Below are 44,708 nucleotides of genomic sequence, written 5' to 3'. Positions count from 1 at the left end.
TCGGAGCGGGGGAAGAACTCGTACCAGGACCCGAACAGTGCCCGCTCCCGCTCCACCAGCAGCGGCAGCGGCTGCGACGCGGTCACCAACTCCCGCAGCGGATACCGCGCGAGCACCCCGTCCACCTCCGGCGTCAGCGCCGCCGCGAGGCGGGTGGCGACCGGCAGCGAGTCGTCCCGGAGGGTCCGAGCCGCGGCGAGGACGACCTTGCGGGCCGCGCGTTCGGGCACTTTCGCGGCGGCCCGCTCGTACAGTTCGGCGCCCTCTTCGAGGACCAGCCCGGTGTCGATGCCCGCCGGCACCTTGATCCCGGCGATGTGCCGCCAGGTGGTGACCGGATCGCTCCACGCCTCGACAAAGTACGTCCACAGGCCCACGGCGTCCGGAGTGACCTCGGCGCCCCAGCGGTCGGTGCCGGGGGCGAGTTCGCGCATCGGTGTCCAGGGGCCGGGTCGGCCCTCGGGATCCCGCAGGACGACATTGGCGGCGACCGCGTCATGTCCCTCGCGGAACACGGTGGCCGTGACCTGGAACGTCTCTCCGGGCACGGCCTTCGCCGGGCGCCTGCCGCACTCCACGGCGGGATGGACGTCCCGGACCGGAATGCGGCCGATGGCCTCAGTCGTACTCATGGGTCTCACCTCCGTCGTACTCGAAGCCGGGCCCCTCGGCCCGGCTCGGGATACTGCACCTGAAAAGGGGGCTAGAGCCCCGCCCGGGAACGCTTTCCCGAGGGAGGTCCCCTCCGGGGGACCCGGCCCGGACGCGGTCGGCAGGTCTCGTCCCGCAGGTAGGTGGCCAGCGTCGTGCGCAAGTAGCGCTCGGCCGCCTCGGCGGCCTCACGCGCGCAGCGCTTTCCCATCAGCACGCAGAGGGTGTAGCCCGAGTCCTCGAAGCCGGTCCGCACCGCGCTGTCGGTGGGGGCCGCGAGCGTCGCACGCTCCCAGGCCCGGTACCGCCGCAGCTGCCGGGTGACCTCGGCTCTGGCTGGTAGCAGCATGGCGCCGTTCACCTTCCGGGCGCTCGATGGGCACGTTCCCGACGGTCGGGCCGGCGGCCGTGCCCGCGAGGGGGCACGGATCCGTTACGGCGATCGAGGCACCTTCACTCATGGTGCACGTGCGGCGACCCAGCGTCTTGTTAGAGCTTCAACCATCACGGTGGTTCGCTCGTGTTGCACGAATGGACTAGCACCCGCACTGTTGTTGTGACTCGGAAGCGAACAGTGCTCACGCTTCGTGTTCGGGGATCGGCTTGCGAGGGCGAGGGTGCGAGAGCCTCGCCGGTGAGGAGCCACGATGAAGACCGCAGTGCCCTGCTACTACCACCTCGACGTGGAAGTCAGCCCGGAACGCGTTGGACAGGTCAGCCGCATCCTCGCGGCACACCTGAAGTACTGGGACCTCGACCCGCTGGTCAAGCCCGTCTGCGGCAGCGCCGAGCTGCTGCTGAAGGCTATCGACGAGCACGCGACGGACAAGCACACATCCATCGAGATGTGGTGGAACGGCCAGCACCTGATCACCGCCGTCGGTGACAACGACCAGGCACTCCGCCCCGACCTCGATCTGCGGGCGTGCCTGGAGCACATCGCCGCGATGAGCGACGGCTGGGGCTGCTGCGCCACCGAGACCGGCAGCAAGGTCATCTGGTTCTCGCAGCGGGCCCGCGCCGGCGAGCGCGTCCCGCTGGTGCCGAAGGCGCCCGCCCCCGATCTGCGCGAGGGGCTGCAGGTGCCCCGCGAGACGCCGGTCGCCGCCCTCGCCACCCCGATGCTGCCGGCCGACGGCGCCCTGGAGGACGCGCGGTGACGAAGAAGAAGCCGAACGGCAAGGACGGGGTGCCCGCGTGGAGCGGGCACCCCTATCCCTTGGGCGCGTCCCACGACGGCAAGGGCACGAACTTCGCGCTGTTCAGCGAGGTCGCCGAACGCGTCGACCTCGTCCTGGTCGACGACCGCGGCAACCACCGCGACGTCCCCCTGACCGAGGTCGACGGCTTCGTCTGGCACGGCTACCTGCCCGACATCAAGCCCGGCCAGCGGTACGGCTACCGGGTGCACGGGCCCTGGCACCCGTCCGCCGGTCAGCGCTGCAACCCCGCGAAGCTGCTGCTCGACCCGTACGCCAAGGCCGTGGACGGACAGTTCGACAACCACCCCTCGCTGTACGAGCGCGCGGCGTCCGGGCCCGACCCGGCCGACAGCGCCGGGCACACCATGCTGGGCGTGGTCACCGACCCGGCGTTCGACTGGGGCGACGACCGCCCACTCGGACGGCCGTACGCCGACACGGTGATCTACGAGGCGCACGTGCGCGGACTGACCCGCACGCACCCCGACGTGCCGCCCGAGCTGCGCGGCACCTACGCGGGACTCGCGCATCCCGCCGTCGTGTCGCACCTCGGCTCGCTGGGCGTGACGGCGGTCGAGCTGATGCCGGTGCACCAGTTCGTGCAGGACGGTGTGCTCCAGGACCGCGGTCTGGCCAACTACTGGGGCTACAACACGATCGGATTCTTCGCTCCGCACAACGCCTACGCCGCGCACGGCACCCGGGGCCAGCAGGTCACCGAGTTCAAGTCGATGGTCAAGGCGCTGCACGCGGCCGGGCTCGAAGTGATCCTCGACGTGGTCTACAACCACACCGCCGAGGGCAACGAGAAGGGCCCCACGCTCTCCTTCCGGGGCATCGACAACTCCTCGTACTACCGCCTCGTCGACGGGGACTGGCGGCACTACTACGACACCACCGGCACCGGCAACAGCCTGCTCATGCGGCACCCCTACGTGCTCCAGCTGATCATGGACTCGCTGCGCTACTGGGTCACCGAGATGCATGTCGACGGCTTCCGCTTCGACCTCGCGGCCACGCTGGCGCGGCAGTTCCACGAGGTGGACCGGCTGTCGGCGTTCTTCGACCTGATTCAGCAGGACCCCGTCATCAGCAGGGTCAAGCTGATCGCCGAACCCTGGGACGTCGGCGAGGGCGGCTACCAGGTGGGCAACTTCCCGCCGCTGTGGTCGGAGTGGAACGGCATGTACCGCGACGCCGTACGGGACTTCTGGCGCGGCGAGGAACACACGCTCGGCGAGTTCGCGTCCCGGCTGACCGGCTCCTCCGACCTGTACCAGCACAGCAGGCGCCGCCCCCGCGCCAGCGTCAACTTCGTCACCGCGCACGACGGATTCACCCTGCGCGACCTCGTGTCGTACAACGACAAGCACAACGAGGCCAACGGCGAGGGCAACCGGGACGGCGAGAGCGCCAACCGCTCCTGGAACTGCGGCGCCGAGGGCGACACGAACGACGCGGGGGTGCTCGCCCTGCGTGCCCGCCAGCAGCGCAACTTCCTCGCCACCCTGCTGCTGTCCCAGGGCATCCCCATGCTCTGTCACGGCGACGAGATCGGGCGCACCCAGGGCGGCAACAACAACGCCTACTGCCAGGACAACGAGGTCTCCTGGATCGACTGGCGGCTGACCGGTGAGCAGCGGGAGCTGCGGGACTTCACGCGGTACGTCATCGCGCTGCGCGCCGCCCACCCGGTGCTGCGCCGGCGGCGCTTCTTCCGGGGCGAGACGGTCAGGCACGCCGGGCAGCCGCTGCCGGACCTGGTGTGGCTGCAGCCGGACGCGACCGAGATGGCGGACGAGGACTGGCAGCGCTCCGACGCGCACACCGTCGGTGTCTTCCTCAACGGCGACGCCATCGCCGAGCCCGACGCCTACGGGCGCCGCGTGGTCGACGACTCCTTCCTGCTGCTGCTCAACAGCTACTGGGAGCCGGTGGACTTCCGGCTCCCGGACAGCACGTACGGCGAACGCTGGACCACCCTCATCGACACCGCCGACCCCGAGGGGCCGCCGGACGAGACCGAGCACAAGGCGGCGACCACCCTCACGGTGGAGGCGCGCAGCCTCGTCCTGCTGTCCCGGCCGTCACGGAGCGCGCCACCCTCGTAGGCGGCGCCCGGTGCCCGCGCCGGGAGGCCCTCACGGCGCCCGGCGCGACGTCACCGTGAACTGCGCCCCGTCGGGGTCGCGCAGCACCGCCTCCTCGGCGCTCATGCGCAGCACGCTGCCGCCGTGGTGTTCCGCCGCCCGGACGCATTCCGCCACGTCGGCGACGGCGAAGTGGATCTGCCAGTGCGGGCGGATCGTCGGATCGGGAGCCGCTCCCAGGGCGCCGGACTCGATACGGGCCACCACATCGCCTCCGCTGCGCAGGACGACCTCCTCGCCCTCGTAGTTGATCTCGCAGCAGCCGCGGGCCGCCGAGGCCCACTCAAGGACCTCGCCGTAGAAGATCGCGGCGTCGAAGGCGTCCCGGGTGTGCAGCCGGATGAAGGCCGGCGCGGCGCGGTGCCAGGTCTCCCAGTCGGTGACCAGCTCACCCTCCCAGATGCCGAAGGTCGCGCCGTCCCGGTCGGCGAGCAGCGCCGCCCGGCCCGGCGGCAGCGAGATGGGTCCGACCGCCGCCGTACCGCCGCGCTCCTGCGCTCTGGCCACCGCGAGGTCCGCGCTGGGGACGGCGAAGTAGGGCGTCCAGGCGACGGCCATCTGCCACATGGCGGCGACCGCGGCGATTCCGGCCACCGGCGCCCCGTCCACCAGCGCGATCCGGAAGTGGTCGCCGAGCTTGGCCTTCCGCCACTCCCAGCCCAGCACGGCGGTGTAGAACTCCTCGGTGGCGCGGACGTCCCGGCTGGTGAGGCTCACCCAGCAGGGCGCACCGAAGGCGTCGTTCGTGGAGACCACGTCCGTCGCGCGGGCCGTGGGTGTCGTGTCATGTTGCATGGCAGTCGTCCTGGTCTCGTCGACCGGCAGCCACCGGTTCGACACCAGTGTCCAACCGGAACCGGTCATGGCGCCTGCCGAGTACCCCGGTGGCAGGCGTCAGTCCCAATGGGGAGGATGGGGGGATGGCAGGAATACCGCACGAGCCCGCCGGCGACACCGACCGGCTCCGGGCCTTGGAGGACGAGATCGTCCAGCTCAAGGAGGCCGTCTGTTCGCATGCCGTGGTCGACCAGGCGATCGGCATGATGGTGGCACTCGGAAGGGTGACGCCGGACGAGGGATGGGCGGTGTTGAAGGAGGTCTCCCAGCACACGAACACCAAGCTCCGCACGGTCGCGGAGCTGGTGCTGACCTGGGGCCGCGAGGGGGAGATGCCCCCGGGGATCCGCGCCGAGCTGGAGGACGCCCTGGACCGCTACGGTCCGACACAGATCCCCGGTGCACCTCCGCAGGGGTGACTGGTCCTGGCCTCAGCGGGGTGTCCCCGCGAGCAGTTCCTCGCGCAGCCTGGCGAAGCAGGCGGTGAGCAGCCGGGAGACGTGCATCTGCGAGATGCCCAGCTGCTGCGCGATGCAGCTCTGTGTCATCCCCTGGAAGAAGCGCAGATAGAGGATGGTCCGCTCGCGCTCCGGCAGGGCCTGGAGACAGGGCGCCACGGCGACCCGGTCCACCACGATGTCGTAGCTCGGGTCCAGTCCGCCGATCGCGTCCGCGAGGGCGTAGCCGTCGGTCCCGGGCATCTCGGCTTCCAGGGACAGCGCCGTGAAGCACTCCAAGGCCTCCATGCCGGTGCGCACCTCGTCCTCGCTGAGTTCCGCGTACGCGGCGATCTCGGCGATGGTGGGGGGTCGGCCGGGGGTGGTCTGGGAGAGCTCCTTCGTGGCACGCCGTACCCGGTTCCGCAGGTCCTGGACGCGGCGCGGGACGTGCAGCGTCCACATGTGGTCACGGAAGTGGCGCTTGATCTCGCCGGTGACCGTCGGCACGGCGTATGCCTCGAAGGCGCGGCCGCGTTCCGGGTCGTAGTGGTCGACGGCCTTGACCAGACCGAGGGCGGCGACCTGGTAGAGATCCTCCAGGGCCTCGCCGCGGCCCCGGAAGCGCACGGCGATCCGCTCCGCCATGGGCAGCCAGACCCTGACCAGTTCGTCCCGCAGCGCCTTGCGCTCCGGGCCGTCCGGCAGCTTCCGCAGGCGCACGAAATCGGCGGCCGTGTCGGGTGCGTCGTCGTGGGGGTGTTGCTTCGTTCTGCTGGCGGTACGCATGTGCGCGCCTCCCTCAGCAGGTGCCGGGTGGACAGACACCGTGGGTGGCGCGCCCGCACCGCGCACGGGAAATGACGCGGGGACGGCGTGGCGGTCCCACGGACGTGCCTCCTGTCCGAAGCACTCAAATAGGTCTTCCCGGTATAAACACACACGAAACACACTTCAGGTCTGCAGTGTGCTGTCTCGCCGACGCCGCCGACGCCGCCGACGCCGCCGACCGGCTCGTCGGTACTCCGGCGGCTTGGTGCGCCGGCTGGAACTGGCCCAGGCGCTCGTCAGCGCCCCACGACTGCTGATCCTCGACGAGCCGACGATCGGTTTCGACCCGATCGCCCGAACGGGTGTCTGGGAGCACGTCGACGCCGTCCGCGCCGCCACCGGCAAGACGGCGGGCATCGCCGCGGCCTCCTTCGCGCTGGGCCGGCCGGCCCGCTGAGCCGGGGCGCGAACGTGATGTGCGGCACGCCTGGGAGGGGGCCGGTGCGGATTCTCCCTGGGCACGGCTTGATCAGCGATCATGTGCGGGAAATCCCTGGCCACAGCCCATTCCGCTCATTTGACACTGCGCTGAGCCCACGGATAGGAAGCAGCTTCGAGAGGTCGAGAGGTGGAGTGTGTACGAGCCGAACGTGGTCGGGGACTGGCAGGAGTACGACGAGCATGCCGGTCTGCGCGTTCGTGTCCACGGTCTGGAGCGGGCCGAGCCGCCGCGCGGACGCGACGACGCCGCCGAGGGACTGACGTACTTCCGGCTGCGGGTGACCGTCGAGAACCGCGGTGAGAACCGCTTCGGCATCCACCTGGAGGACGGCCAGATCGACGTGCGCATCGGCCCCGACGGGGAGAGCGCGTTCGTCGACTGGCGCAACTCGCAGTTCATCGAGGGCTACGACGTCTACCCGCTGCGCCGGGCCACCGCCGTGATGTACGGGGCGGCGCCCGAGGCGGCCCTGGGACAGGTCGACGTCCAGATCCAGATGCGGGTGGACGACGACTGGGCCGACCGCCGGCTGTGGACGGGCGGCATCGGCCTGGACGAGGCCATCCCCTGCGCCCCGGCCGGAGCCGGCCGGGAGAGCCTCGCCCATCAGGTGAGCAAGTTCCTGCGCGACCAGGCCGAGGAGGGCACCGCCTGACGACGGTCGTCGACGGCGGTCAGTGCGGAATGCCGTCGATGATCTCGCGGGCGCCCTGACGCAGCAGGGCCACGGCGACCGACGTGCCGAGGGTGGCCGCGTCCAGCCGCCCCGCCCACTCGTGGGCGTTGAGACGGGTCTTGCCGTCCGGGGTGAACACGCAGGCCCGCAGGGAGAGTTCGCCGTGGTCGATGCGCGCGAACCCGGCGATCGGGCTGTTGCAGTGCCCTTGCAGCACATGCAGGAACATCCGCTCCGCCGTCGCCTCCCGGTGCGTGCCGGGGTCGCCGAGCGCGCTGATCGCGTCGATCAGATCGCCGTCGCCCTCGCGGCACTGGAGGGCGAGGATGCCCGCGCCGATGGGCGGCATCATCACCTCGGGGGAGAGGACCTCGCTGATCACGTCCTGGCGGCCCAGGCGCTCCAGACCGGAGACGGCCAGCAGCAGCGCGTCCGCGTCACCGGCGGCGAGCTTGTCCAGCCGTCGGCCCGCGTTGCCGCGGAAGGGCACGCACTCCAGGTGCGGATGGGTGGCGGCCAGCTGGGCGACCCGGCGCACCGAGGAGGTGCCGATACGGGTGCCGGACGGCAGTTCGTCCAGAGTGAGCCCGCCCGGATGCACCAGGGCGTCACGGATGTCGTCGCGCTTCAGGAACGCCGCGAACACCGTGCCGGCCGGCAGCGGGCGGTCGGCGGGCACGTCCTTGACGCAGTGCACCGCGAGATCGGCCTCACCGGCCAGCAGCGCCGCGTCGACCTCCTTGGTGAACGCGCCCTTGCCCTCGACCAGGGAGAGATCGCCGAGCCACTTGTCGCCGGTGGTCTTCACCGGCAGCACCTCGGTTCTCACCTCGGGGTAGCGGGCGGTCAACTCGGCCTGGACGCGGGCCACCTGGGCGAGCGCCATCGGTGAGTCGCGGGAGACGATGCGGATCAGTGCGGGGACCGGCATGCGGACACGATAGACCGTCACCGGCCCCCGCCGTGCACGAGAGCGCCTGTCAGGCGTTGGGGTCGAACGGGATGCCGGACGGCTTCGCCGAGGCCAGGTGGGAGGCGAAGCTGCTGTCCTTCAGGCCGAAGTTCGCGCTGCCGAAGTTGTACGACGTCAGCTTCTCCCGCACGCCCGCCGGGTAACCGTTCCAGCCGACCAGCGTCGGATACTGCCAGGTCCCCTTGTGGTTCTCCGGCGGGTCGTCGTTGGAGTTGGCGGCACGGAAGCAGTGCGTGCTGATGCCGTCCTTGTGGTAGACGACCTTCGCGTGCGTGCCCTCGAAGCGGATGGCCGAGGCGTTGTGCACGGTGAACGAGCCGTGGTTGGACGTCGAGACGTACTTGACCTGGTTGTCCTGCACCCACACCACGACGTGCTCCCAGTCGTGGCGGTGCCCGCCGATGCTGCTGCCCGGCAGGGCCTGGTCCTTCTCGAAGTACAGGCCGTACACGATGCCGCACCAGCCGTTGTTGCACTTGTAGCGCGAGTAGCTGTTCGTGTTGTCCAGGTCCGAGGCGTCCCGGCAGTTGCCGTTCAGCGCCCCGGTCGGGTTCAGGCCGCCGTTGACGGTGCCGTCCGCGCTGATGGCGGGCGTCGCGTAGCAGCCGTCCGTGTCGTAGTCGAAGGCCGGCTGGAACGTCCGCTCCAGACTGTCGGCGTTGCCGGGCAACGCCGGCGGCGGGGCGGCGAAGGCGGTGGCGGGAAAGGCTATGACGAGCGCGGCGGCACCACCGAGCACGGTGAGCCATCTCCTGCGGTGCGTGAGGGACTTCTGTGACGACACTGCGTCCTCCTCCTGGTTCGGGCGCAGCCCAAGGGCTGTGGGGGGAAAGGCAGTTCAGCTTCCCCGGAATGCCCTTCCGCGCCAAGAGGTCGCAGGCGTCCCGTTGGTGAAGGACAGCCCAATAGTTGTCTGCTGAAACGACGTCAGCCGAGGTGCTCCGGCAGGTCGGCCGTGGACTCCTCGGGCGTCAGGTCGGGCCGCAGCCGCAGCCAGGACGGCTGGCGCAGCAGCCCGGCCCGGGTACGGGTGCTGTAGCGGACCTCACCGACCAGCCGGGGCAGCACCCAGCGCGCTCCCGGCGCCGGCGGTACCGGATCGAAGGGGCAGACGTCGCTCGCGTGCTCCCGCAGCAGCGCCGCGAGTTCAGTCCGTTCGGCCTCGCTCCAGCCGGTGCCCACGCCGCCGACGTACCGCAGCCGTCCGGCGGCGTCGCGCTGGCCGACCAGCACCGCGCCGGGCAGGCCGGTCAGCCGGCCCTTGCCGGGCTGCCAGCCGCCCACGACGACGTCCTCGCCGCGCATGTTGCGGATCTTGATCCAGGCGCGGGAGCGCACACCCGGTTCGTACACCGAGTCCAGCCGCTTGCAGACCAGGCCCTCCAGACCGTGGTCGAGGGTGGCCTGGAGGGCCTGTGCGCCGTGGCCCACCAGCGCGCCCGGTGTGGACCAGAACGGTCCGGCCAGGCCCAGCTCCTCCAGCCGGGCGCGCCGCCGGGCGTAGGACTGCCCGGTCAGGGAGTGCCCGGCCAGGTGCATCACGTCGAACAGCACGAGATGGACCGGCACCTGAGCCGCCCGGCGCGCCGCCCGTACGGGCGAGTGGGCGAGGCCCATACGGGACTGCAACAACTGGAAGTCGGCGCGCCCCTGTTCGTCCAGGGCCAGCACCTCCCCGTCCAGCACCGCGGCCGTACCGCCGAGGGCGGCACCGAGCGGCAGCAGTTCGGGGTAGGCGCCGGTGATCTCCTCGCCGGACCTGGCGCGCAGCACCACGCTTCCGTCGCCGGGGAGATACACCACCGCGCGCTGGCCGTCCTGCTTGGTCTCGTACGCCCACCGCGCGTCCTGGGCGGCGGGTGGCAGGGCGCCGGGTGTGGCGAGCATGGGGGCGATCAGCGGCAGGGTCACGGCTTGAGGTGTCGACGCGGCGGGGCGGCGCCACGCGCCCCGCCCGCAGGTTTCCCCTGAACGGAGGGCGGGGTCAGAGCGCCGCGGACGGCGGCGGCATGGCTCCCGCCAACCCCGACTGGTAGGCGATGACGACCAGTTGGGCACGGTCCCGGGCGCCCAGCTTCGTCATCGCCCGGTCCACGTGGGAGCGCACTTCCGGCGTGCTGACCAGGAGCTTCTCCGCGATCTCCGCGTTGGTCCGGCCCTCGGCCACCCGGCCCATCACCTCGCGCTCCTCGGCGGTCAGCGCGGCGAGGTCCTCGGGAGCGGCGAGCCGTGCGCCCTCCTCGGGCGCGGACAGGAAGCGGGTGATCAGGGCGCGGGTGGCGAGCGGGGAGAGCAGGGACTCGCCGGCCGCCACGGTCCGGACGCCGTCGAGCAGGGCGTCGGGGGTGGCCTCCTTGCCGAGGAACCCGCTGGCCCCGGCCGCCAGTGCCTCGGCGACGTCCTCGTCGATCTCGGAGGTGGCGAGGACCAGCACACGGGTCGCGGACAGGTCCGGGTCGGCGCAGATGGTGGACGTGGCGGCCAGTCCGTCACTGCCGGGCAGGCGGATGTCCATCAGGACGACATCGGGCCGGTGGGCCCGGGCGAGCTCGATCGCCCGGGCGCCGTCGACGGCCTCCCCGACCACCTCCATGTCGTCGCAGGAGTCGATCAGGATCCGGAAGGCGGCCCGCAGCAGGGCCTGGTCGTCGGCGAGCAACACGCGGATGGTCATGAGGTGCGTTCTTCCCTTGCCTGGGGAGCGGGGGTGCGGCGGCGCGGTGGTGACCTCGTCGGTGACGTGATCCCGGCCGGCCGGGATCTCCGGTCGGGAGTCTTGTCCCATGGTGGGCGATCTCCACCGATAAGGCCGGTCGGCTTCCCCTGCCGTCGGCACATGTCATCCGCGCGAGGTACCCGCCCCCTGGCGCGTCGCACACCGCCCGTGGCCTGCACGCGGCGGGCGACGGACCGGACGTGCCTCGCAGGTGGCGGATCTCGGGAAGCGCCGCGGCGGCCATTGCGCCTGACGGCGTGTGACGGACGGGCACGGCGCCTGCGCGACGCGCCGCCCGCTGGGGGGCTCGTGCGTGGGCACCTCGGCGGCGCGTCGCCCGCCCGGCGTGGCTCGCACGTGACGGACCTCGCGGCACGCCGCGCACCACTTTGGCATGCCTTCTGCGCGGCGCCCTCGGCGGCGCTGCTCTTCGCCGAGCGCGGCGTGTACGCCGTGTCCAACCGTCAGGTCGGCGAGGCCGCGGGCCAGGGCAGCAACGCCGCCGTCGGCTACCACTTCGGCACCAAGGCCGACCTCGTCCGCGCCGTCGCCGCCCGGCACGACGCGCGGATCGAGGAGGGCCGCGCCCGGACGCTGGCAGAGGCCGGCGACTCCACCGACGTACGCGACTGGGTCGCCTGTCTGGTGCGGCCGGTCACCGGGCATCTGGCGGAGCTGGGCAGCCCCACCTGGTACGCGCGGTTTGCGCAGGTGATGACCGACCCCGCGCTGCACCGGATCATGGTCGAGGAGTCGCTGACCTCGCCGTCGCTGCGGGAGATCCGCGACCGGCTGCGCCGGTGCCTGCCAAAATTACTTGAGTTAGGCAACAAATGGTAAAGTGGGAGGCATGCCCTCACCGCCGCTCCCCCCGGGCCCCGTGTCCCCCGAGATCGTCGAGATCGAGCGGGCCCTCACGCGCATCACCTACCTCAACACCCGCGCCCGGCAGCACGACCGCCTGATGGCTCTGGCCTCAGTGCCGCTGGACCGCGCGGCAGTGGCGCTGCTGCGGCAGGTCGCGGACTCGGAGTCGCTGCGCCCGGGGGAGCTGGCCAACCGGCTCGGCGTGGAGGCCTCGCATGTCACGCGCACGGTGCAGCAGTTGCAGCGCGCCGGGTTCGTCACCCGTGTCCCCGACCCCGAAGACCGGCGCGCCCAGCGCATCGAACTCACCGACACCGGGCGCGAGGCCATCGAGCGGATCCGCGACGTCGGCGCGCGCGGCATGCAACTGGCCCTGTCCGAGTGGTCGCCCGAGGAACTGCGCCGGCTCGCGACGCTGTTCCACCGGATGGTCGACGACTTCCTCGCGGTGACGATCGACGACGACTCGGACCAGCGGGCCACCGCGGAGGCGGGCACTCCCTGAGGCCGAGGGCGCACGCGGGGCCGCCACCGCCTTACCGGCGAGTAGTATCTCGCGTCAGGCGATCCGAGGAGGAACCGTGCCCCCGTCCCAGCCGCTGGTCGGCGACAAGATCGAGGACTTCGAGCTGCCGGACGAGACGGGCACGCCCCGCCTGCTGACAGAACTGCTCAGCGACGGACCCGTCGTGCTGTTCTTCTACCCCGCCGCCCTCACCGCCGGCTGCACCACGGAGGCCTGCCACTTCCGGGATCTGGCGGCCGAGTTCGCCGCCGCCGGCGGGCGGCCCGTCGGCATCAGCGGTGACCCGGTCGAGCGGCAGGCGGAGTTCGCCGGACGCTACACGCTCGGCATGCCGCTGCTGTCCGACGTGGACGGTGCGATCCGTGAACGGTTCGGTGTGAAGCGGGGCTTCCAGCTGGCCCCGACCAAGCGGGTCACCTTCGTCATCGCCGAGGACCGCACGGTTGTGGAGGTCGTCCGCAGCGAACTGCGTATGAACACCCACGCCGACCGGGCCCTCGCCGCCCTGCGTGCGCACCGGGGCGCGGGAGCCACTGACTGACGGAGCCGTATCCGCGATACTGGACGCATGCGGCTGCGAGGCACGGCCTGCGCCACCGCCTGCATGGTGCTGGCGGCCGCGACGGGCTGCACGAACGGCGAAGCCGCCGCTCCTGGGAGGTCCGAACCGGCAGCGACCCGCACCGAGCGCCCGGCCGCCGCCACCACCCCGACGCCCGATCCGCCCGACCCCGTGTCCCTCCCGGGTCTCATCGCCCGCGAGCACACGGGCTCCGGACTGCGCCTCGGCGCCGTGCGGACCCGGACCGGCGCCTACACCCAGTACGCCGTCACCTACGAGGCGAACGGCCTCACCATCTCCGGCCTCATGAACGTGCCCGAGGGGAAGGGCCCCTTCCCGGCGCTCGTGCTCGCGCACGGCTACATCGACCCCGCCGTCTACACCACCGGCCGCGGACTGGCCCGCGAGCAGGACCTGCTCGCCCGCAACGGCTATGTGGTCCTGCACACCGACTACCGCAACCACGCCGGCTCCGACGACGACCCGGACAACGACGTCAACCTCCGCCTCGGCTACACCGAGGACGTCATCGCCGCCGTCAAGGCCCTGCGCGGCGCCGGCCGCCCGGAGATCGACGGGGACCGGATCGGCCTGCTGGGCCGCTCCATGGGCGGTGGCGTCGTGTACAACACGCTGGTCGTAACGCCGGGTCTGGTGGACGCCGCCGTCGTCCACGCGCCGGTCAGCTCCCGTCCCGAGGAGAACATCGACCGGTTCCAGCGCCCCGACGGCGACCCGGTGGTCGCAGAGATCGAGGCCGCGCACGGCACCCCCGAGCAGAACCCCGACTTCTGGCGGGAGGTCTCACCGGTCACCTACGCCGACCGGGTGACCGAACCGCTCCTCATCCAGCACGGCACCGCCGACGCCACCTGCCCGCTGAAGTGGTCCGAGCAGACCGCGGCCGCGTTCGAGGCGGCGGGCAAGGACGTCCGGCTGGTGAAGCAGCCGGGGGAGGGCCACACGTTCCACGCCCGCTGGCGGGCCTCCATGGACGCCACCATGGACTTCTTCGGACGACACCTGCGCTGACGCCGGGCGGGGCACTTCGGCGTCGGGCCACGCGGGTCAGTCGTCCCGGACGTCCGCGGCGACCTGGGCGAGCGTGCGGCCGCTGCGCACCGAACGGGCCCGCCGCGGGTCCGGCGTTCCCCGCCCCGCCCCCGTGTGCCCGGCCTTCACCAGCAGCCAGGCCTCCGCGTCGCCCTGATCGCCCCGGAACCGGGTGAGCGCGTACTCGCCGTGCAGCTTCGAGCCGTTGAGCCGGAACGTGGCGTGCCCCCGCTCCAGCGACTCCCCGAAGTCGACCGGCTGCCCCTGGCGGTCGTGGCTCATCGGCTCGTACGTCCCGATGTCCCAGACGATCACCGTGCCGCCGCCGTACTCGCCCGCCGGGATGACGCCCTCGAACTCCTGGTACTCCAGCGGGTGGTCCTCCGTCGGCACCGCGAGCCGCTTGTCCTTCGGGTCGGCGGACGGCCCCTTCGGGACCGACCAGGACTTCAGCACGTCGTCGACCTGCAGCCGGAAGTCGAAGTGCAGGGTGCTCGCGTCATGGATCTGCACCACGAACCGGGGGGCGTCGCCCGGGGGGCCCGCACGCCCCTCGGGCTCGCCGGTCCGCCCGAAATCACGTTTGCCGCGGTAGGTCCGCAGCCGGTCGCCGTCACCCACCCGTGACTCCTTCCGTGCGCCCGCGCCACCGGGTACCCGGGCCCACCGGGCTCAGAACTCCTCGTGCACCTCGGGATCCCCACCGGTGCGCTGCGGCGCGCGGTCGGCGATGGCCTGCATCTGGGCGGGGCCCAGGGTGAACCCGAAGACGTCGAGGTTCTGCCGCTGCCGCTCGGCGTCCGCCGACTTGGGGACGGGCAGCGCGCCCAACTGGGTGTGCCAGCGCAGCACGACCTGACCGGGCGTCACACCGTGCGTCTCGGCGATGGTGACGACGACGGGATCCTGGAGCAGGTCGGTGCCCCGGCCGAGCGGGGTCCAGCTCTCGGTGATGATGCCCTTGTCGGCGTGGAAGGCCCGTGCCTCCTCCTGCGGGAAGTACGGATGCAGCTCGATCTGGTTCACGGCGGGCAGCACGCCCGTCTCCTTCTCCAGCCGCTCGATGTGCTCGGCCGTGAAGTTGGAGACCCCGATCGACCGTACGAGGCCCTCCTCGCGCAGTTTGATCATGGCCCGCCAGGAGTCGACGTACTTTCCGACGCGGGCGAGTGGCCAGTGGATCAGATACAGGTCCACCTGCTCCACGCCCAGCCGACGCCGGGACTCCTCGAAGGAGGCGAGGGTCTCCTCGTAGCCGTGGTGGCGGCCCGGGAGCTTCGTCGTCACCACGATGTCCTCACGCGGGACCGGGCTGCGGGCGATCGCGCGGCCCACGCCGGTCTCGTTGCGGTAGTTCGTCGCCGTGTCGATCAGGCGATAGCCCAGGTCGAGGGCGGTGAGCACCGCCCGCTCGGCGTGCGCGTCGTCCAGCGGCCAGGTGCCCAGGCCAATGGCGGGGAGCGTCGTGCCGTCGTTGAGCGTGTGCGCCGGAATGCCGTTCACGGTCCACCCTTCCGCTCTGCTGTGCCGTACCGCCAGTATGGGCGGGCCCGGCAGGACCCGCCCACGCGACCGCCAACCCCGTGTGCCGGGCCGCCGCCCGCAATGGCCGACGGCCCGCCTCGTTGCCCACGGTGGATGATCGCTGTCACGCTCTTCGACGGAGCCGGCCGGACGACCAACGGAGTGCGCATGACGACGGACAGGGCCATGGCGGGGAAGCGAACCACGGGAGTCGAGGTGAACCCCGTCGCGGGGTACATCGGAGCCGAGATCACCGGTGTCGACCTGGCCGGTGAGCTGGACGACGCCCAGGTGGCCGCGATTCGCGAGGCGGTGCTGCGCTGGAAGGTGGTGTTCTTTCGGGGGCAGCGCCTGGACCACGCCGCGCATGTGGCGTTCGCACGGCGGTTCGGCGAGCCGGTGGTCCTCGGGCGGCGGGGCAGCGCCTCGCCGGCCGGCTTCCCGGAGATCGAGACGACCGCCGACCGGCTGGAGCTGGGAGGCCGGTTCGGCATGGAGCACGAGGAGTGGCTCCAGCGCCGCCGCCACACCCTGCTGCGCGGCTGGCACTGCGACCACGGCGCCCGGATCGACCCGCCGGCCGCGACGATCCTTCGCGCAGAGACCGTCCCGCCGTACGGCGGCGACACGACCTGGTCGAACCTGGCGGCGGCGTACGCCGGACTGTCCGCGCCGGTGCGGCAGTTCGTGGACGGGCTGCGGGCCGAGCACCGGCTCGGCGTCGGCTACCAGCCCCGGCCCGGCGACGACGCCTACCTGCGCCACCTGCTGGACCGTCAGGTCGCCTCGGTGCATCCGCTGGTGCGTGTCCACCCCGAGACCGGTGAGCGGGTGCTCTACGTCAACGGCTACTACGTCGAGCAGATCACCGACGTCTCCCGCCCCGAGAGCCGGTTGCTGCTGGAGATGCTGCTGGAACAGGCCGTCCGCCCCGAGTACACGGTCCGCTTCCGCTGGGAGCCGGGCAGCGTGGCCTTCTGGGACAACCGCGCCACCATCCATCTGGCGCCCAGCGACAACGCGCACCTCGATCACCCCCGGATCATGCACCGGGTGATGCTCGCCGGTGACGTCCCCGTCGGCGTGGACGGCAAGCCCTCGGAGCCGATCACCGGCACCGAGCCGGGACGCTGGTGAGTCACGCGCCCGGCCGTCGCCCCAGCGCCGGAGCCAGCTTCGTCGCCATGTCGGTGAGGATCTGCTCGTAGTCCTCGTGCGTGAAGCTGAACGGCAGCGCGAACGCCACCTCGTCCACCTCCCGGAACGCGGCGTGCGCGGCGAGGCGTTCGGCGAGTTCCTCGGACGTGCCGACCAGGTCCGGCGCGAACAGCAGCCGCGCGGGGCCCTGCGGGGACGCCGTACGGGCCAGGCGCCCGGCGGCGTCTCCTCAAAGCGGTCTGCGGTGTTCCCCGCCCGGGGCAGGCGTGGAAGTGCGGGGCGCTTGATCGGGTGTTGCAATGAGGCCGTGAACCAGGACATCGAGGAAATGGGGCCGATCGACTATCTGATCATCGAGTTCCCCGGCAACCGTATGACGGGTGAGGGGCTCCCGTTGCTCGTCGATCTGGTGGAGCGCGGCATCATCCGGATCATCGACCTGGTCTTCGTGCGCAAGGAGGCCGACGGGTCGGTGGGCGTGGTCGAGTTGGCCCAGGGAGTGCTCACCGAGGAGGAGTTCGAAGCCCAGAAGCGCCGGGTCCTTGCCTGAGCCGGAGGGGCGAGCAGCCGCGCGGGATACGGCTCCCGCCACCGCGGCCCCCGCCGGTACCCAGCCGGACGAGGCGGAGCGGCTACGTGATCTGCTGCGCACCCCGGCTTATCAGAAGGCCCTCCTCCTCTCGGCGCTCCTCGGTGTCCCGGTCTCCCTCGCCGCGTTCTGGTTCCTCGCCGCGCTCCATGAGCTGGAGCACCTGATGTGGGCGGAACTGCCGGCGCGGCTGGGCTGGGGTATTCCGCCCTGGTGGTGGCCCCTGCCGCTGCTCGCGGTCGCCGGCCTCGCCGTCGGGCTCGTCGTCAAGCGCCTGCCGGGCGCCGGTGGCCACATCCCCGCCGCGGGCCTGAACGCCAAGGGGACGACCCCCGCCGCCCTGCCGGGGGTGATCCTCGCGGCTGTGGTCAGTCTGCCGCTCGGCGCCACACTGGGCCCGGAAGCCCCGTTGATCGCGCTCGGCGGCGGCCTCGCACTGCTGCTCGCGGAACTGATGCGGTCGCAGAAGACACCGCAGGGCTCGGCGCTCCTCGGCGCGGCCGGTGCCGCCGCGGCGCTGGCCGCGATCTTCGGAAATCCGCTCGCCGCCGCCGTGATCCTCATCGAGATGGCCGGAGTAGGTGGCCCTCAGCTGTTCGCGGTCATGCTGCCGGCACTGCTGTCCAGCGGGATCGGGGCCCTCGTCTTCACCGGATTCGGCCGCTGGACCGGGCTCTCCACGGGAAACCTTTCACTGACCTTGGGCGTTCCGATCCCCCGCCTCGATGCGGGGGACGTGCTCTGGACCGTGGTGATGGCTGTCGGTATCGCCGTCGCACTTCACACGGTTCGGGCCGCCGGGCGGCGGGCGGCGGGATTCGTCTCGGCGCGGCCGATCACCGGCACGGTGATCTGCGCCCTCGCCGCCGGGGCATGCGCCGCGGTGTACACACTGGCCGTCGGGCGGAGTCCCGCGGACGTGGCGTCGTCCGGCCAGGCCTTGCTGGGCCGGATGGCCGAGGATCCGCATTCCTGGGGCGTCGGAGCCCTGGTCGCCGTGCTCCTGTGCAAGGGAGTGGCGTACGGGCTGTGTCTCGGCGGCCTGCGTGGCGGTCCCATCTTTCCCGCGCTGCTCCTCGGCGCCGCGGCGGGTGTGCTGCTGGCACCGCTGCCCGGGCTGGGAGTCGCGCCCGGCATGGCGGCGGGCATGGCGGCCGCGGCGGCGGCCATGCTGCGGCTGCCGGTCAGCAGCGTGGTGCTGGTGGTCCTGGTACTGCGCAGCGAGGAGGTGATCCCCGTGGTGATCATCGCGTCCGTCGTGGCCTTCGTGACGGTCCAGTTGCTGCCGGCCGGGCGCCCTGTGCCACCGGCGGTGGGCCGGAAGGGGGCGACGTGACAGCCGCCCGGCGAGCTCGCGGGGAACGACCGGCCCCGGTCGTGCGGGGACGCGGTGTGTTGCCGGTGGTACGGGGAGCTGGTCTGCCCGCGGGGGCACTTGCTCGCGTGCGGTACGTTCGAAAAGGGGCCAGGGCCGCAGCGTCCCGGCAGCCGCCGCAGAGCGCGAAAGCGAGGAAAGGGGGCCGCCATGGGCGACTTCCCCCACCACGACGTCATCGTCATCGGCAGTGGTGCCGGCGGCGGCACGCTCGCCCACCAGGTCGCCCCTTCGGGGAAGCGCGTCCTCATCCTCGAACGCGACGACTACCTGCCGCGCGAACGCGACAACTGGGACTCGACGGCCGTGTTCGTCAAGGGCAAGTACCGGGCCCCGGAGTGCTGGCTCGACCGAAACGGCAACGAGTTCCCGCCCGAGGTGAACTACTACGTCGGCGGCAACACCAAGTTCTACGGCGCGGCACTGTTCCGGTTGCGCCCCGAGGACTTCGGGGATCTGCGCCACCACGACGGCGTCTCTCCCGCGTGGCCGATCCACTACGAGGACCTGGAGCCGTACTACACGCAGGCGGAGCACCTCTACCGTGTGCACGGCCGGCTGATGGCCGTTTCGAAGGAGCCGAACGACACCCAGTTCCAGAAGATCCTCGCCCTGCACGACTGGTACCTGGGCGCGGACGACTGGGAGTACCCGCTCGGCGGCATCCAGATGCTCGGCAAGTCGGACGCCGAGCAGATCCACGGCGAGGCACCCCGCTGGGCCGGCGCGGTGGCGCCGGACATGCCCTTCGAGGTCCTGCCCCATCACGCCGTCGACTTCTGGCTGTGCGGTGAGGACCTGCCGCAGCCCGGCAACCGGGTCACGCTCGACGGCGACGGCCGCATCCGGCTCACGCTCGACGAGCACAACAACACCGCCGGCCTGGCGCGCCTGCGGCACAAACTCCAGCACATGCTCGGTCGCCTCCGCATGCACGACACCAACTGCTGTCGCACAGCATCTACCTGCACAAGGGCATGCCCATCGGCGCCACCGCCCACCAGGCGGGCACGGTTCGCTGCGGTACCGAACGGGCCGTCGGCCGCCCGTGTCCCCGCAACGGCCGTCTCCGCCGGGCGCATCCGGCGGCGCCGACGGATAGTGGTGCCGGGACGACGTCCCAGCCGGCTCTCGCCACGCACAGGAGGTTCGATGGCCGCCAGACGGTCGCTGACCGCGCTCACCGGCGTCGTGGTGCTCTGCCTCGTGGTGACAGCCTGCGAGGATCACGCGCTCGGCACGATCGAGTTGCGCACCGGGCGCGAGACTGTCGAGACCCTCTCGGACCCGTCGGTCGACGGGTGCCACCGCTTCCGCGAAGGGGTGGCGCACGTCAACAATCGAACGCTCAACGACATCATCCTGTACACGACGCCCGACTGCACCGAACCGCGGGGCGGGCAGAGCGTGTACCTGACCACGGGGACATCGGACGACGCGGTCCGCTCCACGGGCCTGTGGCGCAGTTTCTCCGTCGTCCACTGACGTCGCGGACGGACGGCGAGGGCCGGGGCCCGCGGGCCCCGGCCTGGTGGTGCGAAGTGCCCGCGTCAGTTGAACGGATCCAGCGTCAGGTAGGCCTGCTGCGGGTTGCCGTCGTGGACCAGGGACTCGTGGTTGCCGACGTCGTCGAAGGCGAAGGCGTACGCCTTTCCGTCGGCCATCCGGTCATGGATGATCCGGGCGTAGTGGTTGGTCACCGCGTCCTTGTAGAAGTTCGCCGACGAGGTGTCGGGCTGGTTCGGGTTGGTGAGCAGCGTCGAGCGGTTGAAGCCCGCGCACAGGGTGCGGGAGATGGGCCCGCGCACCTGGTCGTTGGGGGCGTCGAGCAGCCGGTGACAGCCGAAGACGCTGCTCGCGTCGGGCTTCTGGAAGCTGGTGACGACCGCGCCGGAGCTGTTGGTGAAGTTCATGACGCCGCCGGAGACCCGCCCGAAGTACTTCGTGTTCGGCTGGTTGGAGAACGGGGTCACGGTGAGCGTCGTCGTGGCGTACCTCTGCCAGACCCGGTCGATGTAGTCGTTCATGACCGACGCGGGAAGAGCCCCGGTCTCCAGCCCGTACAGCGGTGACAGCGCCCGCAGTACCGTGCCGTCCGAGCGGGTCTGGACGAGGCCGCCCCAGCCGCCCGACTGGGCCCGCAGGGCGTTGAACACCCCGGTGTATCCACCGGCCTTCAGCCGGCCGGTGCTGCCCACGCTGCCGTCGGCGCGCTGCACCCCGACCGAGTACGGCGCCGAGAACATGTCGACCTGCGTGCTGTTGAGCCACAGACCGGAGTCGTTGAGCGTGTACTCGGACCAGTTGAAGAGGATGTTGCGGTTCGGGTCGCTGGGGTTCTGCACGGCCGGCTGCACCAGACCGCCGGTGGTGAGGCGGAAGTCGAGCTTCTGGCCGTACGAGAAGTAGATCCGGCCGGAGAGCTTGGGGATCCGGATCGTCCTGGACTGCCCGGCGGCCGGGCCGGGGATCGACGCGTCCGGTGCCGGGGTGGGTGGGTTGCCGCCGGCCGGCCAGGCGTGGAAGGTGCCGTTGGCGTCGGCCCAGCCCTGCTGGCCCGTCGTCAGCGAGGTGCCGAGGGTGTAGACGTACACCGGGTCGCCCCGGCCGGAGCTGTTGGTGATCTTCAGGGGGATCGTGGCGGGCACCGCGGCGTCCGCGGGCGGCGAGGCGCCGAACGTGAGCAGGGCGCCGAGCAGGGTGGACGCCGCGGCTGCCGTGAGGAGCCGGTGTTTGAGGCTTGCGAGCACTCTCCACCTCCGTGCGGGTGTGGGGGGAGTTGGTCCGTACCTGTTTTTGAGAGCGCTCTCAGATTTGCGCTGGGGCGCGAACATGTCAATGGATCGGACAACAGGAAGGCGGCGCTCGTCTGTTGCGGGCGCCGCCGCGCGTCGTCGCACAGAGGTGTCGGGCCGGTCGGAAGGCGAGGGTTCAGAAGGTGCGGTCGAGAAGGTCCAGCAGTGCGGCCCAGTGACGCTTGTCGCCCTCCGCTTGGTACGACGCGGTGTCGGCCTGCGTGAAACCGTGCGGCGCGTCCGGGTAGACCTCGCAGCGGTGCCGTACGCCCGCAGCCGTCAGCGCGTCCTCCAGGCGCTGGACCTGCTCGGGCGGAAGGGACGGGTCGTGGTCGGCGTGGCCGAAGTACAGCTCCGCGGTGACCCGGTCGGCCACCAGATGGGGGCTGTCCGGCGCGTCGGTCGCCAGCTGGGCGCCGTGGAAACCGGCCGCCGCCGCGACCCGCTCCGGATACGCTCCGGCGGTCATCAGCGACAGCCGCGCGCCGAAACAGTAGCCGGTCACCGCGACCGGGCCGTCCGCCACCTCGGGGAGCTCCGCCAGCCTGCGCAGGTACGCCCCGGCGTCGCGCATCGCCACCTCTGGCGTCAGGGGCTGCATCATCGGCAGGATGTGCTGGAACAGCCCGCCGCGTGACGCGTCGTCGATGAACTCGGGCAACTCGAGGACGGGGGCGCGCCCGTGACGGTGGAAGAGGTTCGGCACCAGGACCGTGTAGCCGGCGCCGGCCAGCCGGTCGGCCATCGACTTCAGCTGCGGCCGAAGGCCGAAGGCGTCCATGTAGAACAGCACCCCCGGGTGCGGGCCGCCGTCACCGGGGTGGGTCAGGTAGGCGTCGGCGATGCCGTCCTCGGTGGGGATGTCGATGTCCGTTCCCTGTGCGGTTGTCATGGCGGGGCTGCCTCTCTGCGCGTTCGACGACGAGGGGCCCGCCGGTTCGGCGGGCCCGACGGCGGTCATCGTGACACGCGCAGGGAAGAGCCCCGTCGGCCGACCCGCCCGCCTTTGCCGTTTGCCCGGGCTACTCGAACCGGGTGGTGTCTCCCGCCCCGCGCCGTACGATCTCGGCCTCGCCCTCCGAGAAGTCGATCACCGTCGTCGGTTCGGTCCCGCAGTCCCCGGAGTCGACCACCCCGTCGAGGACGTGGTCGAGCCGGTCCTTGATCTCCCAGCCCTGCGTCATCGGCTCGTCCTCGTCGGGCAGGAGCAGCGTGCTGGACAGCAGGGGCTCGCCCAGCTCGGCGAGGAGCGCCTGGGTGACGACATGGTCGGGGATGCGCACCCCGACCGTCTTCTTCTTGGGGTGCTGGAGCATGCGCGGCACCTCCTTCGTCGCGGGCAGGATGAACGTGTAGCTGCCCGGCGTGGAGGCCTTGATCGCGCGGAACACGTCCTTGTCGACCCGCACGAACTGGCCGAGCTGCGCGAAGTCCTGGCACACGAGGGTGAAGTGGTGCCGGTCGTCCAGCCGGCGGATGGACCGGATCCGGTCGGTGCCGTCCTTGCTGCCCAGCCGGCAGCCCAGCGCGTAGCAGGAGTCGGTGGGGTATGCGATGAGCGCCCCCGACCGGACACTGTCGGCGATCTGGGTGATGGTGCGCGGCTGGGGGTTGTCGGGGTGCACGTCGTAGTACTTCGCCATCTGCCGAGCTTATGCCGCGGGAGCGGGAGAGGCCGAACGCGCGTGGCGGGGAGCGGTCCAGGCGGCCGGGGGCGACCTCCTGGCTCCGGTGCGTGCGGGAGGCCGCCGAGGCGTGTTCATGGTCCTCGGCGCGCCCACCTCGCTGACCGGCCGCTTCCACACCGCCGCCCGACTGGCGGGGTGGCGCGCCGTGCGACGCCCGTTCTTCGCCCGTTTCCCCGCCCGCCGGGCCGTCCGTCACGCGAAAGTCGCGGAGCTCCTTGCCCCACCTTGAGGTAAGGTCCCCGACCGGTGTGCCCGGTGCGGGCGCAAAGCGAGGTGAAGGGGCAGGGAGACGACGTGGCCGGGCGAGAGGGCGAGGGCCGTCGCGCGGAGATGGCGGACGGCGCGGACGTGACGTGGGCGCAGGAGTTGCTCGACCATCTGCGGCCGTCCGGGCGTGACGTGCGCAAGGTGGTCGCCTGGCTCGCCGGTGCCGCGCAGGCGGACGTGGCGCTCCAGGACGACGCCGGCAACCTCCTGGCCGGCATCCGCGCACCCCTCGACGAGGCCCTGGTCGCCGACATCACCACCGGCCGGATCGCCTCCGCCGCGCTCCAGGACCACGACCGCCATCTGCGGCTGGTCCGGGTCGAACTCCCGCACCCCGCGACGGCGGGCGTCCTCGCCGTCGCCCGACCCGCGCCCTTCGACCGGCGCACCGCGGACATCGTCACCCACACCGCCGGTGTGCTCGAACTCCTGCTGCGGGCCCGGGAGACCGCGGCCGCCGGACGCCGGCTGCGGCGCGCCACGTCGGACCTGCGGCTGGCCATCCTGCAGCTTCTGATGGTCGAGGACACCGTCTCCGCCCGCCGGGTCGCCGCCGGGCTCTGGCCCGGTCTGCTCGACACGGACACGGCCTGCGTCTATGTCGCCGAGAGCCGCACAGAGGACCGCGACCGGCTGGCCGAGGAGTGCGTCAGCGCCACGTCGGAGCAGGCCCTCGTCGTGCGCTGCCCGGCCGTCGACGCGCATGTGATCGTCGTGACGCCGGGTGAGGGAGCCGCCGCGGAGCTGCGGGAGCTGGTCGGCGACCGCCCCGGCACCTTCCTCGGTGGCAGCGCCCGGCAGAGCCTCGCCCGGACCGCCACCGCGTACGGCCAGGCCGTCAGCGCCCTCGCCGTCGCGCACTTCCGCCCGGACAGGTCGGCGGTGTACGCCGAACGCACGCACCCCGAACGGCTCATGGACCCGGCCGGCCTGCGCGACTGGGCGGCCCGCGTCCTGCGCCCGCTCGACGCGCTGCCCCACCACACGCGCGCCGAACTCCTCGCCACCACCCGGCTGGGGCTGGAGTTCACAGCCGTCAACGCGGCCGCGGTGCTCGGCGTCAGCCGCAACACCGTCCGCGCCCGGATGGAACGTGCCGAGGGACTGCTGGGCACCGACCTGTCCGACCTCACCGTCCGGGCCACCGTCCACCTGGCCCTCAACACCCAGGCCGGCCACGTCCAGCTGCCCGCCGGCGACGGCGGCGCGGACACCCGGCTGGCCGATCTGCTGGCCGGTCCCGCCCTGCGCACCTGGGCCGGCGAACTGCTGTGCCGCCTGGACACCGACACCCGCAACCCGCGCCGCACACTGCGCACCTGGATCGCGGCCGGGGGCAACGCCGAACGCGCCGCGCATCTCCTGGGCGTCCACGCGCAGACCGTGCGCGAGCACGTCCGCAGCGCCGAGCCCGTCCTCGAACGGCAGCTTCTGGCCGGGGGCAGTGACCTCTACGAGGTCGTGCTCGCCCACCTGGCGCTCGGTGACCTGGACCACCCCGACCTGCAGGGGGCGAATTCGGGCCATCCGGACGCACCTGTGCACGGTTGAGTCCTCGCGGCGCCGGAACGGGCATGGACGCGATTCACAAGGAGCCGACCATGCACGTAGGTTCGAGTCGGGCCGCAGGGGCACGACCGGAACGGGGGACCGGTCGCGCCCCGGGCGGTCCCCCGCGTCAGCCCCGCAGCCGTACCGGCACCTCCTGCCAGCCGAACGCGATGAACGACGGCACCTGTCGCATCCCGCCCTCGGCCGCCCGGATATTCGGGAAGCGCTCGAAGAGCGCGGGCAGTGCGGTGAGCGCCTCCAACCGGGCCAGCGGCGCGCCGATGCAACGGTGCACGCTCTGCGGTAGCGCACGTGGTCGGCACCGTCGGCGAAGAGGGTGCTGGGCCGCCAGCCGCTGGGCCCGTGTCCGTTCGTCCCGGGTCATGCCGAGCCCGGCGTCGTCGATCGTCATGCACGCCCCGTGGTGGACGTGCTCCAGGTTGACCGTCACGTCGGTGTCGGGCGAGGAGTGCCGCAGCGCGTTGTCCAGCGACTCGGCGACGATGACGGCGACCGGTTCGACGGCGTGCGACACCAGGGCCGTGCCGGGCTCCAGATGGTTGTTCACCCGCACCCGGCGGTAGCCCCCTTCCGGGCCTTGGCGCCCGTCACCGCGTCCGTCGTGGCGTTGTTGCAGCACCCGAAGGGCGTTCTGCAGCCGGTACAGGGTTGCAGGACCTGTTGACGGTGAGTTGACGTGCGAGCGGCGTCAGGTGCCGCAGAGCGGTGCCAGCACGGTGAGGCTGCTGTTCGCCTGACGCAGCGCCAGTTCCAGGGTGGTCGGCGAGTGCAGCGCGCCCGTTCCGTCGGGCGGGACCAGCCACTCCAGGCACCGGGTGGACCGGTACGGCGGCGGGACCGCCACCCACGCCCCGCGACCGGCGTTGCGCAGGCCGGCGCCGATCCACTTGCTGTCCGGGTCCGGCGGCAGGAAGAAGCCGACCCGGTGGGCGGCGATGTCCACCAGCGTCGGTCCGGGCAGCGGCAGCGTGGGCCGCCACAGGAGGTCCAGCGCGAGCAGACCCAACTGGTCGGGAACGCTCAGCACGTCCCAGAAGCGCCCGGCCTCCAGCAGGGCGACGCCCTCGCCCCGGTCCCAGTCGCGCTTGCATGCCCTGGGATCGGGAGCGGCGGCGGCAAGCCACTCCACTCCGCGCGTCCAGCCGAGATCGCTCATTTTCCGCTCCGGGAGACGGCCGTCCGGTCCCGGCGGGGGCCGATCCGGCAAATGCATGCTGGTAGATATTTCTATGCGGCGGAAGGGGTGGCGCGGGCTGGCGTTCATGGCGGTTCCGTTCGATGTTCGGCCGTCTGTGCGACGCCCGCCGCGTGGGCCGAGCGGTGTGCCCGAAGGTCGTAGGGGTACCCGAGCCGCACCGAGGGGCCCGCCCCCGAAGGGCCCCGCCGAACCGGTGAAGTAGGAGGCCAGGATGAGCAGCGGCACGGATGCCGGCGGCGTGACCGGCACGCCGGACAAGGACTACAACCTGATCTGGTACGTGGAGGCGTGCCTCAACAACGCGCTGCGCCTGGACACGTACATCGCGGACGCGGAGCGCGAGAAGGACACGGAGGTCGCGGACCTGTTCCGCAAGGCCCAGGCGGACAGCCGCAAGGGTGCCGAACTGGGCAAGGCCCTGCTGCGCTCCCGCCTCGGCGGCGGCTGATCCCGTCCGCGGCACGGCCTGCCCGGACGTCGAAGGGGCCCACCGGGCGGCCAGGCCCGGACACCGACGCGCCGCGCCGGTGTCCGGGCTCTCGCACGTGCGGGCGCCGTCAGCCGATGTGGAAGCTGTCCGGCTGGTGTCGCTGTGGGCCTCCTCCTGCTTCATCGCCCACACTCGCGCGTCCAGGAAGGCGTTCAGGTACCGCACTTCGTCGCCGCCCTGCGCCGGCGGCACCGCGCCGCGCAGGGCGCGCTCGCGGATGTTGCGGAAGCTGAGCGGGTCGGTGCCGTCACCGTGCATCACGAGGGCGTCGTAGTAGGCGAACCGGCCCAGCGCCCGCAGCCCGTCGGCCTTGCCCTGCCCGACCGCCGGGTCGAAGTGCACCCGGTCGCGCTCGTCGTTCTGCGCCTGCTGGAACGCGGTGTCCTGCGCCGCCCAGCGCCAGTCCCTCGGATAGTTCGGGTCGAGCCCGGCGTGCGAGTCGGTGCCGTCGACCTTGCGCGGTGCCGGAAGGTAGGACGCCAGCACGTTGCCCCGCTTGCGAGCGGTGCAGAGCTCGACGAGGTCGAGCATGTCGCCGGTGCCGCAGCAGAAGCCGACGGGGAGTGCCCTGCTGTGAGTTCGCGGTCCGTGTATGATAGGAAAGTTTCCTATCAGACCCAGGGCGCGCTGAGAAGACCTCGGACGGAAGCAGGTACGGACCAGTGCGCGCTTCAGCTCACGGCAGCGGCTGCTCGGCCCAGATCACCTTGCCGCCCGGCAGATAGCGCGTGCCCCAGCGTTCGGCGAGCTGCGCGACCAGGAACAGGCCCCGCCCGCCCTCGTCTGTCATGGCCGCGTACCGCAGGTGCGGGGCGGTGTTGCTGCCGTCGAACACCTCGCAGATCAGGCTCCGGTCCCGCAGCACCCGCACCAGGATCGGCGTGCCGCCGTAGCGGATCGCGTTGGTGACCAGCTCGCTCAGAATCAGTTCCGTGGTGAACGCCAGATCCTCCAGGCCCCACTCCGTCAGACGCCGGGTGACCGAGGCACGTACCTCGGCGACGGCCGCCGGATCGGACGGCACGTCGATGGCGGCCACCCGGCCCGGCCCGAGGGCCTGCGTGCGGGCGACCAGCAGGGCGATGTCGTCGTTGTGCCGGGCCGGTCGCTGTGAGTCCAGCACCGCCCGGCAGGTGTCCTCCGGCGACGGCCCGGCCTGTTCCAGCGCGTTGCGCAGCAGTTCGAGACCGACGTCGATGTCGCGGTCCCGGTCCTCCACCAGCCCGTCGGTGTACAGGACCAGCCGGCTCCCCTCCGCCACCTCGATCTCCGCGGTCTCGAACGGCAGACCGCCCAGACCCAGCGGCGGACCGGCGGGCACGTCGGGAAACTCCACGCTGCCGTCGGGCCGGACCAGTGCCGGCGGTGGATGCCCGGCACGGGCGATGGCGCAGCGCCGCACCACCGGGTCGTAGATCGCGTACAGGCAGGTCGCGCCAGTGACGGGCGCGGTGCCGCCCTCGGTCTCCTCGTCCTGGTCGATCCGCGCGACCAGTTCGTCGAGCAGGCCGAGCAGTTCGTCGGGCGCGAGGTCGAGGGAGGAGAAGTTGTGCACCGCGGTGCGCAGCCGGCCCATCGTGGCCGCGGCGTGCAATCCGTGCCCCACCACGTCCCCCACGACGAGGGCGACGCGGGCACCGGACAGCGGCAGCACGTCGAACCAGTCACCGCCGACCCCGGCCTGGGCCGGCAGGTACCGGTAGGCGATCTCCAGGGCGCTCTGCTCGGGCAGGCTGCGCGGCAGCAGACTGCGCTGGAGCGTCACCGCCATCGTGTGCTCGCGCGTGTAGCGGCGGGAGTTGTCGATGGACACGGCGGCGCGGGCGACCAGTTCCTCGGCGAGGGTCAGGTCCTCCGGCTCGAAGGGTTCGGAGCCCGCCCCGCGCCAGAAGGTGACCATTCCGAGGATCAGCGAGCCCGCCCGCAGGGGCGCGGTGATCAGCGAGTGGATTCCGTAGTCCAGGGCCTGCGAGGTGAGTTCGAAGTCCTGCGCGTGCCAGCCCGGCGCGTCGCGCAGGCGGGGCTCCAGGGTGGCCTGCCCTGCGCGCAGGCTGCGGGCCTGCGGCGAGGAGTGCACGAACTGGATCCGATCGCCGACCTGGTACAACGGCGGATCCTTGCGTACGCCCGCCAGCGCCGTACGGCGCATCTCGGTCGCGGCCTCGGGCTGCTCACCGCTGAGCACGGCGTCGAACAGGTCCACGGTCGCGAAGTCCGCGAACCGGGGCACGGCCAGATTCGCCAGCTCCTCGGCGGTCCGGGTGACGTCCAGGCTGGTGCCGATGCCCGCACCGGCCGCGTACAGCATGTCGAGACGTTCGCGCGCCAGCTCCGCCCGGCCGGTCAGGGCGCGCAGCTCGGTCGAGTCGCGCAGGGTCGCCACGCTGCCGTGCGGGCCGCCGCGCACATGGGTGGGCCGCTGGTTGATCGCCAGCAGCCGGTCCTTGACGAGCCGCACCTCGTCCGTGACGACCTGCCCCGAGGCCAGCAGCTCGGCGATGTCCGCGGGCAGGCCGAGGTCGTGGACGCCGCGGCCCTCGGCGTCGCCGGGCAGGCCGAGCAGCCGGCGGGCCTCGTCGTTGGCGAGCAGCAGGTCGCCGTCGGCGCCCACGATGAGCACTCCCTCGCGGACCGCGTGCAGCACCGCGTCGTGGTGTTCGTACATCCGTGTCATCTCGCGCGGGCCGAGGCCCCGGGTCTGGCGCAGCAGCCGCCGGCTCACCAGCGCCGTGCCGGCCGTCGCCATGACCAGCCCGCCCGCCGCGGTGAACAGGACCAGGGGCAGTTGCCGGTTGGCCGCGCCGCCCACGTGCTCGGTGGTGATGCCGGCCGACACCAGGCCGACCACCTTGCCGTCGGGGTCCTTGACCGGCACCACGGCCTGCACCAGCTGGCCTATCGTCCCCTCGACCTCCTCGACGACGGTCCCGCCGGCCAGCGCGGGCCCGACATCGCCGACGAACGGTTTGCCGATCCGGTCCGGGATCGGGTGCGAGTAGCGGATGCCGTCCGTGTTCATCACGACGATGAAGTCGACCCCGGTCGCCTTGCGGGCGGCTTCGGCGCTCGGCTGCAGGATGGCCGACGGGTCGGCGCTCTCCAGCGCCTCGCGGGTGCCCGGCGCGTTGGCGAAGGTCTCGGCGACCGCCAAGGACCGGTTGCGGGCCTCCTCGGTGCTGTCGCTGCGGCTCTGCAGGACCAGTGCCACCACGGCCACCACGACCAGCAGCAACACGATGAGGACCTGGAAGACGAAGACCTGTCCGGCGACGCTGCGCCCGCTGAGCGCGGAGCGCACCGCCGCGGCGGGACTCCACCGCGAACGGCCGCCGCGCAGCGCCCCGTCGGGCCCGCCGTTCGCGGCAGACCGCGCCCGCCGCTCGCTCGGCCCGGAGACAGGCGTGCGTGCGGCGGGCTCTGCTGCGGGAGGACGGGTGGGCCGAGTCCGCGATCGGCCCAGGGGGCGGACCATGTGCCCTGTCTACACTCCCGAGCCCGCGGAGGCGAGGGAAGTCACGCCGTGTGGTGAGCCGCTTGTGCCATGTGACGGGGCCCGCGCGTACGGTCCTTGGCCGCCTTTCCAGGGCGGCGGGACGGTGCCCGGCCTGCCTGTACGGCACCGCCCCGGGTTCGGGGCCCTCAGCTCGGCCTGCCGGCCCGGCGGGCCGCTAGGAGCAGGGCGATGTCGTCGGGGCGGTTCGCGGAATGCCGGGCGGCGGCCGTGAGCCGGTCGGCGAGAGTCACCAGGGAGCGGCCGCCCCGACCGCTCGCCGCGGCGCCGGCCTTGGCCAGCGCCACCCGCAGCGCGCTGATCCCCTCGTCGATGTCGGCGCCGGCCCGCTCGACGAGGCCGTCCGTGTACAGCGCGAGCACGGCACCGGGGTCCATCACCAGCTCGGTCACCGGGTAATGGGCGAGCGGATCCACGCCGAGCACCACACCGCCGGGAATGTCGAGCACCAGCGTACGGCCGCCCGGGCGGCGCAGCAGCGGCGGCGGGTGCCCCGCGCGGGCCACCATGGCCCTGCCGGTGAGCGGGTCGAGACGGACGTAGCAGCACGTCGCGAACTGGCCGGGGTCGAGGTCGATGAGCAGATGGTTGGTGCCGCTGAGCACCTCGTCCGGCGGCCGGTCGTCGAGCGCGAACGCGCGCACCGCGCTGCGCAGCTGACCCATTGTCGCCGCGGCCTGCACCCCGTGCCCCTGCACGTCGCCGATCACGAGGGCGAGTCCGTCCCCGGCCTCGACGACGTCGTACCAGTCGCCGCCGACATCCATGCCCTGCGTGCCCGGCAGATACCGGCCCGCCGTCTCCACCCGGGGATGCACCGGCAGCCGTCGGGGGAGCAGGGCACGCTGGAGGCCGCGCGCGAGCGCGGCCTCGGTCTCGTAGCGCTGGGCCTTCTCCATGGCATGCGCGATCAGCCCGGCGAGCGCGGTGAGGACCGTGCGTTCCTCGGTGCTGAAGCTGCGGGGCCGGTCGAAGCCGAGGATGCAGGAGCCGACCGGCCGTCCCGACGCGATCAGCGGCAGGAAGGCGCGTGCCCCCTCGGTGGCGTCCAGGGGGATGCCCGGGTAGGTGTCCGCCAGCTGGTGCATGGAGTCGAAGAACAGTGGCTGGCCGGTGGTCAGCGTCTCCACGCCGGGCAGCCGGGCGTCGAGGCCCACCCCCTCGAACGGCGCGAGGAAGCCCGATGGGAAGCCGGTCTCCCAGGCCAGGTACAGGTGCCGCTCCTGCAGCAGATAGATGGCGAGGCGGCGGCCGCCGAACGCGGGCAGCAGCTCCTGCATCACCACCGCGGAGACCTGCCGCGCAGTGGTCGCCTCGGTGAGCGCGATGGCCAGGACGATCGGCCGGAGCACCAGCGAGGTCGTGGCAACGTCGGTGCCGGGCGCGTCGGCCGTCGCCACGTCGGCGGGTGCGTCGGGCGGGTCCGGGGCCTGTGTGCCGCGACTGGCGGGGGCGACGGTGCAGGTCAGGAAGTCCGGGCCGGGGTGGACGGAGACGGAGAGCCAGTCACCGCCGCACGGTTCGGACGGCTCGGCGCGGGTCTCCCGCTCGCCCGGCGGCGGCCGTCTGACGTGGAAGTGCACGGGCTCGGGGGACAGCAGCGCCGCCCGCAGATGGTCCTCGCACGCCGACTGACCCAGCCACGGCACGCCCTCCCACAGCGCACGCCCGAGGAAGCGCGCCCGCGGCTCGGCCAGCAGTTCGGCGGCGCGCGGGTTGGCGTAGACGATCAGCCCCAGCCGGTCCATGCAGAACACGCCCTGGGGCAGTTGGTCGGCGGCCGCGTCGGCCATCGAGCTCGCGTCGAGCACGATTCCGCCGACCGGCTGGTCCGGGCCGTGCACGGCGGCGTCCGGGCTCCACAGCTCCACCGTCCGGGGCGCGCCGTCGGCGGTGCGCACGCGCAGCGGACCGCGTGGCTGCTTGCCGTCGGCCGCCGCCCGCAGCAGGTCCGCGAGCCGCTCCGCGTCCTCCGCGGCCACGGCCCGCACCAGTGCCTCCGAAGCCCACGGCCGTTCCTCTTCGGCGAGCCGGAGCAGGGTTCGCGCGCTGTCGTCCGGCGTGACGACATCGGTCGTCGGCTGCCAGGCGAAGCGCCCGATCCGCGCTGGTGCAGGGCGCGTTCCGGGCGGTCGCATGCACAGCGGCTCGTCCTCCCAGACGAGCGGCACCCCCGTCGCCTGCAGCCGCCGCACACCGGTCGCCAGTTCCTCGGCGATCTCGGCCAGCCGGTCCCGCCGGGCCAGCAGCTCGGTGGCGTCGGAGACCGGCGGCAGCAGCACGGTCAGTACGCCGAAGGGTGCCGCCGACCCCATGACGGGTACGTTGATCGTCGCCACCGGGAAGGGCAGCCCGGCCGCGAACTGCGGATAGCGGCGCATGCTCTCGGTGCTGTTCGGCAGCACCACCTTCACGCCGAGTCGGTAGGCGTCGGCGACCGGGAACCGGCGGTCCACGTGCAGCCGCCACCACGGCCGGTACAGCCGACCGGGCAGACCCACGAGGACGGCCAGCCGCAGCACACCGGGACTGCCGGACGGAAGATAGACACCCGCGGCGCGGCCGTCGGCGGCGCGGACCGCCTCACCGGCGGCGTCGGCCAGCAGCGTGGCCAGCCCACCGGGTGTCCCGTTCCGGCCTTCGGCGCTCCCAGTCATCGGCCCTACCTCGTCCATGCGCGCCGTCGCGCAGGCGACACAGCAAGAATGCGCCACGACGCCCCTCGCCCGCACCCGGGCGGGCGTGAATCCGGAGCGTACGCCATGGTCCGTCGCACGGAACCCGCCCGGACGGCGCCGATCGGCCGAAAGGCGCGCCGGGCGGCCCGAGCCGGTGACCGCGAGGGTCAGGATGCCCGCAACGTCCGCTTCGCGAGCTCGTACGCCGGGAGCATCGCCTCGTGCTCGGCGGTGTCCAGCCCACCGAGGTGCAGGACGACCGGGCCGTCCGGCGTCACGACGGCGAGCGCGCGCTCCGTCTTGGTCTCGTCCAGCAGCTCGCTGGTGTACCGGTACTCCGCCTCGGTGCCGGCGAGGTCCCCCGCCTCGAACGGCCGGTACTTCGCCTGGCTCGCGCCCGTGTCGGCGCCGACGAAACCCTCCAGTACGGCGCGCGCGTCGGCGGCGCCCGGCTCCCCGGTCCAGACCCGCAGGAAGCCGATGTGCCCGGCGGGCTTGGCGTCCACCTCGCAGGCGGCGGTGACCGGCCCCTGCAGCAACATCACGTCGGCGAGATCCTCGGGTACGTCCTTGCCGGGGACGCTGGTGGACTCCGCCGTCCACTTCGCCGCGATGTCGAAGGTGACGGGCAGTTCACAGGGAGAGCCCGCGGCCCCGATCGTGCCGCCCCTCTCGACGCTCCCACCCGCCGAGTCCGCCTGGTCCGCCTGCCCGGCCTTGTCTGCCGCCGATGCGCTCACGGACGCCTCGGAGTCGTCCTCCGCCGCCCCGCAACCCGTCGACAATCCCGCCACCAGCGCCACGTGGACCAGCCCCCGCCACGTGTTCCCCGCCCCGACCCGCACCGTGGTGTCTCCTCTCGGTTGAAGGCGGAACTGTAACCCGGGCGCTCCCACGGGCAGCGCGCGGGCTCAGCGGGCCAGGACCGCCCGCGCCGCCTCCAGCGTCTGCACGGCGTAGGACCGGCCGAACAGCACGGTGTGCACCAGCAGCGGGAAGAGCTGGTGCAGCGCGACCCGGTCGCGCCAGCCGCCCGCCAACGGGGCGGTCTCCTGGTAGCCGTGGAGCACCTCGTCGAGATGGGGGCAGCCGAAGAGCCGCAGCATGGCGAGGTCGGTCTCGCGGTGCCCGCCGTGCGCGGCCGGGTCGATCAGCCAGGCGTGCCCGTCGGAGCCCCACAGCACATTGCCGTGCCACAGGTCGCCGTGCAGGCGGGCAGGGGGTTCGGCGGGCCCCGTGAGTCCCGGGAGCCGCTCGCAGACCTGCTCCAGGACGCCCGCCTCGGCGGCGCGCAGCGTGCCGTCGTCCACGGCGCGCCGCAGATACGGCAGGACGCGGTGCTCGGCGTACCAGTGGGGCCAGTCGGTGCCCGGGACGTTGCGCATCGGGGCGAGCCCGATCGAGGCGTCCGTCGGGCCGCCCGGCGGCGGAGCCCCGAACGCCTCGGCGCCGAAGGAGTGCAGCGTGGCCAGGTCCCGCCCGAACCGCAGCGCCGCCCGCGTGTCCGGCCGCCCCTCCGGCACCCGGTCCGTCACCAGCCAGCGCGCGTCGTGGCCGTGCACGGCCGGAACCCGCACCGCGCCCGCGGCGCCGAGCCACCGCAGTCCCGCCGCCTCCGCCCCCGCGCCACCCGGGGCGTCCTGGCGTTTCACCATCACCACCCGCCCGTCGTCGAGGGTGACCTCGGCGAGCGTGCCGGAGACCGGTCGCACACCGGTCACCGCTCGCCCGGTGAAGCGGGTCGCCGCGGCCTCGGGCCCCTGGTCGCTGCTCTGCACGGCCACCACCGTACGACAGCGCCGAGCAGGGCATTTGCGGAACCGGCAAAGGCGTTTGGCGAGCCCTTCCCGGCGCGACAGGCTCGGTCCGCGGGCGCCGAACCGGCGCCGATCAGCTTTGTCACCTCTGAGGAGACCCCGTGGCCGAACTCCCCGCACCCACCGAGCCCGCAGCCTTCTGGGAGGCCCGCTACCGCGACACCGACCGCGTCTGGAGCGGCCGCCCCAACGCCCTGCTCGTCCGCGAGGTGACCGGCCTGCGTCCCGGCACCGCCCTCGACCTGGGCTGCGGGGAGGGCGCCGACGCGGTGTGGCTGGCGTCCGAGGGCTGGCGGGTCACCGGCGTCGACATCTCGCCCACCGCCCTGGAACGCGCGGCCCGGCACGCCGCCGACGCCGGTGTCGGCGACCGCACCGCCTGGGAACGGCACGAACTCGGCCACACCTTCCCCGAGGGCACCTTCGACCTGGTGAACGCGCAGTTCCTTCAGTCGCCGGTCGGCCTGGACCAGGAGGCGGTGCTCAGGTGCGCCGCCGAGGCCGTCGCCGAGCGCGGCACGCTCCTGATCGTGATGCACGCCGGCTGGCCCTCCTGGCAGACCGAACCGCCCTTCGCGCACGTGTTCCCCACGCGGGAGAGCGTCCTGGCCGAACTGGCACTGCCGGAGGCGAGCTGGACGGTCGAGACGTCGGAGACGGTACGGCGGGCCAGTGTCTCGCCGGACGGAGAGGAGGGCTTCCGCGAGGACAACGTGTGGCGGCTCCGGCGCCGTTGACCTCGCACGACCGATGCGGTCGGCCGCGCGCGAACGGCCCCGTCGGCTTCACGCGGCCGGTGGGTTCGTCGGCGCGCGAACGGCCCCGTCGGCCTCGCACGGCCGGTTGGTTCGGCCGCGCCCGACCGGTGCCTTGGGCCTCGCACGAACGGTTCCGTGTGACCGGCGCATGCCCCGGGAACTCGGCCGCCATGACCGAGCAGGCAGCATTCCACGCGTCGTACTGGCTCGACACGGTCCCGCCCGGTGAACCGGCACCACCGCCCGCCGGCGACCTCCAGGTCGACGTCGCCGTCATCGGCGCAGGCATCGCCGGGCTCAGCACCGCATGGGAGCTGACCCGGCGCGGGCACGGGGTCGCCGTGCTGGAGGCCGACCGGATCGCCGCCGGCGTCACCGGGCACACCACCGCCAAGCTCAGCGCCCAGCACACCCTGATCTACGACCGGCTGCGCCGCACCCGTGGCGTCGACGGAGCGCGCCTCTACGCGCGCTCGCAGACGGAGGCCATCCACCACGCCGCCGAGATAGTGCGCGAACTGGGCATCGCGTGCGACTGGGAGGACACCGCCGCCTACACCTTCGCGCAAGGGCGCCGCCGTGTCCCCGAGCTGCGGGCCGAGGCGGAGGCGGCCAGCGAGGCGGGACTCACCGCCGAGTTCGTCACCGAGACGGACCTGCCGTTCCCGGTCCAGGGCGCGGTGCGGGTCGCGGACCAGGCCCAGTTCCATCCGCGCAAGTACCTGCTCGCGCTGGCCGACGCCGTTCGCGCCGGGGGCGGGCAGCTGTACGAGGGGACGCGCGTCACCGGGCTCAGCGAGGGGGAGCCGTGCGTGCTGACCACGCAGGAGGGAACCCGGGTGACCGCCCGGGCGGTCGTCGTCGCCACGCACTACCCGGTCTTCGACCGCGCCCTCCTCTTCACCCGGCTCTCGCCCCGCCGAGAACTGGTGATCGCCGCTCCCGTCGAAGCGGCCAAGGCGCCCACGGGCATGTACATCACCCCCGAGCACCGCACCCGCTCGGTGCGCACGGCACCCTACGCCGACGGCAAACGCCTGCTCATCGTGACCGGCGAGCACTTCACCCCCGGCAGCGGCAAGGACACCGAGGAACTGTTCGCGACCCTCACCAGCTGGGCCGAGCGCCACTTCGGCACGCTGCACCTCAGCCACCGGTGGGCCACGCAGGACAACGACTCCACCGACCACGTCCCGCTCGTCGGCCCGCTGCATCCCGCGAGCCGTCACGTCTACGTCGCCACCGGCTTCGGCGGTTGGGGCATGAGCGGCGGCATCATGGCCGGCCGGCTGCTCTGCGACCAGATCACCGGCGGTGAGGCGCCGCCGTGGAGCGAGCTGTACGACCCGCGCCGCATCGCCCCGGTGCTGCGCGAGGGCGGCCAGTTCATCCGCCACCAGGCCACCGTCGCGCGGCACTTCGTCGGCGACCGGCTGCCGGGCCTGACCCGGCCGGGCGTGGACGACCTCGCCCCCGGTGACGGCGCCGTCGTGCACGTCGGCGGCCGACGCTGCGCGGTCCACCGTGACGGGGACGGGCGGCTGCACGCCGTGTCGGCGCGCTGCACGCACCTTGGCTGCCTGGTGGCGTTCAACCGGGCCGAACAGGCGTGGGAGTGCCCCTGCCACGGCTCCCGCTTCGCCCCGGACGGCCAGGTCCTCCAGGGCCCGGCGGTACGACCGCTGGAACGGCGGGACCTCTGACGACGGTACGGCCGCTGGAACGTCGGGACCTTTCACGTGGTCCACCGGACGGGGTGAGCGGCGTTTGAGCCTCGCGAATCGGGCCACCCGGGCAGGGACAGCGAATGCCGTCGACGCTTGGAGTGAACGATCGTGGCGCGAGAGCAGAAGGCCAAGGCCAAGACGGAACAGGCCAAGGGCAAGGCCAAGGAGGCGGCCGGCCGCGCGGTCGGCAACGAGCGGATGACCGCCGAGGGCAGGGCGGAGCAGTCCAAGGGCGACGCTCGCCAGGCCAAGGAGAAGACCAAGGACACGTTCAAGCACTGAACGGGTCGAACGAGGAGCGGGTCCCCTGCACGAGGGGACCCGCTCCTCGGCCGTCCGGCGGTGCCCGCGGGCGCTCTCCCCGCCCCGACGGTTGCTCCAAGCGCGGTGATGCCACCTGCTCGTCCACCGCACGACCTGGGACCTGCTCCGGGACCACCCGGAACTGCTGGACGGCGGCCTGGAGGAGCTGCTGCGGGTCAACCTCTCCATCGGCGACGCGCTGCCCCGCCTGGCCCTGGCCGACGTCCGGCTGGGAGACGTGCGGGTCAGTCCGGCCCTCGGGCCCGTCAGCCCTGGCCGGCCGGTATCCGGCGCGTCAGTCCCTGGCGACCAGGGCCGGCGTCGACGCCGTCAGTACCTCGCCGCGGAAGAAGGCCGGGCTGCGCCGCCGCATCACGGACATGATCACCAGGCCCAGGGCCAGCAGCCCCACGCCGATCACGAACACCGAGCCCACCCCCAGCACGGACGAGCCGCTGCCGTAGGCCGGGTCCCACATGTCGACCAGCGTCTTGGCGAACACCGCCGCCAGCAGCGCGCCGCCGACCACGGGGAACAGCCCCTTGAAGACCAGGTCGCGGCCCGAGCGCAGCAGCTCCGCACGGAAGTACCAGGCGCAGGCGAACGCCGTCAGGGCGTAGTAGAAGCAGATCATCAGGCCGAGCGCGTAGATGGTGTCGACCAGGACGTGCTCGCTGACCAGCGACATCACCGTGTAGAACAGGCCGGTCGCGACACCCGCGGTCACCGTGGCCCGGCCCGGCGTCCTGAAGCGGGGGTGCACCTGGGCGTACGAGGCGGGCAGGGCCTCGTACGTCGACATCGCCAGCACGGTACGGGCCACCGGGATGAACGTGGTCTGAAGGCTGGCCGCGGCCGAGGCGAGCACGGCGACGAAGAGCAGGATGCCGAGCGCGGGGCCCATCACCGGGCCGGCGAGGGCGGCGAAGACGTTGTCGGAGGTCTCGGGGTTGGCGAGGCCGAGCCCCTGGTCACCGGAGCCGACGACCATCTGCGCCGCCACGCCGGTGGCCAGGTAGGAGCCGACCAGCACGACCATGGCGACCAGGGCCGCGCGGCCGGGGGTGCGGCTGCTGCCGCTGGTCTCCTCGTTGGCGGTCAGGCAGGCGTCCCAGCCCCAGTACATGAAGATCGACAGCGACAGGCCGGCGGTGAACGCGCCGAAGGACTGCACGGCGAACGGATTCAGCCACGACCACGAGAACGGAGCCGAGGTCGGGAAGTCGACGCTGCCCGCCTTGCCGAAGGCCATCGCCACGAACACGGCCAGCACCACCAGCTGCAGCGCCACCAGCGCGTACTGCACGCCCTTGGTCGCGGTCATCCCGCGATAGCTGATCACCGTCGCGATCGCGATCAGCGCGAGACACGTGAGGATGTGGACGGCCTTGTTCCCGTCCAGCGCGGCGACGGACTCACTGCCTGTGAGCTCACCGGCCAGCAGCCAGAAGTACGACGTGGCCACGCCGGCCAGGTTCGACAGCACGATGATCGTGGCGATCACCAGTCCCCAGCCGCACATCCAGCCCACACGCGGCCCGAACGCCTTGACCGTCCAGGTGAACGAGGTGCCGCAGTCCGGCATCACCTTGTTCAGCTCGCGGTACGCGAAGGCGACCAGCAGCATCGGCAGGAATCCCGCGAGGAACACGGCGGGCATCTGCACGCCCACCTCGCCCGCGGTGGAGCCGAGCGTGGAGGTGAGGCAGTACACCGGGGCCACGGTGGAGACACCGATGACCGCGCTGCCCAGCAGGCCGACGGAGTTCCCGCTCAGGCCCTTGGCGCGCATCCCCCCGGCGGGGGCCGCGTCCGTGTCTCCGGCCTGGGGCCGTGCGTCCAGCTGAGTCATGAACAGGACGTTAATTCCTGCGGTTTCCGTGCCGACTTGCCACGACGTCAGCCCAGACCGGACCTCAAATCTCGATCATTCGATGGCGTCGTAGTCACTAAACCTTGGATCAAAAGGTCGCAAACGGGTGTCGTGCCGAGCTTCCATAGTCGACTTCCCGACGTCCGATATTCGGTAATCGCAGCGAAGCTCGATGTGGCGCGTTGTGATCTTTCCGAGTGATCCGCGCCACACCACTTCTCGTGCCCGTTCGTCTTCCCGCCGGTTGTAGGCCCCGGAATACGTGGCACCTGGGGGGTATGGGATCGATGCGCGCGACAGGACACAGGGCCCGGCGTGGCTACGACGCCGCCGTGGACGCGGTACGGCGGGCCTGCGCGGCCCCGGGCCGGGAGCGCGACCTGGCGGTGCAGGCGGTGAAGGCGGCGCTGGCCGCGTGGGTGGCGTGGGCCGTGGTGGGGTGGTGGCTCCAGGCGCCCATGGCGTTCGTCGCGCCCTGGGTGGCGGTCGTCCTGGTGCAGTCGACCGTGTACCGGTCGCTGGCGCACGGCCTGCAACAGCTGGCGGCCATCGCGTTCGGCACCGTGGTGGCCACCACGGGCGCGCTGGCCCTCGGCAACGCCATGGCCGCGATGGCCCTGGTCCTCCCGGTGGCGGTGCTGGTCGGCAACTGGCGGCAACTGGGCAGCCAGGGCATCTACGCCGCCACCGGAGCGCTCTTCGTCCTCACCGACCCGAACGTCGGCGTCACCGGTTCCGCCGCCCGGATCGCCGAGGCCGTCTTCGGCGCGCTGGTGGGCATCGCGGTCAACGCGCTGATCCGCCCGCCCGTCTACCTGCGCGACACCCGGGCCGCCCTGGAGGACGCGGCGGGGGAGGCCCACACGATCCTGACGTCCGTCGCCGAAGGGCTCCGCGAGGACGAGTGGGACGCTTACCGCGCCGAGGGCTGGCACGACCGGGCGCTGCGCCTGCGGCGGTTGGTGGACCAGGCCCGCTCCTCGCTGGACTGGACCCGGGAGAGCCTGCGCGTCAATCCATTCGGCCGGCGCCGCCGGCGCTCGCCCGGCCAGGCGTACGACGACGCCGTCGCCGTCCTTGACTACGTGGCCGTGCACGCCGCCGGGGTGACCCGCACCGTCATGGAGGTCGCCGAGCAGAAGCGGGGCGCACCCCGGCCCGACCCCCGGATCGCCGGCCCGTACGCGGTCTTCCTGTGCCGCGCCGCCGAGGCGATCCACCTGTACGCCCGGACCCGCTTCGGCGACGGATCCGAGGAAGAGCTGCGGGACACCGTCGGCAAACTCGACGAGGCCCTCAACGCCCTGCGGGAGCAACTGCCCGGGTCGGTCCCGAACGACCCCGAGGCGCTCGCCGTCCACGGCGCGCTGCTGGCGCAGGCCGGCCGCCTGGCGGAGCAGTTGCCCCGGGACGCGCGGCGCGGGGAGTGACGCCGCGTCAGCCGCGGAGAAGTTGAACTCGGTAACTATGCGAATTTTGAAGGCGTTCGCATCATTCGCGCGGATGCGGTGACACCGGAGGGCGAAGGTACTGCTTTACACCCTGAGGGAGATGGTGACATGCCTTCCACCGAGAAGATCACCACGGAAATCACCGGCATCCAGAGCACCGACATCGACGCGGTGCTCGACCCGGCCGAGGCCGACGGCGTCTACCGCGACAGCCGCGAGTGCGCAGCGCTCGCCCTGTCCGACGGCGGCGGTTCCCTGCTGCTGTCGCCGCCGACCCCGCGGCCCAAGAAGGGCTGACCGGATCGACGGGAGCAGCGAAATGAAGCAGTCTGGCACTTCGGCCCTCCTGGAGGGCGCGGTGCAGGAGCTCGCTTCCGATGTGGTCTCCGCTCTTCGGAGCGGAGGCCACATGCGAGCGGAGGGCACCGCGGTGACGGGCGAGGCGGAGCACGGCGTCGCCTCGGCGGCGGTCCGGGTGGTGGGAGCCGACGTACTCCTCCCGCACGTACTGCTGCGCACCTCGCCCACCCCCGGCGAACTCACTCTGTTCCGGGAGTCCGTGGCCGCCTACCCGCCCCGCCCGGGCGCCGGTGGCACCGTCGCGTGGAGCCACTGGGCGATGACCCGAGCGCTGCGCCGGTTCGAGTCCGACGTACCGGTCCCCGGGGAACCCGACACGGCCTGGCTCGACGAGGCCGGCTGGCAGCATCTGACCCACCAGCTCGCGGTGCTGGCCCCGCTGGCCCGGCCCGGCGAGGACTGCGCGGTCACCCGTGTGGCCAAGGGCCGCCCGGTGGACGTCGCCCGGGGCTTCGTCCGTGCGGTGCGCCGCAGGGACTGGCGGCAGGCCGCCGGCGCCGGACGCTGGCTGACCCTGCTGCCCGGCGTGCCGGACACCCTGGGACTGGACGCCGGGCTGGACTTCGTCGACCTGATGGGCGGCCAGGACCCGCGCGTGGCCCTGCAACTGCAGGCGGCACGCCTGATGCGGCAGGGTGCGTTCGTGTGACCGCCGTCGACGTGCGGGAGAGCCGGAGCGTCGAGGAGGTCGCCGGGGCCGCCCTCGCCTGGGTCCGCGCGCACCGCGAGGCGTTCGCCCTGGGTGAGGACGCGCTGGCCGTCGACGGGCGGGTCAACGCCAGCTGGAAGCCGCTCGGTGAACTGGCCCAGGTCTGCGCGACCGTGACCCGTACCGCCCCGCCCTCGAACCCCCTGCACGCCTCCGCCCACGACCTGCTGTCGTTCGCCTGGGAACAGACCGGGCACGGGGAGCTGTTCCTCCGGCTCCAGCGACTGGAACCCTTCGCGACCTACCCCCTTGAGGTGTACGCCGCCCTGGCCTCGGCGGGACTGCGGTACGAGCCCTACGAGGCGGCCACCGCCGTCGTCGCCCGCACCCGGGGCTGGCAGTGCACCGAACAGGAACCCACCCGGCGACTCGGCGTGCTCAACGCCGAGTCGCGCAGCGGCATCCGGGAACACGGCCGGTGGTCACCGGCGCTGGAGCGCACCTGGTTGGGTGGCCTGCCGGAACCCTGGACCTTCGAACGCGCCACCGGATACGCCGTCACCCACGTCGTCTTCCACCTCACCGACTGGGGGCGCGCCGACGGGGGCCTGCCGCCGGACCTGGAGTCCTATCTCACCGACTGGCTCCCGGCCTGGCTCGACACCTGCGTGGAGGCCCGGATGTGGGACCTGAGCTGTGAACTCCTCGCCGTGGCCGGGAGCATGCCCCACCCTCCGGCCGCCGCGCTGGAGGCCTGGCCCCGCGTCGCGGCGGCGCAGCTGCCCACCGGCGCCGTCCCGGAGCAGGGCGGCGAGGACCGCGGCGACGGCGACGACTTCGCCGGCTGCTACCACTCCACCCTCATGGCCGCCTTCGCCGCCGCGTCGACGCTCCGGCACACCGGCCGCGACCAGCTGGAGGTGCTCCGATGACCGAGACCCGCCTGATGCACCACGTCGGAGTCGCCGCCATCGAGTGGCTGTGGACCCACCGCGACAACTTCCGGCTGGAGCCGGACGTCGACCCCGAAGTGGGCTTCCTGGACCGCTTCAAGCCGATCGGTGAACTCGCTCTGATCTGCAAGGTGCTGTTCCGCGAGGGCGTGGCCGGTTCAGAACAGGCCCGGATGGCTCGGGAGTTGCTGGACCACACCTGGCGCGACACCCTGGACGGCGGCCGCATGCTGGTGCGCGGCCAGCGGGTCGAACCGATCTCCCCCATCCCGTTCGAGGTGTACCTGCCGTTCAAGGAGCTCGGCTACAGCCAGCCCGAGGTGGAGCGGGCCGCCGTACTGAACCACCGCCTGGGCAGCTGGTCCGCCTTCGAGGCCAACCCGACCCGCCGGCTCGGCCTGTCCGCCTTCCAGCGCCGCTTCGGCCTGGCACCGCGCCCGCCCGAGGCCGAGGCACTCGGCGCCACCTGGCTGGCCCGCAGGCCCGAACCGTGGACGGTCGAGGGCCACATCGCCTACACCGTCACCCACGCCGTGTTCCACCTCACCGACTGGGGTGAGCACCCCGACCGGCTGCCGCCCGCCATCGCCGACTACCTCGCCACCTGGCTGCCGGTGTGGCTCGACGACTGGCTGGACCTGCAACGCTGGGACCTGCTCGGCGAACTGCTCGTCGTCGACGCCTGCCTGCCCCACCCCACCCTGGACCCGCGCGCGTGGCATGGGTTCGCCGCGGCCCAGCAGCCCGACGGGGCGATGCCGGCGCTGCGCACGATGCCCGAAGGCAGCCCCGACGAGGTGTTCGACCTCGTCTACCACCCCACGCTGGTCGCGGCGTTCGCCTCCGTGCTGGCCACCTCGCGGGCCCTGAGTGAACTGGCCCACGCGTCATGACCGGCGCCCGCACGCCGTGGCCGGGAGCACCGTTCGACACGGAGTCAGCGCGTGATGCCGCGTCACTCGCCACCGTGGAGCCCCTGCCCCCCGCACGGGCGGTCAGCTGGGAGGAGGACGGCCGTCTGGCGCTGCTCCTCGAGGACGCGGTCGCCGCGTCCGACGCTCCCGACGTCGTCTTCGCCGTCACCCGCCACGGCCGCCGCACCCTCCGCTCCGGAGGCACCGCACCGCCTCCGCCCCTGCTCCGCGAGGACCTGCGCTACGAGATCGGCTCCGCCACCAAGGCCTACACCGGCCTGCTCCTCACCCACCTGGTGGACAGCGGCCGGCTGACCGGCGGCGAACCCGCACTCGGCCTCCTCGGCCCCGGCCGGGACACCGGCGACACCCCCGTGACGCTCGCCCACCTGATGACCCACACGTCCGGCCTCCCCGCGCTGCCACGTGACTTCTACCTGCAGGCCATGCCCGCCTGGCACACCAACCCCTACGCCCGCTACCCCGCCGCACGGGTCGTCGGCGCGTTTCTGCGGTACCGCCCCCGCCACCGGCCCGGCACCCGATGGCACTACTCCAACTTCGGCGTCGCCGTCCTCGGCCACGCCCTGGCCCCGGCCCTGGGCGCCTCCTGGGAGGACCTGCTCACCGAGCACGTGCTGCGTCCCCTGCGGCTGCACGGCACCGCCCTGCGGCCCAGCGGCTCGCAGCTGGACGCCGTCGGCCACACCAAGGACGGCACCGGGACGCTCCCCGCCTTCGACGCCGGAGGCTTCACCGCCGCGGGCGCGGTCCGGGCCACCCCGCACGACCTGCTGACGTTCCTCGAAGCGCATCTCGACCGCGGCGACTCGCCCCTGACGGGCGCGCTGCGCGCGATCCGCACCCCGGTGCTCCGGCGCGGGCTGAGCCACCGGCACGTCCACACCGTCGCGTGGTTCCGCCACCCCACCGCCGAGGGCGGCCCGATGTACTTCCACAGCGGCGCGACCCTCGGCCAGCAGGCGTTCCTGGGCTTCCGGCCGGACACCGGCACGGCGGTCGCGGCGCTGTGCACCCGCCGCTTCCGCGCCGGGGACCCGTTCGTGGCCGCGGCCTACGCGTTGCTCACGGAGGACTGACGGGGGCGGCATCGGACGCGGCGGTGTGCCGCGTC

At 72.5% G+C, this 44,708-nt stretch carries 41 protein-coding genes and 6 pseudogenes; 25 read left to right on the top strand and 22 right to left on the bottom strand.

The window, feature by feature from the left end; all coding sequences use genetic code 11:
• Together AB0O67_RS18475 and AB0O67_RS18470 are read right to left on the bottom strand one after the other, a co-directional pair.
• On the bottom strand, positions 1 to 632 hold a 632-nt coding region (locus AB0O67_RS18475; RefSeq protein ID WP_365451255.1), incomplete at its 3' end, for a maltotransferase domain-containing protein.
• A gap of 71 nt (positions 633 to 703) precedes the next feature.
• Complete coding sequence (locus AB0O67_RS18470; RefSeq protein ID WP_365451253.1) at positions 704 to 1,000, bottom strand: DUF5133 domain-containing protein; 297 nt, start codon at positions 998 to 1,000, stop codon at positions 704 to 706.
• 298 nt (positions 1,001 to 1,298) lie between these two features.
• Between AB0O67_RS18470 and AB0O67_RS18465 the strand changes: the two genes are divergently transcribed.
• Both AB0O67_RS18465 and glgX read left to right on the top strand, forming a co-directional pair.
• Positions 1,299 to 1,811, top strand: a complete 513-nt coding sequence (locus tag AB0O67_RS18465) for a pep a2 (RefSeq protein WP_365451251.1) — start codon at positions 1,299 to 1,301, stop codon at positions 1,809 to 1,811.
• Complete coding sequence (gene glgX, locus AB0O67_RS18460; RefSeq protein WP_365451249.1) at positions 1,808 to 3,964, top strand: glycogen debranching protein GlgX; 2,157 nt, start codon at positions 1,808 to 1,810, stop codon at positions 3,962 to 3,964. The genes AB0O67_RS18465 and glgX overlap by 4 nt, the downstream gene beginning before the upstream one ends.
• A gap of 30 nt (positions 3,965 to 3,994) precedes the next feature.
• On the opposite strand, the gene AB0O67_RS18455 is transcribed toward glgX, so the two are convergent.
• Entirely contained in the window at positions 3,995 to 4,798 is an 804-nt protein-coding gene (locus tag AB0O67_RS18455; protein ID WP_365451247.1) for a VOC family protein, read from the bottom strand.
• A gap of 125 nt (positions 4,799 to 4,923) precedes the next feature.
• Between AB0O67_RS18455 and AB0O67_RS18450 the strand changes: the two genes are divergently transcribed.
• On the top strand, positions 4,924 to 5,259 hold the full coding sequence (locus AB0O67_RS18450) for an ANTAR domain-containing protein (protein ID WP_365451245.1): 336 nt from the start codon (positions 4,924 to 4,926) through the stop codon (positions 5,257 to 5,259).
• A 12-nt stretch (positions 5,260 to 5,271) separates the two neighbouring features.
• Here the strand turns inward: AB0O67_RS18450 and AB0O67_RS18445 are convergent, their stop codons facing one another.
• Entirely contained in the window at positions 5,272 to 6,066 is a 795-nt protein-coding gene (locus AB0O67_RS18445; RefSeq protein ID WP_365451244.1) for an RNA polymerase sigma factor SigF, read from the bottom strand.
• A gap of 223 nt (positions 6,067 to 6,289) precedes the next feature.
• Between AB0O67_RS18445 and AB0O67_RS18440 the strand changes: the two are divergent.
• Positions 6,290 to 6,451 (top strand): annotated as a pseudogene (locus AB0O67_RS18440) (ATP-binding cassette domain-containing protein); the annotation flags it as partial.
• 232 nt (positions 6,452 to 6,683) lie between these two features.
• A complete protein-coding gene (locus tag AB0O67_RS18435) occupies positions 6,684 to 7,205 on the top strand; it encodes a hypothetical protein (RefSeq protein WP_365451242.1) in 522 nt (173 codons plus the stop codon).
• Positions 7,206 to 7,224: 19 nt separating this feature from the next.
• On the opposite strand, the gene hemC is transcribed toward AB0O67_RS18435, so the two are convergent.
• The 4 genes from hemC to AB0O67_RS18415 all read right to left on the bottom strand — a co-directional run bounded on the left by hemC (position 7,225) and on the right by AB0O67_RS18415 (position 10,873).
• On the bottom strand, positions 7,225 to 8,157 hold the full coding sequence (hemC, locus tag AB0O67_RS18430; RefSeq protein ID WP_365451240.1) for a hydroxymethylbilane synthase: 933 nt from the start codon (positions 8,155 to 8,157) through the stop codon (positions 7,225 to 7,227).
• A gap of 49 nt (positions 8,158 to 8,206) precedes the next feature.
• Positions 8,207 to 8,983, bottom strand: a complete 777-nt coding sequence (locus AB0O67_RS18425; protein ID WP_365451238.1) for an NPP1 family protein — start codon at positions 8,981 to 8,983, stop codon at positions 8,207 to 8,209.
• Between the two features lie 143 nt (positions 8,984 to 9,126).
• Positions 9,127 to 10,110: an ATP-dependent DNA ligase gene (locus AB0O67_RS18420; RefSeq protein ID WP_365451236.1), complete on the bottom strand. Its 984-nt coding sequence runs from the start codon at positions 10,108 to 10,110 to the stop codon at positions 9,127 to 9,129.
• A gap of 73 nt (positions 10,111 to 10,183) precedes the next feature.
• Positions 10,184 to 10,873: a response regulator transcription factor gene (locus tag AB0O67_RS18415; RefSeq protein ID WP_365451261.1), complete on the bottom strand. Its 690-nt coding sequence runs from the start codon at positions 10,871 to 10,873 to the stop codon at positions 10,184 to 10,186.
• Between the two features lie 465 nt (positions 10,874 to 11,338).
• Between AB0O67_RS18415 and AB0O67_RS18410 the strand changes: the two are divergent.
• The 4 genes and pseudogenes from AB0O67_RS18410 to AB0O67_RS18395 form a co-directional block, all read left to right on the top strand.
• Positions 11,339 to 11,731: pseudogene (locus AB0O67_RS18410) on the top strand (TetR family transcriptional regulator); the annotation flags it as partial.
• Between the two features lie 34 nt (positions 11,732 to 11,765).
• Positions 11,766 to 12,287: a MarR family transcriptional regulator gene (locus AB0O67_RS18405; protein WP_365451234.1), complete on the top strand. Its 522-nt coding sequence runs from the start codon at positions 11,766 to 11,768 to the stop codon at positions 12,285 to 12,287.
• Positions 12,288 to 12,363: 76 nt separating this feature from the next.
• Positions 12,364 to 12,849, top strand: a complete 486-nt coding sequence (locus AB0O67_RS18400) for a peroxiredoxin (protein ID WP_365451232.1) — start codon at positions 12,364 to 12,366, stop codon at positions 12,847 to 12,849.
• Between the two features lie 27 nt (positions 12,850 to 12,876).
• On the top strand, positions 12,877 to 13,902 hold the full coding sequence (locus AB0O67_RS18395) for an alpha/beta fold hydrolase (RefSeq protein WP_365451230.1): 1,026 nt from the start codon (positions 12,877 to 12,879) through the stop codon (positions 13,900 to 13,902).
• 36 nt (positions 13,903 to 13,938) lie between these two features.
• On the opposite strand, the gene AB0O67_RS18390 is transcribed toward AB0O67_RS18395, so the two are convergent.
• Together AB0O67_RS18390 and AB0O67_RS18385 are read right to left on the bottom strand one after the other, a co-directional pair.
• Positions 13,939 to 14,544, bottom strand: coding sequence for a DNA polymerase ligase N-terminal domain-containing protein (locus tag AB0O67_RS18390; RefSeq protein ID WP_365451228.1), 606 nt, complete (start codon positions 14,542 to 14,544; stop codon positions 13,939 to 13,941).
• A 51-nt stretch (positions 14,545 to 14,595) separates the two neighbouring features.
• Positions 14,596 to 15,426 (bottom strand): aldo/keto reductase, encoded by an 831-nt coding sequence (locus tag AB0O67_RS18385; protein WP_365451226.1) that lies wholly within the window; start codon positions 15,424 to 15,426, stop codon positions 14,596 to 14,598.
• A gap of 189 nt (positions 15,427 to 15,615) precedes the next feature.
• Here AB0O67_RS18385 and AB0O67_RS18380 point away from each other — a divergent pair, with 189 nt between their 5' ends.
• Positions 15,616 to 16,584: a TauD/TfdA family dioxygenase gene (locus tag AB0O67_RS18380; protein ID WP_365451224.1), complete on the top strand. Its 969-nt coding sequence runs from the start codon at positions 15,616 to 15,618 to the stop codon at positions 16,582 to 16,584.
• A gap of 1 nt (position 16,585) precedes the next feature.
• Here AB0O67_RS18380 and AB0O67_RS18375 read toward each other — a convergent pair.
• Positions 16,586 to 16,819, bottom strand: a pseudogene (locus AB0O67_RS18375) (LLM class flavin-dependent oxidoreductase); the annotation flags it as partial.
• A 93-nt stretch (positions 16,820 to 16,912) separates the two neighbouring features.
• On the opposite strand from AB0O67_RS18375, the pseudogene AB0O67_RS18370 reads away from it, so the two are divergent.
• The 4 genes and pseudogenes from AB0O67_RS18370 to AB0O67_RS18355 all read left to right on the top strand — a co-directional run.
• A pseudogene (locus AB0O67_RS18370) lies at positions 16,913 to 17,098 on the top strand (DUF6325 family protein); the annotation flags it as partial.
• A gap of 148 nt (positions 17,099 to 17,246) precedes the next feature.
• The gene (locus AB0O67_RS18365; protein ID WP_365451259.1) at positions 17,247 to 18,530 is read left to right on the top strand and encodes a chloride channel protein; all 1,284 of its coding nucleotides are present in this window, start codon (positions 17,247 to 17,249) and stop codon (positions 18,528 to 18,530) included.
• 189 nt (positions 18,531 to 18,719) lie between these two features.
• Positions 18,720 to 19,600: pseudogene (locus tag AB0O67_RS18360) on the top strand (FAD-binding protein); the annotation flags it as partial.
• A 121-nt stretch (positions 19,601 to 19,721) separates the two neighbouring features.
• A complete protein-coding gene (locus AB0O67_RS18355; RefSeq protein ID WP_365451222.1) occupies positions 19,722 to 20,054 on the top strand; it encodes a hypothetical protein in 333 nt (110 codons plus the stop codon).
• A gap of 65 nt (positions 20,055 to 20,119) precedes the next feature.
• Here AB0O67_RS18355 and AB0O67_RS18350 read toward each other — a convergent pair whose 3' ends face one another.
• The 3 genes from AB0O67_RS18350 to AB0O67_RS18340 form a co-directional block, all read right to left on the bottom strand.
• On the bottom strand, positions 20,120 to 21,319 hold the full coding sequence (locus AB0O67_RS18350; RefSeq protein ID WP_365451220.1) for a glycoside hydrolase family 64 protein: 1,200 nt from the start codon (positions 21,317 to 21,319) through the stop codon (positions 20,120 to 20,122).
• A gap of 181 nt (positions 21,320 to 21,500) precedes the next feature.
• The gene (locus AB0O67_RS18345) at positions 21,501 to 22,256 is read right to left on the bottom strand and encodes a dienelactone hydrolase family protein (protein ID WP_365451218.1); all 756 of its coding nucleotides are present in this window, start codon (positions 22,254 to 22,256) and stop codon (positions 21,501 to 21,503) included.
• A 130-nt stretch (positions 22,257 to 22,386) separates the two neighbouring features.
• Positions 22,387 to 23,007, bottom strand: a complete 621-nt coding sequence (locus AB0O67_RS18340) for an L-threonylcarbamoyladenylate synthase (RefSeq protein WP_365451216.1) — start codon at positions 23,005 to 23,007, stop codon at positions 22,387 to 22,389.
• Positions 23,008 to 23,382: 375 nt separating this feature from the next.
• On the opposite strand from AB0O67_RS18340, the gene AB0O67_RS18335 reads away from it, so the two are divergent.
• Positions 23,383 to 24,870 carry a helix-turn-helix domain-containing protein gene (locus AB0O67_RS18335; protein ID WP_365451257.1) on the top strand — a complete coding sequence of 496 codons (1,488 nt, stop codon included), beginning with the start codon at positions 23,383 to 23,385 and terminating at the stop codon, positions 24,868 to 24,870.
• 127 nt (positions 24,871 to 24,997) lie between these two features.
• Here the strand turns inward: AB0O67_RS18335 and AB0O67_RS18330 are convergent, their stop codons facing one another.
• Both AB0O67_RS18330 and AB0O67_RS18325 read right to left on the bottom strand, forming a co-directional pair.
• Positions 24,998 to 25,510, bottom strand: a complete 513-nt coding sequence (locus tag AB0O67_RS18330) for an ATP-binding protein (RefSeq protein WP_365451214.1) — start codon at positions 25,508 to 25,510, stop codon at positions 24,998 to 25,000.
• Between the two features lie 69 nt (positions 25,511 to 25,579).
• Complete coding sequence (locus AB0O67_RS18325) at positions 25,580 to 26,047, bottom strand: hypothetical protein (protein ID WP_365451212.1); 468 nt, start codon at positions 26,045 to 26,047, stop codon at positions 25,580 to 25,582.
• 253 nt (positions 26,048 to 26,300) lie between these two features.
• Here AB0O67_RS18325 and AB0O67_RS18320 point away from each other — a divergent pair, with 253 nt between their 5' ends.
• Positions 26,301 to 26,537, top strand: a complete 237-nt coding sequence (locus tag AB0O67_RS18320) for a hypothetical protein (RefSeq protein WP_365451210.1) — start codon at positions 26,301 to 26,303, stop codon at positions 26,535 to 26,537.
• A 129-nt stretch (positions 26,538 to 26,666) separates the two neighbouring features.
• Here the strand turns inward: AB0O67_RS18320 and AB0O67_RS18315 are convergent.
• From AB0O67_RS18315 to AB0O67_RS18295, 5 genes and pseudogenes are all read right to left on the bottom strand, one after another.
• Positions 26,667 to 27,161, bottom strand: a pseudogene (locus AB0O67_RS18315) (chitosanase); the annotation flags it as partial.
• A gap of 94 nt (positions 27,162 to 27,255) precedes the next feature.
• Positions 27,256 to 30,051: a SpoIIE family protein phosphatase gene (locus tag AB0O67_RS18310; protein ID WP_365451208.1), complete on the bottom strand. Its 2,796-nt coding sequence runs from the start codon at positions 30,049 to 30,051 to the stop codon at positions 27,256 to 27,258.
• A gap of 167 nt (positions 30,052 to 30,218) precedes the next feature.
• A complete protein-coding gene (locus AB0O67_RS18305) occupies positions 30,219 to 32,747 on the bottom strand; it encodes a SpoIIE family protein phosphatase (RefSeq protein ID WP_365451206.1) in 2,529 nt (842 codons plus the stop codon).
• A 188-nt stretch (positions 32,748 to 32,935) separates the two neighbouring features.
• Positions 32,936 to 33,613, bottom strand: a complete 678-nt coding sequence (locus AB0O67_RS18300; protein WP_365451204.1) for a lipoprotein — start codon at positions 33,611 to 33,613, stop codon at positions 32,936 to 32,938.
• 66 nt (positions 33,614 to 33,679) lie between these two features.
• Positions 33,680 to 34,546: a fructosamine kinase family protein gene (locus tag AB0O67_RS18295; protein ID WP_365451202.1), complete on the bottom strand. Its 867-nt coding sequence runs from the start codon at positions 34,544 to 34,546 to the stop codon at positions 33,680 to 33,682.
• A gap of 140 nt (positions 34,547 to 34,686) precedes the next feature.
• Between AB0O67_RS18295 and AB0O67_RS18290 the strand changes: the two genes are divergently transcribed.
• The 3 genes from AB0O67_RS18290 to AB0O67_RS18280 all read left to right on the top strand — a co-directional run bounded on the left by AB0O67_RS18290 (position 34,687) and on the right by AB0O67_RS18280 (position 37,352).
• Positions 34,687 to 35,322, top strand: a complete 636-nt coding sequence (locus AB0O67_RS18290) for a class I SAM-dependent methyltransferase (RefSeq protein ID WP_365451200.1) — start codon at positions 34,687 to 34,689, stop codon at positions 35,320 to 35,322.
• A 191-nt stretch (positions 35,323 to 35,513) separates the two neighbouring features.
• Positions 35,514 to 37,046 (top strand): FAD-dependent oxidoreductase, encoded by a 1,533-nt coding sequence (locus AB0O67_RS18285; protein WP_365451198.1) that lies wholly within the window; start codon positions 35,514 to 35,516, stop codon positions 37,044 to 37,046.
• 132 nt (positions 37,047 to 37,178) lie between these two features.
• Positions 37,179 to 37,352 (top strand): CsbD family protein, encoded by a 174-nt coding sequence (locus AB0O67_RS18280; protein WP_365451196.1) that lies wholly within the window; start codon positions 37,179 to 37,181, stop codon positions 37,350 to 37,352.
• Positions 37,353 to 37,668: 316 nt separating this feature from the next.
• Here AB0O67_RS18280 and AB0O67_RS18275 read toward each other — a convergent pair whose 3' ends face one another.
• On the bottom strand, positions 37,669 to 39,225 hold the full coding sequence (locus AB0O67_RS18275) for an APC family permease (protein ID WP_365451194.1): 1,557 nt from the start codon (positions 39,223 to 39,225) through the stop codon (positions 37,669 to 37,671).
• A gap of 308 nt (positions 39,226 to 39,533) precedes the next feature.
• On the opposite strand from AB0O67_RS18275, the gene AB0O67_RS18270 reads away from it, so the two are divergent.
• The 6 genes from AB0O67_RS18270 (at position 39,534) to AB0O67_RS18245 (ending at position 44,673) form a co-directional block, all read left to right on the top strand.
• Positions 39,534 to 40,676 carry an aromatic acid exporter family protein gene (locus AB0O67_RS18270; RefSeq protein WP_365451192.1) on the top strand — a complete coding sequence of 381 codons (1,143 nt, stop codon included), beginning with the start codon at positions 39,534 to 39,536 and terminating at the stop codon, positions 40,674 to 40,676.
• 129 nt (positions 40,677 to 40,805) lie between these two features.
• Positions 40,806 to 40,994 (top strand): hypothetical protein, encoded by a 189-nt coding sequence (locus AB0O67_RS18265; RefSeq protein ID WP_365451190.1) that lies wholly within the window; start codon positions 40,806 to 40,808, stop codon positions 40,992 to 40,994.
• A gap of 22 nt (positions 40,995 to 41,016) precedes the next feature.
• A complete protein-coding gene (locus AB0O67_RS18260) occupies positions 41,017 to 41,706 on the top strand; it encodes a hypothetical protein (RefSeq protein WP_365451188.1) in 690 nt (229 codons plus the stop codon).
• The gene (locus tag AB0O67_RS18255) at positions 41,703 to 42,638 is read left to right on the top strand and encodes a hypothetical protein (RefSeq protein WP_365451186.1); all 936 of its coding nucleotides are present in this window, start codon (positions 41,703 to 41,705) and stop codon (positions 42,636 to 42,638) included. Before AB0O67_RS18260 ends, AB0O67_RS18255 begins: the two co-directional genes overlap by 4 nt.
• Entirely contained in the window at positions 42,635 to 43,552 is a 918-nt protein-coding gene (locus AB0O67_RS18250) for a hypothetical protein (protein WP_365451184.1), read from the top strand. Before AB0O67_RS18255 ends, AB0O67_RS18250 begins: the two co-directional genes overlap by 4 nt.
• Positions 43,549 to 44,673, top strand: coding sequence for a serine hydrolase domain-containing protein (locus tag AB0O67_RS18245; RefSeq protein ID WP_365451182.1), 1,125 nt, complete (start codon positions 43,549 to 43,551; stop codon positions 44,671 to 44,673). Before AB0O67_RS18250 ends, AB0O67_RS18245 begins: the two co-directional genes overlap by 4 nt.
• Positions 44,674 to 44,708: the final 35 nt, after the last annotated feature.

Source organism: Streptomyces sp. NPDC086077, from assembly GCF_040686175.1.
Taxonomy (GTDB): Bacteria; Actinomycetota; Actinomycetes; order Streptomycetales; family Streptomycetaceae; genus Streptomyces.
Note: the sequence above shows the minus strand (reverse complement) of the source record. Positions and strands in the feature narration are given on the sequence as shown.

What these genes read in the sequence shown, in the direction of transcription:
- AB0O67_RS18275 (WP_365451194.1), bottom strand. Translation starts at nt 39,225, where the DNA reads ATGACTCAGCTGGACGCACGGCCCCAGGCCGGAGACACGGACGCGGCC.
- AB0O67_RS18470 (WP_365451253.1), bottom strand. Translation starts at nt 1,000, where the DNA reads ATGCTGCTACCAGCCAGAGCCGAGGTCACCCGGCAGCTGCGGCGGTAC.
- AB0O67_RS18415 (WP_365451261.1), bottom strand. Translation starts at nt 10,873, where the DNA reads ATGACCATCCGCGTGTTGCTCGCCGACGACCAGGCCCTGCTGCGGGCC.
- AB0O67_RS18450 (WP_365451245.1), top strand. Translation starts at nt 4,924, where the DNA reads ATGGCAGGAATACCGCACGAGCCCGCCGGCGACACCGACCGGCTCCGG.
- AB0O67_RS18345 (WP_365451218.1), bottom strand. Translation starts at nt 22,256, where the DNA reads ATGACAACCGCACAGGGAACGGACATCGACATCCCCACCGAGGACGGC.
- hemC (WP_365451240.1), bottom strand. Translation starts at nt 8,157, where the DNA reads ATGCCGGTCCCCGCACTGATCCGCATCGTCTCCCGCGACTCACCGATG.
- AB0O67_RS18245 (WP_365451182.1), top strand. Translation starts at nt 43,549, where the DNA reads ATGACCGGCGCCCGCACGCCGTGGCCGGGAGCACCGTTCGACACGGAG.
- AB0O67_RS18260 (WP_365451188.1), top strand. Translation starts at nt 41,017, where the DNA reads ATGAAGCAGTCTGGCACTTCGGCCCTCCTGGAGGGCGCGGTGCAGGAG.
- AB0O67_RS18265 (WP_365451190.1), top strand. Translation starts at nt 40,806, where the DNA reads ATGCCTTCCACCGAGAAGATCACCACGGAAATCACCGGCATCCAGAGC.
- AB0O67_RS18380 (WP_365451224.1), top strand. Translation starts at nt 15,616, where the DNA reads ATGACGACGGACAGGGCCATGGCGGGGAAGCGAACCACGGGAGTCGAG.
- AB0O67_RS18270 (WP_365451192.1), top strand. Translation starts at nt 39,534, where the DNA reads ATGCGCGCGACAGGACACAGGGCCCGGCGTGGCTACGACGCCGCCGTG.
- AB0O67_RS18445 (WP_365451244.1), bottom strand. Translation starts at nt 6,066, where the DNA reads ATGCGTACCGCCAGCAGAACGAAGCAACACCCCCACGACGACGCACCC.
- AB0O67_RS18320 (WP_365451210.1), top strand. Translation starts at nt 26,301, where the DNA reads ATGAGCAGCGGCACGGATGCCGGCGGCGTGACCGGCACGCCGGACAAG.
- AB0O67_RS18305 (WP_365451206.1), bottom strand. Translation starts at nt 32,747, where the DNA reads ATGACTGGGAGCGCCGAAGGCCGGAACGGGACACCCGGTGGGCTGGCC.
- AB0O67_RS18395 (WP_365451230.1), top strand. Translation starts at nt 12,877, where the DNA reads ATGCGGCTGCGAGGCACGGCCTGCGCCACCGCCTGCATGGTGCTGGCG.
- AB0O67_RS18340 (WP_365451216.1), bottom strand. Translation starts at nt 23,007, where the DNA reads ATGGCGAAGTACTACGACGTGCACCCCGACAACCCCCAGCCGCGCACC.
- AB0O67_RS18250 (WP_365451184.1), top strand. Translation starts at nt 42,635, where the DNA reads ATGACCGAGACCCGCCTGATGCACCACGTCGGAGTCGCCGCCATCGAG.
- AB0O67_RS18465 (WP_365451251.1), top strand. Translation starts at nt 1,299, where the DNA reads ATGAAGACCGCAGTGCCCTGCTACTACCACCTCGACGTGGAAGTCAGC.
- AB0O67_RS18455 (WP_365451247.1), bottom strand. Translation starts at nt 4,798, where the DNA reads ATGCAACATGACACGACACCCACGGCCCGCGCGACGGACGTGGTCTCC.
- AB0O67_RS18405 (WP_365451234.1), top strand. Translation starts at nt 11,766, where the DNA reads ATGCCCTCACCGCCGCTCCCCCCGGGCCCCGTGTCCCCCGAGATCGTC.
- AB0O67_RS18285 (WP_365451198.1), top strand. Translation starts at nt 35,514, where the DNA reads ATGACCGAGCAGGCAGCATTCCACGCGTCGTACTGGCTCGACACGGTC.
- AB0O67_RS18355 (WP_365451222.1), top strand. Translation starts at nt 19,722, where the DNA reads ATGGCCGCCAGACGGTCGCTGACCGCGCTCACCGGCGTCGTGGTGCTC.
- AB0O67_RS18325 (WP_365451212.1), bottom strand. Translation starts at nt 26,047, where the DNA reads ATGAGCGATCTCGGCTGGACGCGCGGAGTGGAGTGGCTTGCCGCCGCC.
- AB0O67_RS18310 (WP_365451208.1), bottom strand. Translation starts at nt 30,051, where the DNA reads ATGGTCCGCCCCCTGGGCCGATCGCGGACTCGGCCCACCCGTCCTCCC.
- AB0O67_RS18335 (WP_365451257.1), top strand. Translation starts at nt 23,383, where the DNA reads ATGGCGGACGGCGCGGACGTGACGTGGGCGCAGGAGTTGCTCGACCAT.